Here is a 56,859-nt window from a genome sequence, read left to right as displayed (position 1 = left end):
CGCCCGCGACGGCGTCCTCGAAGGCCCGCCGCACGTCGTCCGCGCCGACCTGACGTCGGCCGACGAGCGACCGGAAGCTCTCCACCGCCCGGCGGCTGGCATCCGCTCCCCCGGCGTGCCCGCCCATGCCGTCGGCCACGAGGAACACCGGGGTGCCGACCAGGTAGGCGTCCTCGTTCGTGGCCCGGCGCGTTCCCGGGTCGGAGCACGCGCCCCAGCTGAGCTCCATCGCCACCGTCACGATCGGCGCCCCCGTCGACGGAAGAGCGTCGACCACACCGACGCCGGGAAGAAGCGCGCGGCGAGCCGCCGGCGCCAGCGGACGGACCGACGGATGCCGCCGACCGCCGTGTCGACGTCGTTCCAGTACGCGGCCACCTCGGCGTCGCTGGGCGTCCCCGCCCCGAACACGCCGGCGTCGGCGCGGACGGCGAGCGCCCCCACCCCCGCCTCGGGGAAACGCTCGTCGAGGGCCGCAGCCTGCTCGCGTCGGGTCGCACCCGCGCCGACGGGCGTCCCGGTGTCCCGAGCCGTGTCGACGAGTTCGGCCCAGCCGCCCGCCATCCGCTCGGCGTGGTCGTCGCCGCCGGCCCGCCGCCGCCGACGGCGCGCGCGAAGGATGCCGAGGAACACCGACGGGCCGAACAGCACCACGACGGCGCCGAGCGACCAGCCCGCGATCTGCAACGTCGTCCACAGCCACGCGAGGTCCGTCGTCGTCTGGTCGGCGCGCGCGTCCTCCACCGGCGGGGCCGGGGGAAGCTGCGCCGGTTCCTGCGGCTGGTCCGGCGGCTGCGCGACCTGGGCGCGCGGCTTCTGGCGCTGCTCGGGCACCTGCTCCTGCGGAACCTTGTCCTCGGCGGGGGTGGGCCAGAAGGGCACCCACCCGTAGCCCTCGAACGGCACCTCGACCCACGCGTGCAGCTGCTCGCCGGTGACGTCGACGGTCCCGCCGGGCAGGCCCTCGTTCTTGCCCGAGAAGCCCATGACCACGCGCACCGGGAGTCCGAGCTGCGACACCATGAGCGCCATCGCCACGGCGTACTGCTCGTCGTCCCCGACCATCTGGGGCTGGGAGAACAGGTCGCTCTCGCGCGCCAGGTTGTGCCCCGACCGCGACGCGACCTGCCCCTCGAGGCCGTGCGAGAAGTAGCCGTTGGTCTGGAAGTACGCCTCGATCGCGCGCACCTGTGCGGCGGGCGTCTCGGCTCCCTCGGTGGCGGTGTCGACCGCCGCGACGAGGTCGTCGGGCACGCGCTGCGGGGCCGGGGTCGTGACCGGCGACACCGCGGCATCCTCCAGCTGCTCCTCCGTGGGCGCGGCGGGGATCACGGTGTCGAAGGCGTACGTGTCGCCCTCGGCCATCCCCGTGGTCACCAGCGCGGTGCCGGTGGCCGCGTTGTAGTGCAGCGCGCCGTCGCGCTCGACCGCGTCGGACCCGTCGAACCCCACCGAAGTGAGGTAGCCCACGGTCGGCATCCACACGCCGTGCAGGGCCCCCATCGTCACCTGGACGTGGGCGGGCGCACCGGATGCCACCGGCTCGATGCGCCGCCCCACCCGGGCGAACGTGCCGGCGCCCGACCCGGCACCCGACACCGAGTAGACGACGCCGTCGTAGGAGTCGAGGGTCGCAAGACGGATCCGCGCGCCCTGGGGCAGGCCGGAGAGCGTGAACAGCGTGCCGTCGTCCTGCGCCTCCTTCGTGTACTTCCGGAACACCGTCAGGGGCGAGGCGTAGTCGTGCAGTTCGAGTGGCGGCACGACGTGATCGCGGACCACCTGCCGGTCGCCGAGCGGCGCCGCCGTCGCCGCGGCCGCGCCGACCGCGCCCGCACCCGCGACGATCGCCGCGATGGAGACGCCCGCGACCACCGGCAGCGCGACCGACCGCGTCGGCGCCGGGCCGGCGGCATCCACGGGGTCCGTCGACCGCGCGCGCCGCGTGCGCCAGACGGACCAGGCGAGCGCGACGACCCCGAAAGCGGCGCCGACGGCGGCGGGGGCGACGCTGTCGAACGTCGACAGGGCGATCGCGGCGACGAGCGCGGCACCGGGAACAAGCAGAGCGACAGCGAAGAGTCGGGCGCGGAGGGCGAGGGACACCGACACGACCGAAGCCAGCAGCGCGAGCACGAGGGGAACGACGTACATCGACTCCACGCCGGCGAACGGCGGAGGGAGGGTCAGGGCTTCCTTCCACACCCGCACGACGCCGGTGGCCGAAGCGATCAGCGTGTCCAGGGTCGGGACGACGCCCCACAGCGCTTGAGACGGGAAGGCCAGCGCGCTGCTCACGAGGAAGTACGCCACGACGACCGTCGCCGCGACGACCAGGACCGACCAGCGCCGGGCGGCGCCGACGACGGCGAGCGCCGTCCCGACGAGGATCGCCCCGCCCGCGGTCACCCAGAACCGCGCGTCCTGGAACGCCGACCACAGCGGCAGCAGCGCGAGCGCGACGAGCGCGCACATCGCCGTGGCATCCACGATCCACCGGCGGCTCATTCGGACACCGCCCGGAGCGCGGCGGGAAGCTGTTCGAGCTCGGCGACGTCGGCGAAGACGAGGTCGCCGAGGACTCGCCGCGCCGGTTGCTCGTGCCGGGTGGCGCGGACGGCGACCGACCGCGCGGTGATCGGGGCCCGCAGCGACGCCGCGCGCAGATCCGCGAGCGCACCGGCGGCGCCGGTCACGAACACGACGACCGAAGCACCGGGGGCGGCGGTCGCGATCGCGCGGGCCGCGCGGGCGATGCCGGTCCCGGAGGGCCGCGCCTCGATGCCCGACAGGGCGTCCATGAACGTGCGCTCCCCGTGCAGCGCGAGCGTCCCCTCGTGCGTCAGCACCGTGAGGGTCTTGCCGCCGCGCAGCGCGGACAGGCCCACCGAACCGACCGTCGAGACGGCGAGTTCGAACTCGTCCTCGTCGGCGTAGTCGTCCAGGTCGGTGGACAGCACCACGAGCAGGTGCGACCGGCGGGTCTGCTCGAACTGCCGGATCATCAGCGTCTGCGTGCGCGCCGTCGACACCCAGTGCACGTGCCGCAGGTCGTCCCCCGCCGAATACTCGCGGAGCGCGTGGAACGACATGTCGTCGTCGGCGAGATCGCGCGTGGGCAGGCCCTCGAGATCGCGCAGGATGCCGGTGGTCTCGCTGTCGATCACGACCACGCGGGGGTGGATGTAGAGGAGCTCCGGCTCCGTCCAGGCGACCTCGCGCCGGAGCGCCCCCACCGGGTCGGTGCGGACCGAGGTCACCGGCCCGAGCGTGAGGATCGCGCGGCGCACGGTCGGCACCGTGAACAGCTCGTCGTACTCCTGCCCGGGGGCGAGCCGTGGCATCCGAAATTCCGGACGGGCCGCCCCCACCGGGAGACGGACCGTCGTCGCCGGCGAGGTACGGCGTCCCGCGCCCCGCACGACGAGGCGTCCCACGGCGCGCTCCCCCACCCGCACGCGGTGCGCGGCGAGTTCGATCGCGACGTCGTACACCGGTCGGATCAGCACGAACGGGATCGCGGATGCCACGACGAGCACGGCCCCGAGCCCGAGCGCCGCCAGTTCTCCCCAGCCGAAGGCCCCGCCCACAACGAGCGCGAGGACCGCGACGGCGACGAGGCTCCATCCGAGCGTCGTGGCGACCCGGAGCCGCGCGCGGACGACGACCCAGACGCGGCGCACGACGACACCCACGCGGGCAGCGACGGCCCGGGCGAGGGAGAACAGGCGGCCGCGCATCATGCCGCCGAGCTGCGGGACTGCGGAGCAGCGATCGCGGCGAGGGCGCGCCCCACGACGGCCTCGGGCGTGGCGCCGGCGAACTCGGCCTCGGGGTCCATGACGAGTCGGTGCTCCCAGACGGGGCCGGCGAGCGCCTTGATGTCGTCGGGGACGACGTAGCCGCGCCCCTCCGACGCGGCCCACACCTTGGCCGCCCGGATCATGGCGAGCGAACCGCGCACCGAGACGCCGAGTCGGGTGCTCGGGTCGCGGCGCGTCTCCTCGGCCAGCTGCGCGGTGTAGCGCAGGACCGCGGGGTCCACGTGCACGTCGGTGAGGAGCTGCGAGATCTCGGCGATGAGCTGCGTGGTGACGATGGGCGACAGGCTCGCCGACCGGTCCTTCACCGCCGCGCCCGACAGGATGAGCTCGGCCGCCGCCAGGTCGGGATAGCCGATGCTCGTCTTGATGAGGAAGCGGTCGAGCTGCGCCTCGGGGAGCTTGTACGTTCCCGCCTGCTCGATCGGGTTCTGCGTCGCGATCACGAGGAACGGGCGGCCGACCGAATGCGGCACGCCCTCTACCGTGACGCGGCCCTCCTCCATGACCTCCAGCAGCGCGGACTGCGTCTTCGGCGAGGCGCGGTTGATCTCGTCCGCCAGCACGATCGAGGCGAAGATCGGCCCCTGCCGGAACTGGAACTCCCCCGTCTTCTGCGCGTAGATGACGGTTCCCGTCACGTCGGACGGCAGCAGGTCGGGAGTGAACTGGATGCGACTGTTCGTGCCCTGCACAGTGGCGGCGAGCGCCTTCGCGAGCTGGGTCTTGCCGGTCCCCGGCGCGTCCTCCAGGAGCACGTGCCCCTCCGCGAGGAACGCCGTCAGCACCAGCCGGACGACCCCGGGCTTGCCGAGCACGGCGAGTCCCACGTTGTCGCTGAGCTTCTGGAACGTGTCGGCGAACCAGGTGATCTGTTCTTGGGTGATTGTCATCGTCGTGACCTCTCATCTGGTTGGTTCATCGGCCCGTGACCCACTCCTTGCTGAAGATCTCCAGGGAGAATGGCTTGTCGTCCCCCAGCCGCCCGTGCGTGTCCGGGCAGTCGATGCGGACAGAGCCGTTTTCCGGAATGGCGACGTTGGCTACCGCCCCGGCGTAGTTCGCGCCGGCAACGCCGTCCCATTTGCGGTCCTCGTACTTCGAGGCGGCCCAACACCGGACCTCGTAGGTCCCGGCCTGGTAGCTCTGGAAGTTCAGCGTCGCGGACTTGCCGGAGATGTTCGTGATCCATGCCTTTGTCGGCGGCGGATCATTCGCCTGCCCTGTCCGCGAATCGGACGTCGTGCCCGCCTCGTTCGTGTAGGAGAGGTTGAGCGTGTAGGACTCGCTCGGCTGCAGTCCGTCCTTCGTCCAGGAGAGGCGCCCCTCGCCGCCGACCGGCGCGTTCGTGCCGGTGATCGGCCGACCGTTGGCGTTCACCGTCCAGACGAACTGCACGGCACGGTCCTGCCGGTTCACCTGTTCGAAGGTGAGGATCGGCTTCCCGAACGGGACGGCCTCGTTGGAGCGGGTCTCCGCGCCGGGCGAGACGCCCTGGACCGAGGAGGTCGCCCAGACACTGATCGTGTAGGTCGCGCCGTTGGCGAGGCCGCCGATCGATCCGCCGGACGGGGGAAGGGTGCCCTGCGCCCCAGTCTGGTCGATCCGGTAGTGGTACACGATCTCACTGGACCGCGAACCGTTCAGCGGACCGGGCGTGATCTCGACACCGACCGACTGGTCGCGCGGAGTCAACACCACGTTCGCCGGTGCCCCGGGCGCGACCGCGCCCCGTCGGGGCGCCGAATCGGCACTCGCCGCCGAGTCGCCGGCCTTGTTCCGCGCGGTCACCGAGAATGCGTAGTCCGTCTCGCTGGTGTCCACGACGACGTTCTGGGCGGTCGCGGTCGTGGCGATCGTGTTGACGATGGTCCCACCGCGCTTCACCGTGAGCGTGTAGCCCGATACGCGGTCGCCGTTCTCGTCGGCGGGTGCGGCCCACGACACACCGATCTGCGCCTGCGCCCCGACCGGAGTCGCCGGTGTCGTCGTCGGTGTGCCCGGCGCGCTCGGCACGCCCGCGGGGACGACTGCCGCCGAGTACGGGCTCCATTCGCTCGGGTCCGGCGCGCGGTTCACCGCCTGCACGCGCACCTGGTAGGCGACGCCGTTCTGCAGACCGTCCCACACGATGCTCGTTCCGCCGACGCCGGTGCGCTGGATCGGGCCGGTCGCCGGGGCCGGCGAGATCTCGAGGTTGTACGACGTCACCGGCGACCCGGTCGAGCGCGGAGCGGCCCACGTGACCGTGAGACTCCGGTCGCCGAACACGGTCGTCGGGGAGGCCGGGGTGTCGGGGCGGGCGTCCGGGCGCGCGGGTGCCGACGCGGGCGACGGATCGGAATCCCCGACCTCGTTGGTGGCGATGACCGTGAACGTGTATTCGACGTCGTTCGTGAGCCCGTCGAGCGTGCAGGTCGTCGACGCACAGGTCTTGCTGTACCCCTGCGGGGAGCTCACCTTGTACCCGGTGATCGCCGACCCGTTGTTGGTGGGCGTCGACCACGACAGCACCACGGTGCGGTCCTGGATCGACGTGACCGTGGGGGTGCCGGGCGCTCCCGGGCGGCCCTGCACCGTGAGCAGGATCCGGCCGTCGACCTGGCGCTCCGCCGACTTCGTGGCATCCCCGATCCGGTAGCTCACGACCATGGTGCCGACGAAGTCCGACGCGGGCGTCACGTCGACGCGGCCGCCGTTCACGACCGCCGTGCCCTGTCCGCTGTCGACGCGCGCCGAGATCAGCTCGAGCGGTCCCTTGTCGGCGAACGGGTTGATGTCGTTCGCGAGCGCGTCGACGCTCGTCGTGCGGCCCTGGTCGGCCCGCGCGATCACGTCGTCGTTGGCGACGGGGAACGGGCGCTGCGACACGACGGCACTGAGGGCGATCGAGCCCCGCGCCGGGCGCGGAGGTGCCGTCCGAGGCGAGGACGCGCACGGTGCCGGTGGCTCCGGCTGCCACGTCGGCGTCCGCCGAGACCTCGAGCGTCCGCCCCGAGATCGAGGCGCGGAAGCCCGCCGGCACATCGCCGTCGATCGAGAACGTGAGCTTCTCCTCGTCGCCCTCGTCGGGGTCGCGCGTGAGGCGCCCGAGGTCGAGCTTCTGGCTGCCTTCGCCCGGGGCGACCTGGACGGAGGCGTTGCGCATGATCGGCGACTGGTTCTCGGCCGGGACGACGGTGATCGGGATCGACACGTAGCCGGAGAGCCCCTGCGGGTCGTCCGGACCGGTGCCGTCGGTCACGAGCACCCCGAGCGAGTCGCGGCCGAAGAAGCCCGCGGCCGAGCGGTACTCGAGCGTGTGCTCGTCGACGATCATGGGCGAGCCGTCGGCGTGACCGGCGCGGACCGAGTCCGCCGTGGCGATGCGCGGCTCGCGCCCGGGACGCACGTGCACCTGGTCGGCGAGCGTGATGCGTACCGTCTCTCCGCTGGTGACGGTCACGGGCTCGGTCGTCGCGAGCGTCGGCACCAGCGCGTCGAGGCCGGGCACGAAGACGAACGCCTGCGCCGACTGCGAATCCGCGTCCTCGATCCGGTAGCGGATGATCTGCGGCGTCGGCTGCAGCGTCACCGTGAGGACACCACCGGTGCCGACCGTCACCGTGGAATCGCTCGTCGTCACGCGGAGGTCGTCGACGGTGCCGTCCGGGTCCTCGTCGTTCTCGAGGACGTTCACGTCGACGGTCGGAGCGGACGTGATCTGCCCCGGAGGAACTCGGTCGTCGCGGGCGATCGGCGCCACCGCGGGCGCGTTCGGGTCGACCGTGACGAGGAGCGCGCCCACGGCGGTCGCGCCGTACGAGTCGGCGATCGTGTACGAGAAGGTGTACTGCCCCGGAGTCTCGGGAGCCGTGACGACGACGCGTCCGCCGAGGATCTCGGCATCCACTCCTTCGGGGGCCGTCAGCCCGTTCGGGTCGATCGAGATCGGATCGCCGTCGGGGTCGGAGTCGTTCGCCGTCACGGGCACGGCGACGCGGCGCCCCGGCTTGACGGTGACGGTGTCCTTGACGGCGTACGGCGCCTGGTTGTCGTAGCCGGGCGCGGCCACGCCGACCACGACGGTGCTCTGCGCCTCGGCACCCAGGCGGTCGCGCACCGTGTAGGTGAACGTGTCGCGCCCCGTGGCATCCGGGTAGGCCTCGTACACGAACCAGCTGTCGCCGGTGGTCACCGTGCCCTTCTGCGGATTGGATGCCACCCCCACCAGCTCCACCGAGTCGCCGTCCGTGTCGATACCGGTCAGCGGGATCGCGATGCGCACGGTGTTCCCGGCGATGACGCGCGCGGTCACGGGCTTCGGCCGCGGGGCGGAGTTGCTGCCCTGGTCGGCGGGGAGCACCTGGATCGTGAGGTAACCGGCGGTGCGGTTCTGCTGGCTGTCGGAGACCTCGTACGTCGCGTGCACGGTGCCCGGCTCCGCGCCGGCCTGGAAGCGGATCCGGTCGCCGTCGACGAAGATCGCGTTCTTGTCGGGCGCGTCGGTCTCGACGAACGTCGGCTCGAGCCGCAGCGTGTCGTTGTCGGGGCTGTAGTCGTTCGCGAGCACCGGGGACGAGACGACGTCGCCCACCCGCACCACGGCGGTGTCGTCGACGGTGACGGGCGGCCGCAACTGTGCGGGCAGGGGCACGGGCATGACCAGCACCTCGCCGGTCGCGCTCTGCGTTCCGTTGGAGACGGTGTACGTCAGCGTCACCGGCCCCGACAGACCCGAGAGGTCGGTGACCCGCAGGATCCGGTTCTCGAGGACCTCGACCGACACCCCGGCCGTCGGGGGGACGTGGGCGGTCTGGACGACCAGGATGCCGCCCGCCGGGTCGACGTCGTTGGCGAGCACGTCGACGAGGGTCGACCGCCCCGTCGGCAGGAGCGCGAGGTCGCGCACCGCGACCGGCGGCAGCGGGGAGGCCCCCGCCGCGACGACGTCGATGCGCACGATGCCGACCGCCGAATGCGGGCCGTCCGTGACGAGGTACTGCACGTAGTACGTGCCGGGCTGCTCGGCGACGAAGTCGAACGTTCCGGCCGTGAAGTCGGGGGTGATCGTCGCGCCCGGGACGGTGTCGTGCTTCGACAGACGCAGCTGCCGTCCCGTCGGGCTGAGGTCGTTGTCGAGGGGCGCCACGGTGACGGGGACACCGGCCACGGCCGTGACGCGGTCGGCGTTGGCGACCGGGTTGAGCGTGTCCGTGGGACGCACGTCGACCCGCAGCACGCCTTCGGTGGTCTCCCGCCCGTCCGACACGACGAGCGTGACCTCGTGGATGCCGGTCTGAGCGGTCGCGGCCGTGTACTCCAGCACGCCGTTGCTGCGGAACGTGACCTGGTCACCGCCGTCCACGGTCGCGCTCTGCAGGAAGACGTCGTCGCCGTCGGGGTCGCTCCACGCGTCGAGGACGCCGTAGGTGAGGGACGCACCGGCCTCCACGAGGACCGTGTCGATGCGCTTCTGCACCGGCGGTTCGTTGACGTCGGGCGGACGCACGGTGACCGTCGCGGTCGCCTCGGCCGTGCCTCCCCGGCCGTCGTCCACCCGGTACCGGAGGGCCGTCGCCCCGCTCGCGTTCGCCGGCACCGAGGCCTGCAGTGCGGCACCGCCCAGCACGGGCTGCACGTCCCACCCCGACGGCGGGTCGTTCACCAGCGACGCGGAAAGCAGATCGCCGTCCGGGTCGGTGTCGTTCTCGGTCACCCGGAGGATCGTGGTCCGGCCCGCGCGGACGCCGTACTGATCGTCGACCGCGGTGGGCGGCGTGTTCTGCGCGCTCCGCTCGGGCAGATCGAACTGCGGCTTCTCGTCCTGGGACTGCTCCTCCTGCGCGTCGTCAGAGGCCGGCGGGACGACCTCGTCCCAGTTCTCGATGCGGAGGGCGTTCTGCTCGACGGCCCACACCGTGCCGGCGACGGTGTCATTGACGACCACGACCCGGCGGTTGGCGCGCAGCACCAGGTGCGCGTCCGGGGTGGTCTCGATCGTGAGCTGAACGTCGTCGGCCGTTCCCGGGCAGTCGCGCACGTAGGCTCCCGTGCCGCTCCAGACGGCGTACGCGCAGCCTCCGACCACCACGGGTGCCGAAGGGACGCCCTTCGCCACGGTGGCGACGGTCTCCGGCGTGCCCCCGCCGAGCGGCTCGCGCAACAGGGCCGTGGGCGTGGCGACGTAGACGGAGTCGGCGTCGGCGCCGGCCTCCTGCAGCCGCGCGCCCGCCCCGTCCGGCAGCTCGACCGCCGTCCCGCCCGGGGTGTACAGCGTGCCCGACGCGGTGTCGAGGGCGACGCCCTGCTCCCCCACCGCCGTCGTCGCCAGCGCGGCGTCGTCCGCGAGCTTCGGGAGTGCCTGCGACCGGGCCTCGCCCGTGCCCGAGTCGATCGTCAGCAGGGCGGCGTCCCGCGCGGAGGCGGCGACGATGTGCGCGCCGGAGCGCGAGACGGCCACGGCACCGCCGTCGCCGATGTCCGCCGCCGCGGCATCCGGGTCGAAGGTCGTTCCGGTGAGCGACGTCGAAGGAACGGTGTACACGTGCCCGGCGGCGAGGACCGCGAAGGTCGTTCCACCGAGCGCGACGACCGACTTCTCCGGGAGCGTCGCGTCGTTGCCGAGCGCGACGCTGGCGGGATCGACGAGCGTGAGGGTGGAGTTCACCGCGTCCACGACGCCGACGGTGTCGCCGTCCTGCAGGATGTCGAAGTCCGCCGCCCGCGTGCGGAGCGCGCCGTCGAGCAGGCGGGACGGGTAGTTCAGGTGCCCGACGAGCAGGTCGGAGGTCTTCGTGACCCACACGCCGCCGTCGTCGAGCTCCAGGTCGGCCGTGGGGATTCCCGGATGCAGTGCGGCGAGCGTCGAGATGGTCACGGCGGCCGCCGTCAGCGTCGCCCCCGACGCGACAGCACCCCTCCGGCGCCACAGCCAGCTGATCCCCAATGCCCTATCCCCCCGGATGATGTGAGGTCCGTTGACCTCGGTACCGGGGCCAAGTAGAGCGCAGAGGCCCCGGTCGCCCCCATGGGGAGAATTCACCATGTATCTTCGCCGTGGGGGCAGGAATCATCCGTTCCGGACGTATCCGGAAATTCCGATCGATCTTTCGGGGGGAAGAACGATGAACGAGAACGACATCCATGGGGGGATGTCCGCGCACGCGACACACGACGTGGCGGACTTCGCGGCGGGCCTGCGCCGGCTCCGGCTGGAAGCCGGCAGTCCGACGTTGGCGCACCTGCAGCATTCGACGGGGATCTCCCGCACGGTGATCTCCGAAGCGCTGTCCGGTCGAACGCTTCCGAGTGAGCGCACGGTCAATGCGCTCGTGCGGGTGCTGGGCGGAGACCCGGGCGCGGCGCTGCGGCAACGGGCGGAGCTGGCGCGCGGGGCCGCGGTGAGAACGGCCTCCGTCCCCGTCGTGCGCGAGGCCGTCGGAAGCAGCGACCCGCGCCCCGCAGATGCGTTGGCGGTGGCCGTCGCGACGTTCGCGGCGGGCTGCCTCGTGAGCGTGGGGAGCTGGGCCGCCGTCCGCGCACTGGGCTCGCGGCGCCCGCTGCGACACCGACGCCGGTAGAGGTACCGCGCGGGGTGAATCGCGGCGGCGGGTCTCACGCGGCGGAGGGTAGGGCGCGGCGGCGGGTATAGCGTGTCGCCGTGCGCGACGGATGGCGGGTCCGCCTGGGCCGCGGGGCCCTGGCGCTCGTCGCCGCGGCGATCGTCGTCGCCATCCTGCTCATCGTGCTGCCCGAGCCGGCCGCGGTCATGCTCGGGATCGCCCTGACCGCGTCCCTCAGTCGCAGCCAGCTGGAGCGTGATGCGCGCGGACGGCTCGAGGCGCTCGTCCTGCTCCCGGTGGTCGGCGTGGTCGGCGAGGCCCTCGGCGCACTGCTGCGGGTGAGCCCGTGGGTGGGCGCCGCGGTGTACGTGGTCGTGCTCGTCGGCGTCGTCCTGTTGCGCGATCGTGGACCCGCGTGGCGCCGCGCGGGATCGCTCGCCGCGACGACGTTCATCGCGGTGCTGTTCCTGCCGGGCGGGGTCGGCGGCGACCGCGGACCGCTCGTGGACGCGGCGGCTCCGATCCTCATCGCAGTGCTCGCGTGGATCGTGGTGTGGGCCGTGCAGGGCACCGCCCGCGCGATCGGTCTCCTGCCGCGTGAGGAGTCGGCAGGACGTGTTCCACCCGGGCGAGAAGGGCGCCGCCCGTCGGCTGCGGTCCGCGCGGCCCTCCAGCTCGCCGTCGCCCTCGTCGCCGCCTTCCTCGTCGGCGGTCTCCTCTTCGGCGCGCACGGGGCGTGGGTCGTGCTCAGCACGGTGATCGTGGCCTACCTGCCGAGGGGCCGAGCGGATGCCATCCGCACCGGGCTGCACCGGCTGGTGGGCGCCGCGGCCGGCTCGGTGCTCGCGCTCGTCCCGGGAACCGCGCTCCCCGGAGGCGACACCGCGCTCGTCGTCGGAGCGCTCGCGGCGGTGGGATTCGGCATCCTGTTCCGCGACGTGGGGTACGTCGCGTGGGCCTTCGGCGTCACGGTGGCGCTGACGCTCCTCGAACGCCTCACCGGCGCGGCGACCCCGCTCATGGGGCAGCGGCTGGTCGAGATCGTGCTCGGCGTGGCCATCGGTCTCGCCGCCGTGGTGTTCGTCTACCCGGTGCCGACGACCGACGTCGTACGGTTGCGGCTCGTCGGCGTGCTCGGGGCCGTCTCGGATCGTCTGGCGGCGACGGATGCCGCGGCCGCCCGCGCTCCGGAGGAGCAGCTCCGCGGCGCGCTGCGCGAGCTCGACCGGTCCGCCGCCGCATTGGTCGAAGCGGGGCGTGCGCTCGCTCTCGTGCGGCGACCGCCGCCGCTCGCCGTGACGTGGTGCCGCGATGCCCACGCGATCGCCGCCGCCGCGGTCAGCGGGTCGACGCCCGGCTCCCCGGCGCTGCGCCGCGCCGTGCGGGACGCCCGTCGTGCTCTGCGGACGCCGGACGAGTTGGGGTCGGCTCTCCGCCGGGCGGCCGACCTCGCCTGACGACGCGTCGCCGATCAGGCCGGGACGAACCGGAGGTGCTCGGGTTCGATCGAGAACCGGAGGCCATCGCCGGGGGCGAACCGCGCGGCGTCGGCGACCGACACCTCGGCGACCCCGCGGTCGGCGACGACACGCACGCCCGTCACGGTGGGCTCCAGGGACCGCACGACCGCGTCCCAGCCGTTCGGGCCGTCGCCGAGTCGAACGTCGACCGCGCGGAAGACCGCGGCGAGCGCGGAGCCGTCGGCGCCGGCGAACGGCTCGGTCGACCGCAACCGCCATCCGCTCGCGGCCCACTCCCCGCGCGAGGCGACGCCGACCACGCGCTCCAGTCCGGCGATGCGCGCCGCGACGTCCGTCGCCGGTGCCGCCAGGACGTCCCGCACGGCGCCGGCCTGTGTCGCCCGTCCGCCCTCCATGATCAGCAGCCGATCGGCGAGGGCGGCCGCGTCGACGGCGTCGTGCGTGACGGCGACGGCGGTCACCCCGCCCAGAGCTTCCCGGAGCATCGCGCGGATCTCGCCGGCGGTCACAGCATCCAGCGCGACGAGCGGTTCGTCGAGGAGCACGGCCCGGGGCCGGGCGGCGAGCGCGCGCGCCACCGCGACGCGCTGCTGCTCGCCGCCGGACAGTTCGGCGGGCCGCCGGTCGCCCACCCCGGGCAGACCCACGCGGGCGAGCCACGCGTCGGCGTCCGTGCGGGCGTCGGCGGCGGCGACACCCGCCGCCCGCGGGCCGAACGCGACGTTCTCCCGTACGGACATGTGCGGGAAGAGGCGCGCGTCCTGCCCGAGCAGCACGATGCCCCGGCGCATCGGGTCCGTGCGCACGCGCGGGTGATCGGCGCGGTCGATCACGCGTCCGCCGAGCGAGATCTCCCCGCCGTCGAGCGCCTGGAGCCCGGCGAGGGCTTCGAGCACGGTGGACTTCCCCGCGCCGCTGCGCCCCATGACCGCGAGCGTCTCGCCCGGGGCGACGTCGAACGCGACGTCGACGGTGAACGCCCGCCGGCGCACGACGACGTGCGCGGTCAGCGCCGCGCTCACGGCGCGCCCACCGCGGGCCGCCACCCGCGGACGAGGAGAAGCACCGCGATCGCGGTCACCAGCAGCAGCAGGGCGAGCGCGACCGCGGTGCCCTGCGCGACGCCTCCGCCGTTGAACGCGGTGTAGATGGCGAGGGGCATCGTCTGCGTGACCCCCGGCCGGTTGCCCGCGAACAGGGCCGTGGCGCCGAACTCGCCGATCGCCCGGGCGAAGCACAGCACGACACCGGCGACGATGCCCGGTGCGGCGAGCGGCAGGGTCACCCGCCGCAGGATCGTCACGCGCGAGGCGCCGAGCGACGCCGCCGTCCGTTCGACCTCGACGCCCGTGCTGCGGAGCGCCCCCTCCACCGCGAGGACGAGGAACGGCAGCGCGACGAACACCTGCGCCAGGACGACGGCGGCCGTGGTGAAGGGCAGACCGAGCCCGCCGAACCACCCGTTCCGGCCGAACAGGTACAGGAGTGCGACGCCGCCGACCATGGGCGGGAGCACGAGAGGAACCGTCACGACCGCGCGCAGGAACGCCGCGGTCCGGGGGGAGCTCCGGGCGATGAGCAGAGCGAGCGGGATGCCGAGCACCGCGCACACCACGGTGGCCGCCGCCCCGGTCCCGAGCGACAGCAGCAGCGCCGAGCGCGCGGCATCCGAGGTGACGTCCGCCCAGAACGTGTCGGGCTGGACGCGCGTGACCAGCGCCACGAGCGGGACGAGCAGGAAGAGCAGCCCGGCCGCCGCGGGCACGACGAGCCAGCGCGGAACGTACCCCGCCCCGTTCACGGGGCGCGGAACCCGTCGGCGGCGAGGATCTCCTGCCCCGCGTCGGACAGCACGAAGTCGGTGAACGCCGCCGCGCCGGCACTGTTCGCCGCGGTCCGCACGGTCGTGATCGGGTAGCGGTTGACGACGGCATCCGCCCCCGCCGGGACGATCGACTCGACGTCGTCGCGCCCCGCGACGTCGGTCGCGTAGACCAGACCGGCCTGGGCGTCGCCGGCGGCGACTTTCGTGAGCACGGCCGTGACGTTCTGCTCCGCGCTCACGGGTGTCACCGAGACGTCGGCGTTCTTCAGCAGCGTCGCCGACGCCGCCCCGCACGGTACCTCCGCCGCGCACAGCACGGTCGGGACACGCGCGAGGTCGGAGAGCCCCGCGACCTCGCCGGGGTTCCCCTTCGGAACCGCGATGACGAGGGTGTTGGCGGCGAAGATGCGAGCATCGACGGCGACGTCGCCGATCTTCTGCATGTTCTTCTCGTCCGCGGAGGCGAAGACGTCCGCGGGGGCGCCCTGTCCGATCTGCGTCGCGAGCGTGCTCGACCCGTCGTAGACCGTCACGACGTCGACGCCGGGGTGGGCGTCCTCGAACGCCGAGGTGATCTCGTCGAACGCCCGCTGGAGCGACGCGGCGGCGTACACCTGCACGGTGCCGGTCACCGGGTCCGCGGAGGACGACGGTGAGGAAGGCGCGGTGGACGCGCAGGCGGTGAGCGACAGAGCCGCGGCGAGGGCGAGCGACAGACGCAGGACGCGCATGGGAGGGATCCTTTCCGCGCGCCCGGGGCCCGCGGCATCCATTCTTCCGCATCCGCGGAGTATTCGGCTCCTCAGGCCCGCTCGCGCGGCGTCTCCACGGTGACGACGGTGGCCTTGACGGATGCCACGGCGAGCGCGCCCGGCTCGAGCCCGAGCTCTTCGGCGGCCTCGGCCGACATCAGCGACACGACGCGGTGCGGTCCGCACTGCAGGTCGACCTGGGCCATGACCCCGTCGATCCGCACGCGCGTGACGATTCCGACGAAACGGTTGCGGGCGCTCGAGGAGACGCCGGTGGGGTCGTCGGGTTCGTCCGCGAGGGCGACCGCGCGGGCGGCGAGCGCCTCGCCGGGGATCTCGGTGGGCGTGGCGCCGGTGGTCGGCAGGATCCCCTGGTCGATCCAGCGGCGGACGGTGTCGTCGCTGACTCCAAGCAGTCGCGCGGCGGGCGCGATGCGGAAGGTGTTCGGCATGGCACGACGCTAGCGCCGGGAACCCCGGCGCAGCGACCCCGGCCCGTCCTCGCTCGCCTAGGCTCGACGCATGGATGCCGTGCGCGAGACCGGGGCGCCCCGCGAGGGCGGTCTGCTGGACCGGTTCGGCCGCGTCGCCCGCGATCTGCGCGTGTCGGTGATCGACAAGTGCAACCTCCGCTGCACGTACTGCATGCCGGCCGAGGGGCTGCCGTGGATGCCGCAGCAGCAGCTGATGACGGGCGAGGAGATCGCGCGCATCGTCCGCGTCGCCGTGCGCGCGCTCGGCGCCGAGGAGCTGCGGCTGACCGGCGGCGAGCCGCTCGTGCGCAAGGACCTCGAGGACGTCATCGCGCGCATCCGCTTCGACCACCCCGACCTGCCGATCGCGATGACGACGAACGCCGTCGGTCTCGACCGCCGCGCGCAGGCCCTCAAGGACGCCGGGCTCACGCGCCTCAACGCCTCGCTCGACACGCTGCACCCCGAGACCTTCGCCGAGCTCACTCGCCGTCCGCACCTCGACAAGGTGCTCGCGGGGCTCGAGGCGGCCCAGGCCGCGGGTCTCGGACCCATCAAGATCAACGCGGTGCTCCTCCGCGGCATCAACGACACCGAGGTCGTCCCGCTCGTGGACTGGGCGGTCACGCACGGCTACGAGATGCGCTTCATCGAGGACATGCCGCTCGACGGCGACCGGTCGTGGACCGAGACGCAGGTCGTCCCGGCGCGCGAGATCCGCGCCGCCCTCGAGGAGGTGTTCGACCTCGCGGCCGACCCCCGCGGACGGGGTGCGGCACCGGCCGAACGCTGGGAGGTGCGCCGCCGCGGCGACCGCACGCTCGCCGGGCACGTCGGCATCATCTCCTCGGTCACCGAACCGTTCTGCGCCGCGTGCACGCGCACGCGCGTCACCGCCGACGGCCGGATCCGCTCGTGCCTGTTCTCGCACGAGGAGACCGACCTGCTCACGGCGCTCCGCGACGGTGCGAGCGACGCCGACCTCGCGCAGATCTGGCGGGATGCCATGTGGCGCAAGCCCCGCGCCCACGGTTCCGACCGTGTCGGCCTGGCGCGTGCCGACTTCATCCAGCCGGAGCGCACGATGAGCGCGATCGGCGGATGATCCCGCTCGTCGAACCGGTGGCCGCCCTCGCCCCCGAAGAACTCATCCGCACGGCCCGGCACGCCGTCCTCGCCGGCATCGGCGAAGAAGGACAGCGCCGTCTCGCGGCCGCGCGCATCGCGGTCGTCGGCGCGGGCGGGCTCGGCTCCCCGGTGCTGCTGGCCCTCGCCGCCGCCGGCGTCGGCGAACTGATCGTGATCGACGACGACGTGGTCGAGCGCACGAACCTGCAGCGGCAGCTCATGCACCGCGTGGACGACATCGGCACGCCCAAGACGGAGTCCGCCGCCCGGGCGATCCGCGACCTGTCGCCGCTCACGCGCGTGCGGCAGGAGACGACCCGCCTCACCCCCGCCAACGCACGCGACCTCCTCGGAGACGCGCACGTCGTGATCGACGGCAGCGACACGTTCGACACCCGCAGCGCCGTGGCATCCGCGACGGACGAGCTCGGGATGCCACTGGTGTGGGGCGCCGTGCAGGAGTGGTCGGCGCAGGCCACGGTGTTCTGGTCGCGGCCGCCCGAAGGGCACGCCGCCGTGACCCTCGGCGACGTCTTCCCGCCCGACTCGGTCGGCGAGCCGCCGACGTGCGCGCAGGTGGGCGTGCTCGGTGCGCTGTGCGTGCAGGTCGGCGGACTGCTCGCGACCGAGGCGATCAAGCTCATCACGGGCGCCGGAGAGCCGCTGCTCGGGCGTCTCGTCGTGATCGACGCGCTGCGCGCGCGCCAGGACGTCATCCCTCTCGCCGGAAGGACCCCGCGTGTCTGAGCTGCTGACCGTCGAGGAGCACCGCGCCCGCATCCTCGCCGCCGTGCCGCCGGCCCCGATCGAGACCGTGCCGCTCGCCGACGCCGCCGGCCGCACGCTCGCGGCCGACGTGCGCGCCCGGCACGACCTCCCCGGCGACGACAACTCCTCCATGGACGGGTTCGCGGTCCGCTTCGCCGACGTCGAGGGCGCGGATGCCACCTCCCCGGTGTCCCTGCGCGTCGTCGCGGATCTGCCGGCCGGCACGTCGGACGACCCGGCATTCGGTCCCGGCGAGGCGGTCCGCATCATGACCGGCGCACCCGTACCGTCGGCCGCCGACGCGATCGTCCCGTTCGAGGACACCGCGGGTGGCCTCGCCGACTCGCTCGGCACCGTCTCGGTCGTTCGCGCTCCGGACGCCGCAGGCGCGTTCATCCGCCGCCGCGGCGGGGACGTGCGCACCGGCGACGTCGTGCTGAGCGCGGGCGAGCGGCTCGGGCCGTACGCGCTCGCGGCGGCCGCGGCGGCCGGCGTCGACCGTCTCGAGGTGCGCCGTCGTCCGCGGGTCGCCGTGGTGTCGACGGGGAGCGAGCTCGTAACGCCGGGCACCGCCCCGGGTCGCGGCCAGACCCCCGACTCCAACGCCACGCTGCTCGCCTCCCTCGTCGCGGAGGCGGACGCCGAGGTCGCCCTCGTCGCCCACGTGACCGACGAAGCCGGGACGGTCGACGCGGTCCTCGCGCGCGCGGCCGAGGCCGACGTCGTCGTCTTCACGGGGGGCGTGAGCGCCGGAGCGTACGAGCCGGTGCGGCAGGCGCTGTCCGACCGCATCGCGTTCGCGAAGGTCGCGATGCAGCCCGGCAAGCCGCAGGCGTTCGGCACGCTCGACGATGGGCGGCTCGTGTTCGGACTCCCCGGCAACCCCGTGAGCGTGGCGGTGTCGTTCGAGGTGTTCGTCCGGCCCGCGCTGCTCGCGCTCCAGGGCCGCACGACCGTCGACCGCCGCCGCGCCCGGCTCGTGGCATCCGAGTCCTGGCGCACGCCGCCCGGCCGCCGCCAGTACCTCCCGGCGTCCGTCGACCTTGTCACCGGGACCGTCCGACCGGCCACCGCCGGCGGCTCCGGCTCGCACCTCGCGGCGTCTCTCGCGCGCGCCGAGGCGTTCGCGATCGTCCCCGCCGAGGTGTCCGCCGTCGCCGTGGGCGACGCCGTCGATGTCATGCTGATTCCATGACCTTCACCCACCTGGATGCCGCGGGCCACGCCCGCATGGTCGACGTCACCGCCAAGCAGCCCACCGTCCGCACCGCGACCGCGCGCGGTTTCGTGCGCTGCAGCCCCGAGGTCGTCGCGGCGCTCCGCGGCGGCACCGCGCCGAAGGGCGACGTTCTGGCCGTCGCGCGGATCTCCGGCATCCAGGCCGCCAAGTCGACGCCGACTCTCCTCCCCCTGGCCCACGTGATCGGGGTGCACCGCGCCTCGGTCGACCTCGAGATCGTCGACGACGGCGTCGAGATCGAGGCCACCGTCGGCACCGCCGACCGCACCGGCGTCGAGATGGAGGCGCTCACGAGCGTGTCGGTCGCGGCCCTCGCGATCGTCGACATGGTGAAGGGCCTCGACAAGGGCACCAGCATCGAGAACGTGCGAATCGTGTCGAAGACGGGCGGCAAGTCCGGCGACTGGCACCGCCCCGGGGAGCCCGCGTGAGCGTCCGGGTGCGCTACTTCGCCGCCGCGGCAGAGGCCGCGGGGACGGATGCCGAGGACCGCGCCGAGGCCTCCCTCGCGGTGCTGCGTGCGGCGGTGCTCGCCGACCACCCCGCGCTCGTCGGCATCCTGGACCGCTGCGCCGTGCTCGTCGACGGCGAGCGCCGCGACGACGACGCTCCCCTCACCGGGGTCACGCACGTCGACGTGCTGCCGCCGTTCGCGGGCGGCTGAGCCCTAACCCCCCAGCCCCTTCCACGCGGTCGTACCGTCGGCCTCGACCTGGCGCTTCCACACGGGGAGGTCGGTCTTGATCGTCTCGATCACGGTGCGGCACACCTCGAACGCCGCGGCGCGGTGCCCCGAGGCCACGGCGATGATGACCGCGGCCTCGCCCACGTCGAGGCGCCCGACGCGGTGGCTCACGGCCACGATCGCGTCGGTGCCCGCGGCGGCCTGCTCGGCGATGCGGTGGAGCGCGGCGGGCGCATCGGGATGGGCGCTGTACTCCAGCGCAACGACGGCCTCGCTGGCATCCGGGTCGGTGTTGCGCACGCGGCCGACGAACGTCGTGACGGCTCCCGAGGCGTCGTCCTCCACGGCGCGCAGGTGCGCGTCGAGGTCGAGCGGTTCCTCGGACAGGTGGGCGATGCGGACGGCGCTCATCAGTGGTCTCCTCCGGCGAGCTGGTCGAGGACGTGCGGGGCGAGCTCGGCGAGGACAGCGATCCCGGATTCCACGGCCCGCGTGGATCCCGGGAGGTTGACAACGAGGGTCGCGGGGTCGGCGATTCCGGCGAGGCCGCGCGAGATCACGGCGAGCGGGGTGTCGGCGAGGCCGCGGCGGCGGAGTTCCTCGGCGATGCCGGGGAGCTCCCGGTCGAGCACGCGCGCCGTCCCCTCGGGGGTGCGGTCGGTCGGCGCGATGCCCGTGCCGCCGGTGGTGACGACGAGCCCGGCGCCCGCGGCGACCGCGGCGCGCAGGGCGGCCTCGACGCTGTCGGCACCGTCCGGCACGACGACGGGGTCGTCGCAGGCGAAGCCGGCGTCGCGCAGGAGCGACACCGCGAGCGGACCGCCGCGGTCTTCGCGGAGACCCGCGGCCGAGCGGTCGGACACGGTGATGACTCGGGCGGTGTGCGGCACCGTTCCAGCCTAGGCGCGCGCGTCGGCCGCCGACGGGATGGTCTCGACCTCGGGCACCTCGGGGGCGATGCGCCCGGCCTTCGCTTTCGGTTCCAGATCGTCGCGCTGGACCGACTCGGCCGCCGCGGTGATGCGCCGCGCCATGCCGCTGAAGATGAGCCCGTGGAAGGGCAGCACCGACAGCCAGTACAGGCGCCCCGCGAGACCCGTGGGGAAGAACAGCGCCCGCTGGTCGAACCGGGCGCCGTCGCCGTCGGGACTGGCCCGCAGCTCCAGCCACGCCCCGCCGGGCACCTTCATCTCCGCCCGCAGACGCAGGAGGTGTCCGGGCTCGATCGCCTCGACGCGCCAGAAATCGAGCGCGTCGCCGACCGTCACGACGCTCCGGCTGCGGCGACCGCGGGCGAGTCCCACGCCGCCGACGAGCCGGTCCATCCACCCGCGAATGGCCCACAGCAGCGGCGAGGAGTACCAGCCGTTCTCGCCGCCGATGCCCTCGATCACCGACCACAGCTGCGCGGGACTCGCGCTCGTGCGCATGGTCCGCTCGTCGGTGTACACCAGACGCCCGGCCCACTCCGGGTCGCTCGGCAGCGGGTCGCTCGGGGCGCCGGAGACCTCGGCATCCTGCCAGCTCGTCTCGATCGCGTCGTCGTTCACGCGCCCGAGCGCGCGCCGGACGGCCTCGCGGTAGGGCATCAGCCCACCCTCGGGGCGCGGCACGAGGTCGTCGATCGCACGGTCCTTCACGACGCAGTCGTTCTGCAGCGACTCCACGAGCGGCCGCGCGATCGACTTCGGGATCGGCGTGACGAGGTTGACCCAGTGCGACGCCAGGCGCGGCGTCAGCACCGGCAGCGACGCGATGGCGCGCTGGTGAAGCCCCGCCTCGAGGGCGTAGCCGTTCATCATCTGGCCGTAGCGCAGCACGTCGGGACCGCCGATGTCGACGGCACGGTTGACGTTCGGCGCGACCCGCGCGGCCCCGAGGAGGTAGTGCAGCACGTCGCGCACGGCGATCGGCTGGATGCGGTTGCGCACCCACTTCGGCGCCGGCATGTACGGCAGCACGTCGGTGAGGTGCCGCACCATCTCGAACGACGCCGACCCCGAACCGATCACGACGCCGGCCTGCAGCACGAGCGTCGGCACGCCGCTGGCGAGGAGGATCTCGCCCACCTCGACGCGGGAGCGGAGGTGCGCCGACAGCGGCGCGTCGTCGGGGTGGAGTCCGCCGAGGTAGACGATGCGGGAGACGGATGCCGCGGCGGCGGCATCGGCGACGGTGCGCGCCGCGCGACGGTCGGTGTTCTCGAAATCGCGCCCGCCGCCCATCGAATGGATGAGGTAGTAGAGCACGTCGACGCCCTCGACCGCGCGCGCCACGGCCGCCGTGTCGGTGGCGTCGCCCTCGATCGTCTCGACGTCGTGGCCCCACGGGAACGCCTCGACGCGACGCGCATCGCGCGCGAGCACCCGCACTCGGTAGCCAGCCGAGATCAGGCGGGGCACGAGGCGTCCGCCGAGGTAGCCGGTGGCGCCGAGGACGAGGGCGCGCGGCGCGGACCCGTCGGGACGGGGCTGCGCGACGAGCGCGGGTTCACGACCGGTGGGGGCGGACAGCTCGCTCATGCCGAAAAGCTACGCCCGGCCCCCGACATCACGGGGGGCTTGACGGACGGCGACCCACGCGCCCGGCGATAGTGTGAACCACGTGGTGACCGCGTGGGTGCGACGCGTGCTCGTCGTGGAGGATCAGCCCGCGATGCGTGCGCTGCTGTGCGACATGCTGGCCCACCGAGGATTCGACGTCACCGGCGCGGCCGACGCCGCCGAAGCGACCGCGCTGTTCGCCGCGACCGACCCCGACGTACTGCTCACCGACATCGACCTCGGCTCGCGTCCCTCGGGCGTAGAACTGGCGACGATGCTCACCGGACTCGCCCCGCACCTCGCGGTCGTCTTCCTCAGCAGCTTCCCCGCGGCCGTCGCCGCGTCGGGGCACCCCGGACCCCGCGGGGCGGTGTTCGTGTCGAAGCTCGACGTCAGCTCGGCGGAAGTGGTGGTGGATGCCATCGAGGCGGCGTTGCGCACGACCACTCCCCCGGCTCCCCCGGCGCTGGTGCGCGTCTCGCCGCTCGCGGCCCTCACTCGGCGCCAGATCGAGATCCTCGCGCTCGTCGCGCGCGGTTGGTCCAACGAGCAGATCGCCCACGAGCGCGGCACGACCACCCGAGCGGTCGAGCGCGCGGTGAGCCGCATCTTCGCCCGCCTCGACCTCGCGGCTGCGACCGGGACGAACCCGCGCGTGCGGGCCAGCGCGCTGTACCTCGCCGAATTCGGCCCCGTCGCGTGAGGACGCCGCTGCGCGCGGTGCGCCGCGCGATCGTGGGCGGACGCTTCGTCACGCGGTGGACGTTCGTGGCGATCGCGGCGATGTCCCTCACCGCGCTCGCCCCGCTGCCCGCGGAACTCTCCGGCGGCGAGCGCGCGCTCGTGGCGACGGCGACGGCCGCAGTCTTCGCGCTCGCGTGGGGCCTCGTCGCCGTCGCCGAGCGCGCCGCCCGTCGCCCCGCGATCCGCGCGACGATCGTCGTCGGGGCGCTCGTGCTCACCGCGCTCGCCCGGCCCGCCCTGCAGGACGCGGTCTCGCGACTGGCAGGCCTCCCCGTCGCGCCCGCCGACGAACTGCCGCTCCGGGCAGCGACGAACCTCGTCGCCTGGGCGATCACGCTGATCGGCACCGCGGGGCTGGTCGACGTCGCCCGGTCGACGCGCGAGACGAACGCGCTGCTGGCGCAGGTCCTCGCGCAGTGGAACGGGAGCGCGGAGCGCGTCCGCCGCTACACCGCGGACGCCCGAGCCGCGATCTGCGCCGCCGCCGACGCCCTCGCGACCGCGCGGCCGGAAACGGTCGACGACGTGCGGGCACTGGCATCCACGCTCCGCGTGCACGCGCGCGACCTGGCGGACCGCGCCGCCGCTCCGCCGTCCTTCGACGTCGACGTCGCCGCCCCACCGCCACCCGCGCGCACGCGCTCGGCGCTCCGCCTGCCGCCGATCAGCGTGGCCGCGGTGCTCTACGCTCTCGCCGTCCTCCCGTACGCGTTGCGCAGCGTCCCGCCGGTCGCGCTCGCCCTCGGACTGTTCGCCGGTCTCCTGTGCGGAACCGTCGCCGACATCCTGTCGCGGCTGCGCCCCCTCGCCCGGCGGCCCCGCGCGCGCGTCGGCGTGTTCGCGGCCGCGTCGGTCCTCGTCGGTGCAGTGCTGTCCTCGATCGCCGCCGCCCAGGGGGTGCCGCTGCCGTTCGCGGCCGTGCCGATCCTCGCGTATCCCGCGCTCGCGCTCGCCCTCGGGCGCGGGCGCGGGGCGCTGCACGGTCTCGGCGTCGAACGCCGACGCCTCTCGAGCGCGATCGCCGCCCGCGGACGCGCCGACGACCTCGGAACGCGCCGCGTCCGCGCGGGACTCCACCGCGCGGCCGACCTCGTGCACGCGGACGCCCAGGGCGCCGCGGTGCATTTCGCCCTCCGGCATCCGGATGCCACGCCCGCCGAGGTCGCGTCGTTCCAGGCGGAGCTCGCGCCGCTCGCGGGCGCCGTGCGCGGTGTGCTCGACGACCCGGCGCCGACTCCCGAGGCGGTGTCGCTCACGCCGCTGCTGCGGACGTGGGGCGTCGCGATGCCCGTGGACGCCGATGTCGCCGCCGACGCGGACGCTCTGCTCCGGAACGATGCGGCGCTCGCGCGCGACGTGGTCGACGTCGTGGCGGAGGGGGTGCTCAACGCCGCGAAACACGCCCGGCGCCGCGCCGCGCGCGTGGAGGTGCACCTCGTCGCGACCGCCGCGGGACCGCGCCTGCGGGTCCGCGTGATCTCGCCCGGCGCACCGGCCGCGGGAGCGCACCTGCGCGTCGGCTCGCGCGCCGACCGCCTGGGCGCGCGTCTCACCGCGCGCGGCGACGACGCCGTGCTCGATGCCCTCTTCCTCGTGACCGACGCGCCCGGTTCTGTCGTGTCGACCGAACATTCCGCCGGAGGCGCGGAGCGCCGCGCGTAGCGTCGGCGCCGATGTCCGAACTCTCCACGCTCCTGCCCCTCGCCGTCGGCATGGCGATCTCGCCCCTGCCGATCGTCGCCGTCGTCGCGATCCTGCTGTCCACGCGCGGCCGCGCCGCAGCGCCCGCGTACACCGGTGCGTTCCTGGCCGTGACCCTCGCGGTCATCGCCGTCGGTGCCGCGACGTCCGCGGGCGCCTCCGCCGCGTCCCACGGCAGCGGCGGCAAGATCGTCGTCCTGATCCTCACGGCCCTGCTGACGGTCGGCTTCGCCGCCTTCGCGGTGGTCAGCTGGCTCGGTCGGCCGAAGCCCGGCACCCCGCCGGCGACCCCGAGCTGGCTCGCCGCGGTGGATGCCATCACCCCGGCCCGCGCGGCCGGCCTCGGGCTCCTCATGGCGGCGACCAACAGCAAGAACCTGCCGCTCGAGCTGAAGGGCGGTGCGGTGCTCGGCACGGCGCACCTCCCCGTCGTGGTGACGGTGCTGCTGTGCGTCGCGCTGGCCGTCGCGGGTTCGCTGACGCTCGTCGTCCCGACGATCCTCGGTGCCACGGGCCTGCCGCCGGTGGTCGCCGCGTTGCGCCGCCTCAAGGACGAGATGATCGCCCACAATGCCGTCATCATGACCGTTCTCTTCGCCGTCCTCGCCGCGACCGAAGCGTCCCACCTGATCCACCAGCTCACCGCGTGAGGTCTCCCATGAATACCCTTCTCGTCACCGCCCCCGCCGGCACCTTCCACGGCGTGCTCGACCGTTCCGTCCGCTCGTGGCGCGGCATCCGCTTCGCTCTCCCGCCGTCCGGTGATCGCCGCTGGCGCGACCCCCTCCCCGCCCCGGATGCCGAGGGGGAAGTGGATGCCACGACCTTCGGCCCCGTCTGCCCTCAGCCGCTGAACCCCGCCGTGCCGCTGGGCGATGGTGCCGTGGAGGACGAGGACTGCCTGTCGCTGAACGTCTGGGCGCCCGAGACGGACGCGGACGCGCCGCGCCCGGTCATGGTCTGGCTGCACGGCGGCGCCTACACGTTCGGGTCGTCGAGCCAGCCGCTCTATGACGCGACCTCGATGGTGGCCGCGGGCGACGTGATCGTCGTCACGGTGAACTACCGCCTGGGCGCGCTCGGGTTCCTCGACCTCAGCGGCGCCGTGCCCGACGGCGGCTTCGACGGCAATCTCGCGCTCAAGGACGTGCTGCTCGCACTCCGCTGGGTGCAGCGCAACATCGCGGCGTTCGGCGGCGACCCCGACCGGGTGACGGTGTTCGGCGAGTCCGCGGGCGGGGGCCTCGTGACGACGCTCCTCGCGGTGCCGTCGGCGCGCGGGCTGTTCCATCGCGCGATCGCGCAGTCGTCCCCGGCATCCAGTGTCTATGGGAACGCACGGGCGGAGAAGGTCGCGCGGAGCTTCCTCGCGAAGCTCGGCATCGACGGCCCCGACGCCCTTCGCGCCGCCCCCGTCGATGCCGTCGTCGCCGCGGGCAAGGCCGTGTACGACGAGGTCCCCCTCTCCGACCCCGGCACTCTGGCGTTCGCGCCGGTCGTCGACGGCGACCTGCTCCCCGAGGCGCCGATCACGGTGCTGCGCGAGGGGCGTGGCATCCCGGTTCCGCTGATGATCGGCACGAACAAGGACGAGGCGTCCCTGTTCTCGTTCATGAAGTCGCCGCTCATCCCCATCACCGGCGACCGCATCGACCAGATGTTCGCCGACATGGCCGCGGAGAACACCGGCGTCGAACTGCCGACCCGCGAACAGGTCCTCACCGCGTACGAGCACGTGCGGCACCGCGCGGTCGGCCTCGGCGTCGCGCGCGACATCGGGTTCCGGCTGCCGACGCTGTGGGTCGCGGAGGGGCACTCGACCGTCGCGCCGGTGTGGCTGTACCGCTTCGACCACGCGGCGCCGTTCCTGCGGCTCATCGGCCTCGGCGCCACGCACGCGACCGAACTGCCGTACCTGTGGGGCAACCTCGTGAGCGGCCCGAAGGACCCGACCTTCAAGCTCGGCGGCCGCCGCGTCGCCGAGCTGATCTCGGCACGGATGCAGGCGCGGTGGACCACCTTCGCCCGCGGAGAGGAGCCCGAGGCGCCGAACGCGCCCGCGTGGCCGACGTTCGAGGTCGACGGCGACGACGCCCGCGCGACGCTCGTCATCGACCGCCACGACGTCATCACCCAGGACCTCGACGGCGAGCTCCGCCGCGCCTGGGGCGACAACGTCCTGTCGTTCTCCTGAGGCGGCGCGACCGCGGCTAACACACCCCGCGCGCGAAGTCCCCCGACTGGAAAACGCACTCGCATCGGGGTAGGGGTGGATATATGAGCCAGCATCCCCCCGCGGCATCCGGAACCCCTCGACTCGAGGTCGACGACGTCATCGTCGTCGACAAGAAGCGTGTGCGCACCGCCATCGGCGGCACCGTCGTCGGCAACTTCATGGAGTGGTTCGACTTCGGCATCTACGGCTACTTGGCGGTGACGTTGGCCGTCGTCTTCACGTCCGATCTGCCCGAACCCTGGGGTCTGCTCGTGACGCTGCTGGGCTTCGCGATCTCGTTCCTCGTCCGCCCGTTCGGTGGGTTCGTCCTCGGTCCCCTCGGCGATCGGATCGGGCGGCAGAAGGTGCTCTTCCTGACGATGGCGATGATGGCCACGGCCACCGCGCTCATCGGCATCCTGCCCACGTCCTCCGCGATCGGCCTCTGGGCGATCGTCCCGCTGTACCTGCTGAAGATGGTCCAGGGCTTCTCGACCGGTGGCGAGTACGCCGGTGCGACGACCTACGTCTCGGAGTTCTCCCCCGACCGCACCCGCGGCTTCTGGTCGTCGTGGCTCGACGTGGGGTCTTACGTCGGGTTCGCGGCGGGCGCCTCGGCGGTCGCCGCGACCACGGCGATCACCACGGCGATCTCCGGCGAGAACGCGATGGTCGACTACGGATGGCGCATTCCGTTCCTCCTGGCGGTCCCGCTCGGCATCGTCGCGATCTACTTCCGTCTCCGCATCCCCGAGACCCCCTCCTTCGAGCAGACGCATGCCGCAGAGGCCGCGCAGGAGACCGGTTCGGACGACCCGATGGCCCGTCAGGGGCTCGCGGGCATCATCCGGCACCACTGGCGGGCATTGCTCATCGGCATCGCGCTCGTCGCGGCCACCAACACCGCCGGGTACGCGCTCACGAGCTACATGCCCACGTACCTCGAGACGGAGGTGGGCATCTCCAACCTCGGAGCCGCGGTGGCCACCGTTCCCGTGCTGCTGGTGATGTCGGCGACCCTTCCGCTGATCGGCCGACTCAGCGACCGCATCGGCCGCAAGCCCGTGTACGCGATCGCGGCGGGCTCGGCGATTGTGCTGCTCGTCCCTGCCTTCCTCATCATGCAAATCGGGGAGCTCTGGGCGGTGATGATCGCCCTGGCCCTCGCGGCGGTACCGGTCGCGTTCTACGTCGCGATCTCGGCATCCGCTCTCCCCGCCCTGTTCCCGACGGCGTCGCGCTTCGGGGCGATGGCCGTGGCCTACAACATCGCCGTGTCCCTCTTCGGCGGAACGACGCCGCTGTTCAGCCAGGCGCTGATCGAGTGGACGGGCAACACCCTCATGCCCGCGTTCTACATCATGTTCTTCGCGGCGCTCGGGCTCGTCGCCCTGTTCTCGATGCGTGAAACGGCCCGGCGCCCGATGCTGGGCTCGGTGCCCGCGGTGGAGAGCCCCGCCGAGGCGGAGGCGGTCGTGGCACGTCAGGACGAGGACCCGCTCATCGACACCTCGACGATGCCGCTCGCGATCCGTCGGGGGTGATCGCCCGCCCACCGCGCGCGGCGCGAACTCAGCGGCGGCGGCCTGTGCCGAAGATGCCGCGGATCACGCCGTTGAGGATCGTCTTCGTCGACCCGCGACCGAGGATGTCGTCGAGCGGCGACGTCGGGGCGCTGGAGCGCGACCGCGGTGCGGCTGTGCTCTTGAGCAGCCGGTCGTACTCGCGCTGCGCCTTCTTCTGCGCCTCGGCGTGCGCCTTGTCGATCGCGGCCTGCTGCTTGGCGTACTCGGCCTTCGGTCGCGGCCGCCTGCTTCGCCCGCTCGGCGGCTTCGCGCGCCTCGGTCGCCGCCTGCATGCGGGCCGCGAGGATCTCGCGCGCCGACTCGCGGTCGATCGGCGTCCCGTACCGGGCGAAGAGCGGGGATGCCGACACGGCGGCGGCGAGGTCGGCGGCGGGGATCGGCGACATCGACGCGCGCGGGGCGAACAGCCGCGTCCACGCGACCGGCGTCGGCACGCCGCGCTCGTCCATGACGGTGACGATCGCCTCGCCGGTGCCGAGTTCCTGCAGGACCCGCTCGAGGTCGTAGCCCGAGGCCGGGTAGGTGCGCACCGAGGCACGCAGCGCCGTCGCGTCGTCGGGCGTGAACGCACGGAGGGCGTGCTGCACCCGGGACCCGAGCTGCGCGAGCACGTCGGCCGGGACGTCCTTCGGCGTCTGCGTGACGAAGAACACGCCGACGCCCTTCGACCGGATGAGCCGCACGGTCTGCGTGATCGCGGCGAGGAACGCCTTCGACGCCTCGCGGAACAGCAGATGCGCCTCGTCGAAGAAGAACACGAGCTTCGGCTTGTCGAGGTCGCCGACCTCGGGCAGCACCTCGTACAGCTCCGCGAGCAGGTACATGAGGAACGTCGAGTACAGCTCGGGACGAGACGCCACGTGCGGCACCTCGAGGAGGCTCACGATCCCCTCCCCCTGGGCGGTCGTGCGCAGGAACGCGGTGACGTCGAGCTCGGGCTCGCCGAAGAACGTGTCGGCGCCGGCCGCCGAGAACGCGACCAGCTCGCGCAGGATGACACCCGCGGTCGCCCCCGACAGCCCGCCGAGGTCCTTCAGCTCGCTCTTGCCCTCGTCACTGGTGAGGAACGTGAGCACGGCGCGCAGGTCGGAGAGGTCGACGAGCGCGAGACCCTTCTCGTCGGCGTAGCGGAACACCAGGCCGAGACTCGACTCCTGCGTCGCATTGAGCCCGAGCACGCGGCTGAGCAGCAGCGGACCGAAGCCCGACACCGTCGCCCGCACCGGGACCCCGGATGCCGCGTCGTCGCCGAGCGCGTAGAACTCGGTCGGGTACGCCCGCGGCGTCCACTCCTGCCCGAGCGCGCTCGTCCGCGCTAGCAGCTTCTCGCTCGAGACCCCGGAGGCCGCGACGCCGGACAGGTCACCCTTGATGTCAGCCGCGAACACCGGCACGCCGTTCGCCGACAGCTGCTCGGCCAGCAGCTGCAGCGTGCGCGTCTTCCCGGTGCCGGTGGCCCCGGCCACGAGCCCGTGCCGGTTCGTCATCGCGAGCGGGATGCGGACGGGAACGGATGCCACCGGCCCACCGTTCACCAGCACGCCGAGGTCGAGGGCGGGAGCCGTCCCGGCGTACCCGGCGGCGACGGTCGCGACCTGCGCGTCGGTGAGCGGAGCGTCGGCCGGGGCGGGCGCGGGGGCTTCGGCCGGGGCGGGCGCGGGGGTTGCCGCGTCCCCGCCGGCCGCGGCACGGGCCTTCGCCGCCGCCGCCTCCGCCGCCGCGAGGTCGGCGCGGGCGCGGGCCAGGCGGAGCTCCGCCTCCGCGGCCTCGGCCTCCGCGCGCAGACGGGCGACCTCGGGGTCGTCGGCGGAACCGGGAACGGACGGCGTCGTGTCGCTCATTCCGTCAGCCTAGGACTGGGTCGAGGACGCGGGGTCCGCGATCCGGCGGTCGCGTCGGAGCGTCGCACGGTCGTCGTCCCGCGCGCGCAGGCGCGAGAACACCACGGCGAGCACGAGCGCCGCACCGGCACCGACGAGCGCGCCGCCGATGGTGTCGGACAGCCAGTGCGCGTGCAGGTACGTCCGGCTGAAGGCCATCAGGACGATCCATGCCCCACCGGCCACGCGCACCCAGAGCGTCGGGAACACGATCGCCGCCACGACCGCAATCGTCGCGGCGTTCGCCGTATGCCCGGACGGGAATGAGCCGTAGTCGGCCAGCACGAGGATGTCCTCCGGTCGCGCGCGACCGAAGGTGTGCTTGAGCACCTGGACGAGCAGAGCGCTTCCCGCCGAGGCCGCGAGGAAGTACACCGCCGTCCACCGTCGGCCGGTGAGGAACAGCGCAAGCGCCCCGCCGAGCGGGACGATGAGGATCGCGGTCACGTACCCGCCGATCTGGTTCATGACCAGGGCGATCGTGAGCAGCGGCTGGATCGGCGCCGAGGCGAACAGCTGGTTCCACCACACGTCGATCGCGAACGGGCTCGGCCCCCGGAAGTAGACCCAGGCGCCCAGCCCGCACGCCAACGCGATCAGCACCAGGCCGAGGACCGCGCGCACGCGCTCCGAACGCACCGTCACGATCGGCGGGAGCGTGGCATCCGAGTCCATCGCCCCATGATGCCCGCCCGGCGGGCCTCCGGCGAGAGCCGGGACGCGTCGCGCGCCCTCTGCTACTGTTCCGCTCTCACGGCGCGAGGCGCTCGACCGTGCGCGGCCGCACCAGCAGCCACAGCGCCAGGACGCCGATGATCGCGCACCCCACCATGACGGATGCCATGGTCGTGGCGGTGATGCCGGTACCGGTGGCGAGCAGTCCCACGAGGGGCGAGATGACGCCGGCGATCCCGAAGTTCGACGCGCCGATGATCGACTGCGCCGTGCCCGCCGCCTTGCCGTGCCGGTCGAGCGCGAGCACCTGCGCGCACGGGAACGTGAAGCCGCACGTGGTCATGAACAGGAACAGGGGGATGACGGTTCCCCACAGCCCGAGATCGAGCTGGTCGCACACGACGATGACGATCGCCCACAGTACGAGCGACGCGGTGGAGAAGGCGAGCACCCACTGCGGACCGAAGCGCGCCGCCAGACGCGAGGCGACCTGCACCCCGATCACGAGCCCGACGGAGTTGGCGGCGAACAGCACGCCGTACTGCTGCGCGTCGAAGCCGTAGCTCTGCTGGAACAGGAACGAGGAGGCCGAGAGGTAGGAGAACAGGCCGCTGAACGTCATCGCCCCGATGACGAGGACGCCGATGAAGACGCGGTCGCGGAAGACGCTGGCGTACCGCTGCCACACCGTCGTCGCGCCCTTGCCGCCACGGCGAGCGGTGGGGAGCGTCTCGGGGACGAAGACGATCGCCGAGACGAGCATCACGGTGCCGTAGGCCGCGAGCACCCAGAAGATCCCGCGCCACGGCATCACGGAGAGCAGCAGCGATCCGGCGAGGGGCGCGAGCACCGGGGCGACGCCGGAGACGAGCGCGAGGCGCGACAGCATGACGACGAGCCGGCGTCCGCCGAACAGGTCGCGGACGATCGCCGCCGCCACGACACCGCCCGCGGCCGCGCCCGCGCCCATGAGCACGCGCGCGATCGAGAGCGTCCCGAGCGTGGGCGAGAGCGCCGCGAAGACGCTCGCCGCCACGTGGAGCGCCGTGACCGAGAGCAGCGGGATGCGACGACCGACCTTGTCGCTCAGCGGACCGACGATCAGCTGGCCGAGTGCGAAACCGACCATCGTGCCGGTGAGCGTCAGCTGGATGGCGGCGGCCGAGGTCTGGAAGTCGGCCTCGAGCACCGGGAACGCCGGCAGGTAGAGGTCGATCGTGAACGGGCCGAGCGCGGTGAGCGCCCCGAGCAGCACGATGTAGAGCACCCGACGTCGCGCCGAGATGCTGTCGCCCGGGTGGAGCACGACCGGCGCGGTCGCCGGATTGCTCCCGAGCGTGCGGATGGCCCCCGTCGGGGAGGGCTCGGCGCGGGGAGTCGGGGGGATCACGGGCTGGGAGGCGGTATCGAGCACGGCGTCCGTTCGTTTCGCAACACGGATGGCCCGGCGATGACCGGGCTGAGATTTTCGGGGGAACATCGAACCTCGAATCGATTCGACATCGTCATACTATCGCGCGGTCCCGGGTCCCCACCATCCCCCTCCGGGGTTCCTCCCAGGCCGCTGGCGCATTCACCCGCATAGGCTGGGGCGCATCGGCTCGCGCCGAGCCTCCCGCCCCAGAGAGAGACAGCACGCACCGCATGAGCCCCGACAAGCGCAAGAGCGGCAATCCCGCCACGCAGGCCGACATCGACCTCACCGTCAAGCAGCAACGCGAGCAGAAGCGTCAGGAGAAGCTCGCCGAGTACCAGAAGCAGATCGCGCGCCGGAAGCGCAGCAAGGTCGTCTGGTGGGTGGTCGGTGCGACGGCCGCTCTCGCGGTGGTCGCCGTGGTCGTGGCATCCTTCGTCTTCGCTCCCGCCCCCGCTCCGAGCTATCAGGCCGGCGGCAGCACCGGTCGCGAGATCGAAGGCGTGCAGACCTTCCAGAACCGCTCCGACCACGTGCAGGGCTCGGTCACGTACGACCAGACGCCGCCCGCGGGCGGACCGCACAACCCGGTGTGGCTCAACTGCGGCGTCTACACCGAGCCGCAGCCGAACGAGAACGCCGTGCACGCCCTCGAGCACGGCGCGGTGTGGATCACGTACGACCCGTCCCGCGTCGACGCGGCCGGCATCGACGCCCTGAAGGCGGTCATGCCGTCGACCTACGCGCTCCTCTCCCCCTACCCCGGCATGGACACCCCCGTCGCGGTCAGCGCGTGGAACCACCAGCTCAAGGTCGACGACCCGGCCGACCCGCGCATCACGGAGTTCTTCACCGAGTACTGGCGCAGCCAGAACGCGCCCGAGCCCACCGCGCCGTGCACGGGCGGGGTCGACGGCCCCGGCAAGGCCTGACGTGAGCGACGACGCCCCCGTCGCCCGCCCCGCGACGCGACGGATCGTCGTCGCCGTCGCGGTGATCGCGCTGCTCGCGGTGGCGTTCGCGATCGGACGCTTCACCGCGTTCGGCGCTTCGGCGGCTCCCGCCACCCCGTCCGACACTTCGGCGGACGCCGGGTTTGCGCGCGACATGCAGGTGCACCACGGGCAGGCGGTGCAGATGGCTCTGGAGATCTACCGCAAGACCTCCGACGACGAACTGCGCATGCTGTCGTACGACATCGCCACCACCCAGGCGGGTCAGCGCGGCGAGATGTTCGACTGGCTCGTGCAGTGGGGGCTGCCGCAGGCATCGACGCGGCCGCTCATGCAGTGGATGGCCCCCTCCGGAGCGCACAGCCACGGCGACACCGCCGCCCTGTCGCAGGACGAGCTCCTCTCCCAGATGGGCATGGCGACGGATGCCGAGCTCGACCAGCTCCGGACCCTCCAGGGCCAGCCCGCCGACTGCCTCTTCCTCGACCTCATGATCCGCCACCACCAGGGCGCGATCCCCATGGCCGAGGCCGTCATCGAGCTCGGCAGCGACCCGCGTGTGAAGGACGTCGCGCAGGCGATCATCACGGGCCAGTCCGCCGAGATCGACGCGATGCACGACATCCAGGCACGCCTGTCCTGCAGCGCCTGACCCGATCACGACGAAGGGGCGTGGCATCCGATCGATGGATGCCACGCCCCTCGGCGTTCGTGCGGGACTCAGCCCTTCGTCGCTCCGGCGAGGAGACCGCGGACGAAGAACCGCTGCAGCAGGAAGAACACGATCAACGGGACGAGGATCGAGATGAACGTTCCGGCCGACTGCAGGAACCACTGGTCGCCCCACGTGCCCGACAGCGAGTTCAGCGACTGTGTCAGCGGCAGCGAGGACGATGGCGCGAAGATCGTCGCCACGAGCAGGTCGTTCCACACCCAGATGAACTCCAGCACCGCGAAGGATGCCAGCGCGGGAGCCGCGAGCGGGAGGATCAGGCGGAAGAACACCTGACCGTGACCGGCACCGTCGACGCGCGCCGCTTCGATGACCTCGGCCGGGATCTCCGCGATGAAGTTGTGCAGCAGGAAGATCGCCAGCGGCATCGCGAAGATCACGTGCGCGATCCACACCGTCGCGAAGCTGTGCTCCACGCCGCGCAGATCGAAGCCCGGGAAGATCGTGACGTCGTTGATCGTCAGTCCGCGCGAGAACAGGCTGAGCAGCGGCACGAGGGCCATCTGCAGCGGCACGATCTGCAACGCGAAGATGAAGATGAAGAAGAAGTTCCGGCCCTTGAACTCGATCCACGCGAACGCGTAGGCGATGAGCGAGGCGATCGCCAATGCGAACAGCACGACCGGGATCGTGATGGCCAGCGAGTTCACGAACGACGCGGCGAGCGTCAGCGCCGTGCCACCCGAGGTGAGCGCGAGACGGTAGTTGTCGATCGTGAACGACGGGTCGGTGAACACCGTCCACCAACCGGTCGACTGCGTGTCGGAGCCGGGGCGGAACGACGTGATGAACAGGCCGAACGTCGGGATCGTCCAGAAGAACGCGATCGCGATCGCGGCGATCGTCGCGCCCTTCGAGGTGAGACGCTTGCGCGCCATCGCCTCGTGCTTGCGGGTGTCGCGCGCGACCTGTCGGGCGGAACGCTTGTCGTCGGTGGGTTCGAGCACCACGGTGGAGGTGGTCATCGCACTTCCCTCTGCTTCCGGATCTGACGCACGTTGAAGATGATCAGCGGCAGGACGAACAGGAACAGCACGACGGCGAGGGCCGCGGAGTGCCCGTAGCTCTGGAACCGCTGCTGCTGGTTGACCATCTCGAAGGCGAGGACGGTGGAGTCGTTGCGACCACCGGTCATCACCGCGACGATGTCGTAGATTTTCAGCGCGCCGATGGCGATCGTGGTGAGCACCACGATCAGCGAGGAGCGGATGCCGGGAACGGTGACGTTGATGAAACGCTCCCACGCGTTGGCGCCGTCGAGCTCGGCGGCCTCCATCTGCTCCGGCGGCACCGCCTTGATGGCGGCGGAGAGGATGACCATCGCGAGGCCCGTCTGGCTCCAGATGAACACCACGACGAGCAGGAGAGTGTTGATCAGCGGGGTGGCCGCGAGCCACGACACCGGCTGACCGCCGAACGCCGTGACGATCGCGTTCAGGATGCCGATCTGGTCGCCCTGACGGAAGTCGTAGACGAACTTCCAGATGATGCCGGCACCGACGAACGAGATCGCGAACGGCATGAAGATGAGGACCTTGAGGACCTTCTCCCCCGCCGCGCGGTCGATGAAGACGGCGTACGCGAGACCGATCGCCGTGGCGAAGGTCGGCGCGAGCAGCACCCAGATGAGCGTGTTGATGACCGACCAGAAGCCCTCGGGGTTGGTGAAGGTCCAGACGTAGTTGTCGAAGCCGACGAAGTTCTTGCCCGTCTTGTCGAGGAACGACTGCACGAGGGTCGACAGCGCCGGGTACACCAGGCCCATCAGCAGCAGGATCGCGGCCGGGGCAGCGAAAAGCACGAGCTGGAACAGGTAGCCGGCGCCCTGACGCGAGCGGTAGTCGGCGTAGAACAGGATGCCGCCGAGGATCACCGCGATCGCGAGGACGTAGATGACCGCGTTCTGGTAGGGGCGCAGCAGCATGAAAGCGATCACGGGGATCGCGAAGCACGCGACGAGGCGGATCCAGAAGTAGCGCTTGCCGGACCGCGGCGCGTACTCGATCAGCAGGAGGAGCAGACCCACGACGGCGCCGAAGACGAGCAGCACGAGCGGGATCTGCACGAGCGGGTTCATCTCGCCCAGCGTCTTGAAGAAGCTGTTGAGAGAGAAGCCGAGGGACGTCGGCTTGGTTTCGGACGGTGCCCGCGTCACCATGAAGAGGAACAGCGCCACCACCGCGATGAGCGCGATGACGACGACCGTGACGGTCGTCCGGTGCCTCCGTGAGAGATCGCGGGATGCCGTCTCGGCATCCGGGACCTCGTGTGGGCGAGATGCCGCTGGGGGCTTCTCCGCCTGCCTGATCTGGGTCATGACTTCCCTCCCGAACACTCCGTCGTGCTCATCGATGGACGGGCCGCTCTCGTGGCTCCGTGGGGGTTACGGTACTCGGTGGGCCGCCCGCCGGAGCGGACGGCCCACCGATCTTGCGAGGTCGGGTCAGTTGTTGTAACCGGCCTGGATGTCGCTGAGCACCTTGTCGGTCGGCGTGCCGTCGATCCAGCTCACCATGCCCTTCCAGAACGATCCGGCGCCGACGGTGGCCGGCATGAGGTCGGACGCGTCGAAGCGGAGCGTGGTGTCGGGGTTCTGGACGACCTTCATGGCCTCCTGCAGGAACTCGCTGGATGCGAGCGACGGGTCGGCACCCTTGTTGGCCGAGATCACGCCGCCGAGCTTGACGCGGGCGTCAGCGAACTCGGGGCTCGACATGAACTCCGCGACCTTCTGGACGTTGGCGTCGTCGGAGAACGTCGCGACGAACTCGCCGCCACCCTCGACCGACTGCTCGCCCTCCTTGACGCCGGGGAGCAGGAACGCGTAGACGTCACCGTCGGGCGCGACCTTGACCTCGCCACCGGAGGCGTTCTTGACCGTCAGGAAGTTCGACGACAGGAACGAGGCCTGGTGGGTCAGCGCGCAGCTGCCGTCCGCGACCTTGGCGGCGACGTCGGCGAAGGCCACCGAGTTGATGCTCTTGACGTCACCGAAGCCGGCGTTGACGTAGGCCGGGTTGAGCAGGATCTTGCCGACGGCGTCGAAGGCGTCCTTGATCTGCGGGTCGGTGAACTTCACGTCGTTGGCGACCCACTTGTCGTAGACGTCGGGGCCGGACTGACGGAGGACGAGGTCTTCGATCCAGTCGGTGCCGGGCCAGCCGGAGGCGTCGCCCGACGCGAAGCCGGCGCACCAGGGAGCCGATCCGGTCTTCTGCTGGATGGTCTGGGTGAGCGTGAGCAGCTCGTCGTACGTCTTCGGGATCGAGACGCCCCACTCCTTGAACTTCGCCGGCGAGTACCAGACGTAGCCCTTGACGTTGGCCAGCATCGGAGCGGCGTAGAAGTCGCCGTCCACGGTGCCGTAGGACTTCCAGTCCTTGCCCCAGTACTTGTCGACGTTGGACGAGACGGCGTCCGTCGCCTTCTTCACGTCGCCCGTGCCGACGAGGGTCTGGAGCAGACCCGGCTGCGGGACGATCGCGATGTCGGGGGCGTCGCCACCGGTGACCTTGGTCACGATGTTGCCCTCGAAGCTCTTGTCGCCGGTGTACTCGACCTTGATGCCGGTGTCCTTCGTGAACTGGTCGAAGGACTGGTTCAGCAGGTCGGCCTCGCTACCGGTGATACCACCGGAGATGCGGACCGTGGTGGTGCCCTGCGAGCTCCCGCCGGATCCGCCCGAGTCGCCCTCGGCACAGCCCGCGAGCGCGATCGCACCGACCGCCAGCAGCCCGACGGGAGCCAGCAGGCGATACCGCTGTGACATGCCCATGTGATTTCTCCTCTTTGAGTTCTGTGCATCGGAACCCGTCGGGAACCGATTCCAGATCACCGTAGGCTAGAACGACCCGTTGCGCAACAAACTTTGATCACGAGTCAATAACTGGCGGATTCCCGGGGAACTTGGCGGGGGAAACGTGGAGGAACCGGTTCCAGATTCGGCATTTGTCGGATACTCTTCATGACGTCGACACGGACGTCGACCACCCTCGAGGAAGACGGCTATGAGCGGAATCGCCGATGTGGCACGCCTGGCAGGCGTGTCGAAGTCGACGGCGAGTCGCGCGCTGACCGGCGGCGGCTACGTCTCCGACGACACCCGGCGACGCGTCACCGACGCAGCGGCATCCCTCGGCTACGTGCCCTCGACGAGCGCCGTGAGCCTCGCGACCGGGCGCACCCGCACGGTCGCCCTGATCGTCCCCAAGGTCAACCGCTGGTACTTCGGCGCGATCATCGAGGGCGTCGAACGCTCGCTCATCTCGCAGGGTTACGACGTGACCCTCTACGTCGCCGAACCCGGGTCCCGCGACCGCGAGAGCCTGTACTCGACGTACCTCGCGCGCAAGCGGTTCGACGGCATCATCGCCGTCGCGCTGGAGCCCGGCGACAGCGACCTCGAGCGCCTGCTCGCGATCGACAAGCCCACCGTGTGCATCGGAAACCCGCTGCAGGGCATCCCGACCCTGGGTCTCGACAACATCGGAATCACCCGGATCATCACCCAGCACCTCATCGCGCTCGGGCACACCGACATCGCCTTCGTCGGCAGCACTCCGCCCACGGATGCCCCGGCCCGCGACGTCGACGAGCGCTCGATCGGCTACCGCAACGCCATGAACGACAGCGGCCTGGCGGTGCGGATCCGCAACGTCCCGTCGACGCTCACGATCACCGACGCCTACGCCGCCGCGGCCTCCTTCCTCGCCGACGCCGCATCACGGCCGACCGGCGTGGTTGCGGCGTGCGACGAGGTGGCCGTGGGCGTCATCATCGCCGCACGCCGCATGGGCATCTCGGTCCCCACCGAGCTGAGCGTGGTCGGCATCGACGGTCACGACTACGCCGAGATGTTCGCGCTGACCACGATCGAGCAGTACCCGGACGCGCAGGGCGTCGAGGCGACCCGCCTGCTGCTCTCCATGCTCGAGGGCGAGCAACCGCCGCCCCGCACCACCGCCGACACCCGGCTGGTCGTGCGCGCGTCCACCGCTCCCCCGCGCACCCTCTGACGACGAAGGGACCCCGGATGCCAGGCATCCGAGGTCCCCTTGTCGTTGCGGATCAGTCGGCTCGGCGCGCCGACCGGCGACGGATGACGACACCCAGGCCCATCAGAGCGAGGGCGGCGAGGACTCCGGCCCCCATCCACGCGCCGTCGGTTCCGGTGACGGCGAGCGCACCGTGAGAGGGCCCGGCCGCTGCCTCTCCCGCCGCCGCGTCACCCACACGCAGCGGAACGGTGATCTGCGTCCCGGTCGGCTGCGCCGTGAGGGTCAGGGCGAGCGAGTCAGGGGCGTCCGCGGGAACCGTCACCGTGACGATCGACGAGCCACCGAGGACCGCCGACGCGACGGCCGATCCGGCGCCGACGCTCGCCGTGAGCGCCGTGTGCGCCGGAGCACCGAGCGACGTGAGGTCGAGGTCCGACACCGTGAGGGTGGCCGTGCCCCCGCGCTGCACCTGGTCGGGGACGCCCGAGACCTGCACCGCGCGCGCGGTGAAGTCGGGGGTGAGGCCCGGGGTCTTGCGCAGGTAGTCGAACCAGCCGTCGCGGTCGATCAGACCGGAGTCGCGCGTGTCGGTTCCTTCGCGGAAGACCGAGAAGCTGTCGCCGCCCTGGAGGAGGAAGCTGAACGAACCGACCCGGTACGGGGCCGCCGGGTCCACGGCCACGCCGTCGATCCAGATGCCCGTCACGCGCTGGCCGGCGGGGCGCGAGGCGTCGTAGGTGTAGCGGACGTTCTCGGACACCCCCAGCGCGAGGTTCGTCGTGCCGCGGCCCGCGGCATCGCCCCACTGCTGCTCCAGCATGACGCGCAACTGGTCGCCGGTGAGGGTCGTGGTCCACAGGTTGTTGACGAACGGCAGCACCGCGTTGGCCTCCGCGACCGTGATGACGCCGTCCTCCCCGTAGAGCAGTTCGTCGCGCAGACCGCCCGGGTTCACGACCGCGAGGTCGGCCCCGCCCAGCGCCGGGTCCGAGAGCTTCCACAGCAGCGCGTCGGCCACGAGTCCGCCGAGCGCGGACGGCTTCGAACGGTCGTCGCGCTTACCGCCGGTGTAGACACCGTTCACGTAGCCCCCGCCCTGGAAGGCGGTGGTGATGTCGGCCGTGACCGACCCCACCGGCACCCGGCCCACGACGTCCGCCCTCGCCCGGGCGTCGACGACGATGTCGTTGACCTCCTTGACCCGGGGGTAGGTCGCGATGAGTCGGGCGTCGAGCTCGCCGCTCGTCTCCGGCTTCACCGCGGCGAGCCTCGGGACATTGCGGACGGTGTAGTCGACCACGTCGCCGGCGTCGTCGACCTTCAGGACGACCTGTCCGATGTTCTCGCCGTAGCTCCCGGTCTGCAGGATCGGGCGCGTCCGGTCCGTCCCCGGGACCGGAGCCTTCCACGCGTACTTCGCGTGCGTGTGGCCGGTGAAGATGGCATCCACCGCGGGAGCGGTGTCGTTGACCATGCGCTCGAACACGCCGCCCTCGGCGAGCGCCTGGTCGAGCGTCGCCTTCTCGTCGCCCACCTCGGTGCCCTCGTGGTACTCCGCCACGATGACGTCGACCTGATCGTCGATCTCAGCGACGACACGGTTCACCTCGGCGACCGGGTCCCGGAATTCGATCCCGCGGATGCCGCTCTCGGTGACGAGCGTCGGCGTCGACTGCGTGACCGCACCCACGACACCCACGCGCACCCCGTCGACCTCGAGGATCGTGTAGCCCGGCAGGATCGGCGCACCGTCCTTGTAGACGTTCGCCGCGAGGTACGGGAAGTCGGCGAGGTCGGACACGCGCCCGGTGAGGTCGTCGGCACCCTTGTCGAACTCGTGGTTTCCCGTTCCGGATGCCGCGAGCTCCAGCGCGTCGAGGACGTCCAGCGTCGGCTGGTCGCCGAACTCCGACGACGCGAACACCGAGGCACCGATGTTGTCGCCGTTCGAGAGGAACAGCGTGTTGTCGTCGCCGTACTCCGCGCGCAACTGCTCGATCGTGCCGGCGAACTTCACCGTGTTGGCGTCGATCCGGCCGTGGAAGTCGTTGATGCCGAGCAGGTTGATGTCCGTCGTCGACGACAGGTCGAGACCCACGATCACGGGGTCATGGTCGCTCGAGCGGTACGGCGACGTGTCGTAGAAGTTCAGCGCGTTGTAGTTGTAGCGGCTGTACTCGAGAGCCAGCGCCTCCACGGCGTTGATGTTCCAGATGTCGGTTCCCGTGACCAGCCCGCGCGCCGAGGGGGACGCCAGGACGTGGTCGAGCGAGCCGGACTGCCCGTCGTACGAGTATGAGTACTTCCCCGTGCCCGCCTCGAGCGGCTCGAAGCCGAACGAACGGAGCTTCTCGATCGGGTCCTCGTACGTGTAGGCGTTGAAGTCGCCGAGGAGGAAGACGTCGTCCGTGCCGGCCGCCGCCGAGCGCTCCTTCGCGAAGTTCCCGAGCGCCTCGGCCTGTCGCACGCGGTCGCCGTTGAAGGCGCCCTGGGTTCCGTCATCGGCGTTGTCGCCGGTGGCGTCGTCGCTGGTGCCCTTGGACTTGAAGTGGTTCACGATCGCCAGGATCTTGGCATCCGGATCTCCGACCGGGGCGAACGCCTGCGCGAGCGGCTGGCGCGCGTTGGCGAACGCGGGATCGTCGAGGATGACGCTGTCGCCGACCGGGGCGACGATCCCCTTCTTATAGATGAAAGCGGTGCGGATGACGTCTTCGGATGCAGGGAGAACCGCTGGAGACGGGACGAATGCCCACAGCTCTGAGCCCGCTTTCGCGTTGAGCGCACCCACGAGGGTCGACAGCGCCGCGTCGCGGTCCTTGCCGAACTGCGCCGAGTTCTCGATCTCCTCGAGCGAGACGACGTCGGCGCCGAGGCCGTTGATCGCGGCGACGATCTTCGACTGCTGACGCTGGAGGTTCTCGTCGTTCGCGGCACCGCGGGGGCCGTTGTTCGGGCACTTGTCCGCGGTGATCGGGTTGCCCGCGCGGTCTTTGTAGGTCGAGGTGCAGCCGACGCTCTCAGCCGTGGTGGTGAAGTAGTTCAGCACGTTGAAGCTCGAGATCTTGACGTTGCCGCCGACCGGTTCGGGCGCGCTCTTCCGGGTGTTCTCGAACGAGGCAGGCTGGACGGTGTCGGCGTTCGCGACGGTGAGCTGCTCGGTGGGCTGGAATGTCCACAGCTTGTTGCGGAAGTCCAGGATCACGGGCGTCTCGAACGTCACGGCTGCGCCCACTCGCACGGGATTCTCAAGCGACACGTACGGCAGCGGATCGTTCTTGCCCGTGGTGAGGTAGTTCACGGAAGCGCCGTCATCGAGGATCACGCCACGAGCCGCATTGTCGGTGACCGCCTCGTCGTACTCCCGCGTGCCGGGGCGCGCGACATCCGAGGGGGTCCGCAGCGGCGTGGTGCCGGCGGCGAGCCCCAGGACAGCGAAGCGGTTGGTGTCGTAGTTGTCCGTGACCGTGAAGTCGCCCGTCGGCGCGAGGAGCATGCCCTCGAAGGCCTCACGCTCGTCGTCCGTGCGGGGCCAGCCGATCTTCGCGGGCTGGACGGCGCTGACGGCCTCGTCGAGCACCCGCACGTCGTCAGCGGCCGCGGTGATCTCGGTGAGGGAGTTGTATTCGGACACGGGGCCCGTGACCTCGACGTAGTCGCCCTTCTCGACCTTGGCTGTTGCGGCCGATCCGAAGACGAAGATCGCGTCCGACGCGGTGTGCGTGGCGAGGTCGATGTCGCCGCCGGTCCCGGGCGTCTGGATGTAGAAGCCGTTGTACCCGCCGGTCGGGTAGGCCGCGGTGACGATGCCCCGGGTGGTGACCGTGCTCCCGACCAGCGGCGAGGTCGCACCCGTGCCCTGGATGTCGCGGATCGGCACCACTGCGCCCGGCGTGACCGTCGGGGCCGGGGTCGGTGCGGGCGTCTCGGTCGGGGTCGCCGAGGGCTCGGGGGCGGGCGCCGCACCGGAACCCTGCGGTGTGACGGTCGTGGCGTTGGTGAAGTCTGCGGAGTTGTCGTTCGTGTCGGCGAAGCCGGTGCGGACGAGAGAGTTGGGTGTGGTGGTCGATCCGTCGACCACGGCCGGCGCCGTCTCGAACGACACGGCGGTGCCGTATCCGAGGAAGTCCACGACGCGAGCGTCGTCCACGTTCCCCGCCGGCAGGGCGAGCGATTCGGCGACGTTGGCGAGGAAGAGCTGACCGGTCGTACCCGAGGGATTCAGTCCGGTGCTCGTGAGGTCGGGGGTCGGCAGGTCGGCGCCGTTCGTCCCATTGCCGGGGAGGCCGATGAGGTAGTACGCGCCCGGGGCTATGGATCCGCTCAGCGGCTGCGTGTTCGCGCCGTTGGGGGCTGCGACGTTCCCCGCGGAGCGGTACTGCAGCGACCATCCGGTCAGGTCCTGGGCGGTGTCGCCGGCGTTGTAGAGCTCGACGAACTTCTTGTTGAAAGGGGCGCCGGCGCTGCCGCCCTTGAGGTAGGCCTCGTTGATCACCACCCGGGGGCCGTCGGCGGCGAACGCGGGAGCAGGGACCAGAGCGGATCCGAGCAGGGCGGCGCCGAGGACGGCGCTCAGTGTGGTGGTGAATCGGCGCGCGGGCGCGCGGGAGGGTGCGTGATGCATGGGTCTCCAAAGAACGACGCGCGACGGAGCGACGTCGGGTGGGGGGATCGACGGGGGGTCTCTTCGACCGTAAACGAACACATATCGATTTCCCAGACTTCGATGTTTCGAGTCGGTGAACATCGGGCCCCACCCCCGGAGACGGACGAAGGCCCGGATGCCACTGGCATCCGGGCCTTCGTTACGCGAAGTGCGTGGAATTACTTGAGGGTCACCGTGGCGCCGGCAGCCTCGAGGGCTTCCTTCGCCTTGTCGGCGGTCTCCTTGTTCGCGCCCTCGAGCACGGCCTTGGGGGCACCGTCGACGACGGCCTTGGCCTCGCCGAGGCCGAGCGAGGTGAGCTCGCGGACGACCTTGATGACCTGGATCTTCTTGTCGCCGGCGGCCTCGAGGACGACGTCGAACGAGTCCTTCTCCTCGACCTCTTCGACGGGGGCAGCGCCACCGGCGGCGGGGCCGGCCACGGCCACGGGGGCGGCAGCGGTGACGTCGAAGGTCTCCTCGAACGCCTTGACGAACTCGGAGAGCTCGATGAGGGTGAGCTCCTTGAACGCGTCGAGCAGCTCTTCGGTGCTGAGCTTAGCCATTGTGTTTCTCCTTGATCGGGATTGTCATCCGGGCCGGGTCAGGCCGCGGTGTCCTGCTTCTCGCGCAGCGCGTCGACCGTGCGAACGGCCTTCGACGGAAGCGCCTGGAAGACGTATGCCGCCTTGGTCATCGTCGCCTTCATCGCACCGGCGAGCTTCGCCAGCAGGACTTCACGGCTTTCGAGATCGGCGAGCTTGTTGACCTCATCCGCGGTGAGCGGGGCGCCATCGAAGTAGCCGCCCTTCACCACGAGCTGAGGGTTAGCCTTGGCGAAGGCACGCAGGCTCTTCGCGACGGCGACGGGGTCGCCGTGCACGAACGCGATGGCAGACGGGCCCTTGAGCTCGTCGTCCAGTCCCGAGACCCCCGCGTTGGCGGCGGCGATCTTGGTCAGCGTGTTCTTCACCACGGCGTACTCCGCGTCCTGACGGATGTCGTTGCGCAGCTGCTTGAGCTGGGCAACCGTCAGACCGCGGTACTCGGTCAGCAGAACGGCAGTCGAGTTCTCGAAGTGCTTCGTGAGCTCGGCGACCGATGCGTCCTTCTGCGCCATGGCCACTCCTTGTGTGTACGAGGTGCTCCGCGGAAGCGGGGCACCGGCCAAGACACCGGGCGACGGCAAAAAAAGAAGAGCTCCGGCGCAGGCGCACGGAGCTCGGAATCCCGATCGGGAGGAGTTACGTATACCTGCGCAGGTCCTCTGCCTTTCGGCAGACGCTTCGATCTTCGTGCACGCACGACGATGACCGGCGGTCTTTGGCTTGCCCCCACTGTACCAACCCCTCGCCCGCGCGCCAAATCCCCGCCCGGCAGCCACACCGCGAGCGCGAGACACACCGCGCCATCGAACAAGCCGACCGTCCGACGGGGTTAGGGTCGAACGCATGTCCCCCGAGCTCGTCGCCTCCCGCAGCGCCGACCTCGAGTCGCGGATCGTCGCCGATTCCCGCGACCGTGTCGCCTGGATCCGCGCGCGTTCGCGGGGCATCACCGCGACGGACGTCGCGACCCTCACCAGCGCCAACGCGATCGCGCGAGCGGCGGATGCCAAGCTCCTCGGCTCGAACTTCTCGGGCAACGCCTACACGGCGCACGGTCGTCGGCGCGAGCCCGAGATCGCGGCATGGGTGGCGGCGACGCATGGCATCCAGCCCTCGTCCGCGCTGTACCACGCCGTCGTCGAGAAGCGGCACCTCGCCACCCCCGACGGGGTCGTCGTGGATGCCGAGGGGCGCATCGTCCTGGCCGAGATCAAGACGACCAACAAGTCGTGGCGGTCGATCCCCCGCACCTACCTGCGGCAGGTCTGGTGGCAGCAGCACGTACTCGGCGCGGAGCGCACGCTCGTGGCATGGGAGCAGCACGACGGCTTCGTTCCCGTGGACGACGAGCCGCGCTGCCAGTGGGTGGACCGCGACGAGAAGGAGATCGCGTCGCTCGTCCGCCTCGCCACGTCGCTCATCGACGAGCTGTACCGGCGCACCACCTCGGGCCGCGCGCCGGCTCCACGCCCCGAACCCACCGAGAAGTATCGCGCGCTCGCGCTCCTCGACGGATAGTTGACTCACATCAAACATCCGGCGTATAGTTGCTCTTAGTCAACTATCGCGCCGACGTCGTCGCGGCATCCTTCCTCCCCCAGGAGACCCCCGCATGACCTCAACCGTCCCCGACACCGCCGCGCCGCGGCGCGTGCTCCCCGCCCTGATCGGACTGCTCCTCGGCATGTTCGTGTCGATGCTGGCCTCGACCGTCGTCTCGACGTCGCTGCCGGTCATCGTGCACGACCTGTCCGGCGATCAGAACGCCTACACCTGGGTCGTCACCGCGACCCTCCTCACCACCGCGATCTCCACCCCGATCTGGGGCAAGCTCGCCGACCTGTTCAACCGCAAGGTGCTGATCCAGGTCGCGATCGCGATCTTCGTGCTCGCCACCGCGGCCGCCGGTTTCTCGCAGAACACCGACATGCTCATCGCCTTCCGCGCCGTGCAGGGCCTCGGCGCCGGTGGCCTCGCCGCGCTCAGCCAGGTCATCATGGCCGACATCATCAGCCCGCGCGAGCGCGGTCGCTATATGGGCCTGTTCGGTGCCGTGATGGCCGTCGCCACCGTCGGCGGCCCGCTCCTCGGCGGCGTGATCACGGATGCCTTCGGCTGGCGGTTCAACTTCTTCGTCGCCCTGCCCTTCGCCGTCGCCGCACTCCTCATCCAGCAGCGCACGCTGCACCTCCCGAAGCGCGCGAAGCGCAAGGTCAAGATCGACTACCTCGGCATCGTGCTGCTGTCGACCGCCGTCTCGCTGCTGCTGATCTGGGTGACCAACGCCGGACGCTCCTTCGACTGGGCGAGTACCGAGACGCTCCTCATGGTCGGCGGCGCCGTCCTCGCCGCGATCCTCTTCATCGTGGTCGAGCTGCGGTCGTCCGAGCCGCTCGTGCCGCTGACCCTCTTCCGGGATGCCACGTTCACCCTCGCCACGATCGCCTCGATCGCGACCGGTCTGGCGATGTTCGGCACGTCGGTGTTCCTCAGCCAGTACATGCAGATGGCGCGCGGAGCGACGCCCACGCAGGCCGGCGTCATGACGATCCCGATGATCGCGGGTCTGCTCCTGGCATCCATCATCGTCGGCGCGCTCATCACGCGCTTCGGCCACTGGAAGCCGTTCCTCATCGCGGGCGGCGTGCTGCTCATCGCGGGGACGTACCTACTGTCGACGATCCACTACGACACGAACTTCGCGCTGGTGTCGCTGTACATGTTCCTGCTGGGCGCCGGTGTCGGCATGACGATGCAGAACCTCGTGCTCATCGTGCAGAACACCGCCGATCCCGAGCGCATGGGGGCGGCGAGCTCCGGCGTGACGTTCTTCCGCAGCCTGGGCGGCACCATCGGCGTCTCGGTCATGGGCGCGGTGCTCGCGAGCACGGCGACGAGCCTGTTCACCGATCGCGCCGCGGACGTGCAGGCCGCCATCGCCGGGCTCGGTCCGGCCGGTGCTCCCGTCGCGCAGGCGCTGCAGTCCGGCACGATCCCGCAGGTGTCGACGCTCCCCGACACCGTGCGCGTGATCGTCGAGGACATCTACGCCCTGTCGATCGCCCACGCGTTCCTCATCGCCGTGCCGGTGGCCATCGTGAGCCTCATCGCCATCGTGTTCCTGCCGAACCGTCCGCTCACGCGCATGACGACGTCGGAGCGCGTCGCCGCGAGCGAGGCGGACCTGGCCACCGTGTCGGTCCCGGAGGGAATGGCGGCGTTGGCCACGACGGGAACCGTCTCGACGGCGAACGTTACGTCGCGTCGCCGGACGCGGTCGAACGCCCCGATGGGGGAGGATGGGTGACATGACGAGCGAAAACGACGCCGAGCGGCAGGCCGCCGTGCACGCGCTCGAATCGTCGTTCTCCGAGCTCCTGACCACGTTCCGCCGCTACATCGCGGAGGCGGCGGAACGGGTCAGCCCCGGGATGCTCCCGGCGACGTTCAAGACGCTGTCGGTCGTCAGCCGGTTCGGTCCGATCACCCTGTCGACGCTGGCCGAGCGACTGGCCACCGACAAGGGATTCCTCAGCCGCGCGATCAGCGACCTCGAGGGCGCCGGCCTGGTGACGCGCACCCTCGACCCGAACGATCGCCGCTCGCGCCTCATCGCGGTCACCCCCCTCGGGCAGGAGCGCCTCGACGACGCCCGCGCGCCGCACGAGAGCCGCCTGTACGAGGCGCTGACCGACTGGTCGGTCGACGACATCGCGCATCTTTCGACGATGCTGCACGCCCTCGCCGTGGGCGGGGTGCCGGTCGCGGGTGAGCGTTCGCCCCGCGGAGCGGACGCGACACGGTGATCGAGGCGTAACACCGCCGAGACAATGGCGCGCTTGACTGGTCGAGTCGAGGCGGAGTCGCTGTCGACGTGACCCCGAGAGGAGCGCCCGATGAGATTCCGATCGACGCGTCCCGAGGCCAGCGTCGAGGCGCCCGGCCCCACCCATCCCGAGACCATGCGCGCCGTCGTCCTGGACGCCCCCGGCGAGCCCGACGTCCTGCACGAATCGACCGTGGCGGTGCCGACACCGATCATGAGCGAAGTGCTGGTGCGCGTGGTCGCGGCGGGTATCAACCCGATCGACGCGAAGACCCGCGCAGGCCGCGGCGCGAGCGGCGCGATCACGTCGTGGCCCGCGACCCTCGGCTACGACTTCAGCGGGGTCGTGGTCGCGACCCCGTACGAGTCCCACCCCTTCCCGCCGGGAACCGAGGTGTTCGGCATGACGCCGACCCCGCGCACGCCCGGCACGTACGCCGAGTACGCCGTCGTCCCGTCGCTCTCGCTCGCGCGGAAGCCCGCGTCGCTCTCCCACGTGGAGGCCGCCGGGGTTCCCCTGGCCGCCCTGACCGCGTGGGGCGTCGTCGTCGAGACGGCGCTGGCCCACGCGAACCAGCGCATCCTCATCCACGCGGCGAGCGGGGGCGTCGGACACTTCGCCGTGCAGTTCGCCGCGTACTTCGGCGCGCACGTGATCGCGACCGGGTCACCGCGCAACCTCGACTGGCTGCGCGAGCTGGGTGCGGCCGAGGTCGTCGATCACACGGCGGTCCGGTTCGAGGACGTCCTCGCCGACGTCGATGTCGTCGTCGACCTGATCGGCAACACCGTCGCGAACACGGGCACGCGCTCGCTCGACGTCCTCCGTCCGGGCGGTCTGCTGATCGAGGTCCCCACCGGCGCGTGGCCCGGCTATCGCGATGCGGCGGCGGCGCGTGGCATCCGTTCCACCGGATACAAGGTCGTCCCCGACGGCAGCGCGCTGGCCACGATCGCGCGCCTGCTGGATTCCGGAGCCGTCCGCGTCTTCGTCGACCGGGTGTTCGACCTCGAGGATGCCGCGGACGCCCACCGCGAACTGGAGAAGGGGCACACGCGGGGCAAGATCGTCCTGCGCGTCAGCGACGACTGACCCCGCCCGACGCGAGCACGCGCCGCCCCTCGCCCACGACCTCCTCGGCGACCTCGTCGAGGAGCGGAGACGTGAGGTTCCACTGCTGCCAGAACAGGGGCACGTCGACGGGGTCGCCGCCGAGCCGCACGAGCGCGCCGCTCGCCAGGCCCGCGGCGGACTGGAAGCCCGGTAGCAGTCCCCACCCGAGTCCGAGCGCGACGGCGGTCGCGAAGTCCTGCGAGGCGGGGACGCGATGCCGCGGCGGCTCCCCCGCCGGCACACCGCGAGCGGCGAGCCACTGCGTCTGCAGATCGTCGCGGCGGTCGAAGTCGACGACCGGCGCCGCCGCCAGGGCCGTCGCGTCCACCCCGTCCGGAAACCACCGCGCGGCGAATCCGGCCGACGCGACCGCCTCGTAGCGCAGGACCCCGAGGCGACTCACGCGGCATCCGGCCACGGGCACCTCGCGCGACGTGACCGCCGCCATGACGACGCCGGATTCCAACAGCCCCGCGGTGAAGTCCTGGTCGTCGCGGTGCAGGTCGAACACGACGGAGCGGCGCTCCGCGACCCGCTGCAACGGCGGCAGGAACCAGGTCGCGAGCGAGTCCGCGTTGACCGCGAGCGGGACGGATGCCACGGCCCCGTCGTCGGCGCCCATCGCCGCGAGCGCGTCGTGCTCGAGCAGCGCGAGCTGGCGCGCGAGGCGGACCACGGCGTCGCCCGCGGGCGTCGTCCGCACGGGTTTTGACCGCACGAGCACGACGCGCCCCAGTTGGTCCTCGAGCGCGCGCAGACGCTGGCTCACCGCGGACGGGGTGATGTGGAGGCGGCGTGCCGCGGCATCCAGGGTCCCCTCGTCCACCACCGTGGCGAGGGTGCGTGCGAGGTCCAGAGGAACCGACATGAAGTGATGCTAATGCTTCGTGAGAATCGTGAACTGGTCTGGATGCCCCGCGCGCCCTAGCGTCGGAGGGTGCTCTCCTCCCTCGCCGCCGGATTCGGTCTCGGCCTCTCGCTCATCGTCGCGATCGGCGCGCAGAACCTCTTCGTGCTGCGCCAGGGCGTGCGCCGCGAACACGTCCTCGCCGTCGTCGCGGTGTGCGCGGCCTCAGACGCGGTGCTGATCGCGCTCGGCGTCTCGGGCGTGGGCGCGATCGTGACCGCGGTGCCGTGGGTGCTCGCCGTCGTGCGCTGGGCGGGGGCCGCCTTCCTCGTCGGGTACGGCGTCGTCGCCGCGCGGCGGGCGCTGCGGCCGTCGGGCGCGACCCTCCACGTCGACGAGGGCGCGTCGACGAGCGTCCGAACCCTCACCGCGACGACCACCCGCACGGCGGCGATCCTCACCTGCCTCGCGCTCACGTGGCTGAATCCGCACGTCTACCTCGACACCGTGTTCCTGCTCGGGTCGGTGGCCGCGACGCACGGCGCCGAGCGCGGCGTGTTCGGTGTCGGCGCCGCGGCCGCGAGCGTCGTCTGGTTTGCCGCCCTCGGCTTCGGCGCGCGGTTCCTCGGCCGGTGGCTCGACAGCCCGCGGGCCTGGCGGGTTCTGGACGGCGTCATCGCCCTCGTCATGTGGGCGTTGGCTGTGTCGCTCGTCCTCCCGGTGTTCACCGGGTGAGGTGACAATGGAGCCATGGCCACCGTCGAGATCACCGTTCGCGGACACGTTCAGGGCGTCGGATTCCGCTGGGCGCTGCGCGCCGAGGCCGAGCGACTCGGCGTCACGGGCTGGGTGCGCAATCGCCGCGATGGCGCCGTCGAGGCGCGTGTGAGCGGCACACCGGCCGCGGTCGACGCGCTCGTCGCCTGGGCACACACCGGTCCGCCGCTAGCGCACGTCGAGCGGGTCGAGGTCACTGAGCTGCCGGATGCCGAGGACGGCGAAGGCTTCGAGATCCGGGCCTCGGCCTAGCCGCGGTTCGGCCTAGCCTCGGTCCGGCCTAGCCGCGACCGTTCGGGAGACCCGCGCGGAGCTCCTCGAGCACCTCGGCCGCGTCGTCCCACCGCGCGAGCGCCGCAGCCTGCCCGGCCCACAGCGACAGCAGCTCGCCCTCGCCCGCGGCGGCAGCCGCCGCCCGGAACACCCCGGTGAGCCAGTTCTGCGCGGGGAACGGCGCGATCGCCCCGGCCGCTTCGATCTCGCGGACGGCACGATTCGGGATGCCACGCGCCAAACGCCCGCTCATCGCCCGGGTCAGCACCGTGTCGGTGTCGCGCGCGGCGGCGAGGGCGGCTCTGTGGGCGGCGGTGGCCGCGGACTGCCGCGTGCGGAGGAACGCCGTGCCGACCTGAACGCCCTCGGCGCCCAACGCCAACGCGGCGGCGACTCCGCGGCGATCGGCGATCCCGCCCGCGGCGATCACCGGCACGGACACCGCGTCCACGATCTGCGGCACAAGCGCGAACGTCCCGACGAGCGAGGCCGCGGGATCGCGCAGGAACGACACGCGGTGGCCCGCGGCCTCCATGCCCGTCGCCACCACGGCATCCACTCCCCCCGCCTCCAGCGCGACGGCTTCCCTGACCGAGGTGGCGGTGCCGACGACACGGATGCCGTGCTCTCGGGCGCGCGCGACGGTCGTGGCATCCGGGACGCCGTAGACCACGCTCAGGACGTCGGGGCGCGCGGTGAACACCGCGTCGAGCTGGTCGGCGAGCGCCGGCAGGAAGGTGGCGGGCGCGGTCGGACGTGCGACACCGGCGGCGGCGAACAGCTGAGCCGTGGCATCCAGGATCGGGACGAGATCGACGTCGGACGGGGCGACCTCGTCGCCGCGCGGCCACCACAGGTTCACGGCGATCGGGCGGTTGGTCGCCTGTCGCAACCGCGCGATCGTGTCGGCGATGCGGTCCGGCGAGTAGCCGTAGAGTCCGAACGAGCCGAGTCCGCCGCCGGCGCTGACGGCCGCGGTCAGCTCGACCGACGACAGTCCGCCGAAGGGGCCGAGGACGATCGGGAGGTCGACCCCGAGGAGGTCGGTGAGCCGCGGCACGGTCAGTCCAGGGGCCGCAGGAGACGGTCGAGGAACCGGCGCGTGCGCTCCTTCTGCGGCGCGGTGAACAGCGTCGCGGGGGCGCCCCGCTCGACGATGACGCCCTCGTCGAAGAACAGCACTTCGTCCGCGACCTCGCGCGCGAAGCCGAGTTCGTGCGTGACGATGACCATCGTCCACCCGTCATCCGCGAGTCCCCGCAGCACCTTCAGCACCTCGCCGACCAGCTCGGGGTCGAGCGCGCTCGTCGGCTCGTCGAACAGCAGAAGGTCGGGCTGGAGCGCCAGCGCGCGCACGATCCCCACGCGCTGCTGCTGACCGCCGGAGAGCTCCGCGGGGTAGGCGTCGCGCTTCTCGGCGAGTCCCACGCGGGCGAGCAGCGCCTCGGCGCGGGCGACGGCCTCGGCCTTCGGCGCGCCGTGCGCGTGCACCGGGCCCTCGATGACGTTCTGCAGCACGGTGAGGTGCGGGAACAGGTTGTGGTGCTGGAACACCATCGCCGACCGGTCGCGCATCGCGGCGCGGTCGGCCTTGGGCACGGGACGCGCGAAATCGATCGTCGGGCCGCCGTCGAATTCGACGCGACCCGCCTCGGGAGTCTCCAGGCCATTGAGGCACCGGAGCACCGTCGTCTTGCCCGAACCGGACGGGCCGATCAGGACCAGAACCTCTCCGCGGCGCACCCCGAGGTCCACCCCGTCGAGCACGCGGGTGTCGCCAAAACTCTTCTGGAGGCCCCGGACCTCGAGCAGCGGGGAACGGGTGTCGTCAGCGTGCGACATGGCGATCGAGCCTCCTCTCGAGCACGCCCTGCCCGGCGGACAGGACGAGGCAGAACAGCCAGTAGATCAGGGCCGCTTCGAGGTATACCGCCATGAACTCGTACGAGAACGCGGCGATGTTCTGGGCCTGCCGGAACAGCTCCGTGACGAGGATGAGGGATGCCAGCGAGCTGTCCTTCACGAGCGAGATGAACGTGTTGGACAGGGGCGGCACCGAGACGCGGGCGGCCTGCGGCAGGATGATCCGCGTCAGGGTCTTCCGGGGCGAGAGGCCCACGACGTGCGCGGCCTCCCACTGGCCGCGGGGGACCGAGAGGATCGCGGCGCGGATCACCTCGGCGGCATACCCGCCGACGTTCAGCGAGAACGCGATGACCGCGGCCGGGAACGGGTCGATGACGACACCCACGGCCGGCAGCCCGTAGAAGATCACGAACAGCTGCACCAGCAGCGGCGTGCCACGGATGACCGAGATGTAGAACCGCGCGATCCCGCGCAGGACCACGTTGCGCGAGAGCCGCAGCAACGCCATGCCGAGGGCGATGACGAGTCCGATGGCGAACGACGCCAGCGACAGCGGGATGGTCCCCCGCAGGCCCGCCAGCACCATGGGCCAGAACGAATCGAGCAGCAGCGTCCAGATGTCGTTCACTCGGCCTCCTTCCTGTCGCGAACGCGGCACGCCCGCCCTCCCACGCTAGGCGGGAGGCGCGGGCGCGCGACGGGGCTTTACTTCGTGACGTCGGCGCCGAAGTACTTCTGGCTGATCTCGGCGAGGGTCCCGTCGGTGCGGAGCTCGTCGAGCGCCTTGTCGATGGCATCCGTCAGGGCCTGCTTGTCCTTCGTCGTCGCGAAGGCGCTGTCGGACGTGTCGTCCGTCTGCGCGGCGATCTTGAGGCCGGTCGGGCTGTTCGTCTTCTCGTAGTCGAGGTAGGTCAGCTGGTCGTTGATCGTGGCATCCACGCGACCCTGCTTGAGGAGCGCGACGGCCTGCGCCCATCCCTCGACGGCCTCGACCTGCGCGCCGCTCTGCGTCGCGAGCTCGTACCAGTTGCTCGTGAGCGACTGCGCGGTGGTCTTGCCCGACAGGTCGGCGAAGCTCGAGATCGAGGAGTCGCTGTCGGCGGTCACGATGACGCCGCGGGACACGGTGTACGGCGAGCTGAAGAGGTACTTCGCCTGGCGCTCCGGGTTGATCGAGACCTGGTTCGCGATGACGTCGAAACGTCCCGCGTCGAGCCCGGCGAAGATGGCATCCCACTGGGTCTCCTGGAAGCGGACCTTGAGGCCCAGCTTCTCGCCGACGGCCTGCGCGATCTCGACGTCGAATCCGGTGAGGGTGCCCGACTCGTCGTGGAACGAGAACGGGCGGTAGGTGCCCTCGGTGGCCACGGTCAGGTTTCCGGCCGACACGAGGCCGAGGTCATCGCCCTGCGCGCTCGACGCGGACGTCGAGGTACCGCTGCAGGCGGTGAGGGCGAGGGCGAGAGCGCCGAGGGCGGCGGCGATGGCGGGGAGACGACGGGGCATAGGTGTTCCTTGCTGTGGTGCGTGCGGGGGATTGGGGGGTCCGGGGTGGCGCTGGGCGCACCCCCAGCCCAACACGGTTCGCCGTGGCATCCTTCCCGGATGACGTCGTGTTGCACGTTCGTGCATCCGGCGCGCGGGAGCTCGGGCTGGGGGCGGTGGGCCGTTGGGCGGTGGGCGGTGGCGCAAAAGCGAAAGCCCCGCCGGCACGAGGCGCGACGGGGCTTTCGACGGGGTGCGTCACACGAAGGCGTTGACGTCCAGCGGGATGCCGGGACCGAACGTGGTCGAAACGGCGCCCTTCTGGATGTAGCGGCCCTTCGAGCTGGACGGCTTGAGGCGGATGATCTCCTCGAGCGCGGCCTTGAGGTTCTCGTCGAGCTGCTCGGCCGAGAACGAGGCCTTGCCGACGACGAAGTGCACGTTGGCGTGCTTGTCGACGCGGAACTCGATCTTTCCGCCCTTGATCTCCTCGACGGCCTTGGCCGGGTTGGGGGTCACGGTGCCGGTCTTCGGGTTCGGCATGAGGCCGCGGGGACCGAGGACCTTACCGAGGCGACCGACCTGGCCCATGAGCTCGGGCGTGGCGACGGCCGCGTCGAACGACGTGTAGCCGCCGGCGACCTTCTCGATGAGCTCGGCGCCGCCGACCTCGTCGGCACCGGCAGCCAGGGCCGCCTCGGCCGCGGGGCCGTTGGCGAAGACGATGACGCGAGCGGTCTTACCCGTGCCGTGGGGCAGGATGACCGTGCCGCGGACCATCTGGTCGGCCTTGCGGGGGTCGACCGAGAGCTTCAGCGCGACCTCGACGGTCGAGTCGAACTTCTTCGAGCCGGTCTCCTTCGCGAGGGCGACGGCCTCGGTCGGGGTGTAGAACGTGTCGGGCGCGACCTTCTCGGCGGCGGCCCGGTAAGCCTTGGACTTGGTAGCCATGATTATCTCCCTCAGTCCTCGACCGTGATGCCCATGGAACGGGCGGTGCCGGCGATGATCTTGGCCGCAGCCTCGATGTCGTTCGCGTTCAGGTCGGGCTGCTTGGTCGTAGCGATCTCGCGCACCTGCTCCTTGGTGAGCTTGCCCACCTTGGTGGTGTGCGGCGTCGGCGAACCCTTGGCCAGGCCGGCGGCCTTCTTGATGAGCTCTGCGGCCGGGGGCGTCTTCAGGATGAACGTGAAGCTGCGGTCCTCGTAGACCGTGATCTCGACGGGGATGACGTTGCCGCGCTGGGCTTCGGTCGCCGCGTTGTAGGCCTTGCAGAACTCCATGATGTTGACGCCGTGCTGACCGAGCGCCGGACCGATCGGGGGCGCGGGGTTGGCCGCACCCGCCTTGATCTGGAGCTTGATCAGGCCGGTCACCTTCTTCTTGGGTGCCATATCCTTTTCCTCTCTCGAGCGGAGCCTCGCGGCCCCTCTCTCCCGCACGTCCGGCCGTTCCGGACAGCGGTCGCGCTCGCGCAGACGCACGAGCAACCTCCCCATTATACGCGATGTCCCGGCATCCCCGCTCCCCCGCCCGCCCCGCCGCCCCGGCGCCGCCGCCGGCGCCCCTGCTGCGCCCGCGCCCGCACCCGCGCATAAACGCCCTGGCTCCGCGGAAACGCTCCGTCCGGGCGTTTGCGCCGAGCCGAAGCGTTTACGCGGCGGGGGCCGGGCGACTTATCCCCACCCGGAGACAGCTCGCGCACGCGAGGTGCGCGCACCTGCGAGCCTCAATCCATGGTCACCGAGATCTCTGCGCTTCGTCGGGCACCCGCACCCCTCATCCACGCGGCGGATGCCACCCACATGGGCGCGCACCCTGCCGACGACTCGGCCCTCCACCGCGTCCGACGCGCCGTGTACACACCGAGGCACGACTGGGAGGCACTGCCGGAGTGGGACCGGTACCTGCTCCGCGTCCACGCGTTCGCCCTGACACGTCCGGATGCCGTCTTCTCACACGAATCAGCGGCGGCTCTCCTGGGTCTCCCGATCTTCGGGCACCCTCGGCACATCCACATCTTCGACGCGCGACGAGAGCGGTCCCTCGTCTACGGCGACGTCGTGGCGCACACGAGCGCCGACTCTCGGGCGACGCTCGAACTCGACGGCATCCACATGTGCACGGTCGATGACGTCGTGCTGGATCTCGCACGGGTACTCCCACCGGCCTTCGGTCTCGCCGTCGGCGACGCCGCAGTCCGCGCGGGGCGCCTCGAATCTCCGCGCCTCGTCGAACGTGCCTCGCTGCAACGGAATCC

At 71.7% G+C, this 56,859-nt stretch carries 50 protein-coding genes and 2 pseudogenes (2 of these 52 running past the window's edge); 22 read left to right on the top strand and 30 right to left on the bottom strand.

Annotation, left to right across the window (positions count from 1 at the left end; translation table 11 throughout):
- The 7 genes and pseudogenes from RKD05_RS10770 to RKD05_RS10740 form a co-directional block, all read right to left on the bottom strand.
- Nucleotides 1-277, bottom strand: the beginning of a protein-coding gene (locus RKD05_RS10770; RefSeq protein WP_424709963.1) for a PP2C family protein-serine/threonine phosphatase. 566 nt of this gene lie to the left of the window's left edge; the window shows 277 of its 843 coding nt (coding positions 1-277); it begins with the start codon at nt 275-277; its stop codon lies off the left edge, out of view.
- On the bottom strand, nt 238-2,508 hold the full coding sequence (locus RKD05_RS10765; protein WP_424709961.1) for a transglutaminaseTgpA domain-containing protein: 2,271 nt from the start codon (nt 2,506-2,508) through the stop codon (nt 238-240). Before RKD05_RS10765 ends, RKD05_RS10770 begins: the two co-directional genes overlap by 40 nt.
- A complete protein-coding gene (locus RKD05_RS10760) occupies nt 2,505-3,743 on the bottom strand; it encodes a DUF58 domain-containing protein (protein ID WP_424709959.1) in 1,239 nt (412 codons plus the stop codon). Before RKD05_RS10760 ends, RKD05_RS10765 begins: the two co-directional genes overlap by 4 nt.
- Nucleotides 3,740-4,714, bottom strand: coding sequence for an AAA family ATPase (locus RKD05_RS10755; RefSeq protein WP_424709958.1), 975 nt, complete (start codon nt 4,712-4,714; stop codon nt 3,740-3,742). The genes RKD05_RS10760 and RKD05_RS10755 overlap by 4 nt, the downstream gene beginning before the upstream one ends.
- Before the next feature lie 25 nt (nt 4,715-4,739).
- Complete coding sequence (locus tag RKD05_RS10750) at nt 4,740-5,441, bottom strand: hypothetical protein (RefSeq protein WP_424711893.1); 702 nt, start codon at nt 5,439-5,441, stop codon at nt 4,740-4,742.
- A gap of 183 nt (nt 5,442-5,624) precedes the next feature.
- Nucleotides 5,625-6,848, bottom strand: a pseudogene (locus tag RKD05_RS10745) (fibronectin type III domain-containing protein); the annotation flags it as partial.
- A gap of 481 nt (nt 6,849-7,329) precedes the next feature.
- Nucleotides 7,330-10,848: pseudogene (locus RKD05_RS10740) on the bottom strand (Ig-like domain-containing protein); the annotation flags it as partial.
- Between RKD05_RS10740 and RKD05_RS10735 the strand changes: the two are divergent.
- Together RKD05_RS10735 and RKD05_RS10730 are read left to right on the top strand one after the other, a co-directional pair.
- The gene (locus RKD05_RS10735; RefSeq protein ID WP_424709957.1) at nt 10,847-11,383 is read left to right on the top strand and encodes a helix-turn-helix domain-containing protein; all 537 of its coding nucleotides are present in this window, start codon (nt 10,847-10,849) and stop codon (nt 11,381-11,383) included. The pseudogene RKD05_RS10740 and the gene RKD05_RS10735 overlap by 2 nt on opposite strands.
- Nucleotides 11,384-11,463: 80 nt before the next feature.
- Entirely contained in the window at nt 11,464-12,822 is a 1,359-nt protein-coding gene (locus RKD05_RS10730) for an FUSC family protein (protein WP_424709955.1), read from the top strand.
- Between the two features lie 14 nt (nt 12,823-12,836).
- Here the strand turns inward: RKD05_RS10730 and RKD05_RS10725 are convergent, their stop codons facing one another.
- The 4 genes from RKD05_RS10725 to RKD05_RS10710 all read right to left on the bottom strand — a co-directional run bounded on the left by RKD05_RS10725 (nt 12,837) and on the right by RKD05_RS10710 (nt 15,875).
- On the bottom strand, nt 12,837-13,868 hold the full coding sequence (locus RKD05_RS10725) for an ATP-binding cassette domain-containing protein (protein ID WP_424709954.1): 1,032 nt from the start codon (nt 13,866-13,868) through the stop codon (nt 12,837-12,839).
- Nucleotides 13,865-14,647 (bottom strand): molybdate ABC transporter permease subunit, encoded by a 783-nt coding sequence (gene modB / locus RKD05_RS10720; protein ID WP_424709952.1) that lies wholly within the window; start codon nt 14,645-14,647, stop codon nt 13,865-13,867. Before modB ends, RKD05_RS10725 begins: the two co-directional genes overlap by 4 nt.
- Nucleotides 14,644-15,402, bottom strand: a complete 759-nt coding sequence (modA, locus tag RKD05_RS10715) for a molybdate ABC transporter substrate-binding protein (protein WP_424709950.1) — start codon at nt 15,400-15,402, stop codon at nt 14,644-14,646. Before modA ends, modB begins: the two co-directional genes overlap by 4 nt.
- A gap of 71 nt (nt 15,403-15,473) precedes the next feature.
- Nucleotides 15,474-15,875, bottom strand: a complete 402-nt coding sequence (locus RKD05_RS10710; RefSeq protein WP_424709949.1) for a TOBE domain-containing protein — start codon at nt 15,873-15,875, stop codon at nt 15,474-15,476.
- 70 nt (nt 15,876-15,945) lie between these two features.
- Between RKD05_RS10710 and moaA the strand changes: the two genes are divergently transcribed.
- From moaA to RKD05_RS10685, 5 genes are read left to right on the top strand one after another with little or no spacing between them, the layout of a single operon-like run.
- Complete coding sequence (gene moaA / locus RKD05_RS10705) at nt 15,946-17,001, top strand: GTP 3',8-cyclase MoaA (protein WP_424709947.1); 1,056 nt, start codon at nt 15,946-15,948, stop codon at nt 16,999-17,001.
- On the top strand, nt 16,998-17,771 hold the full coding sequence (locus tag RKD05_RS10700) for a HesA/MoeB/ThiF family protein (protein ID WP_424709945.1): 774 nt from the start codon (nt 16,998-17,000) through the stop codon (nt 17,769-17,771). The genes moaA and RKD05_RS10700 overlap by 4 nt, the downstream gene beginning before the upstream one ends.
- Nucleotides 17,764-18,987 (top strand): gephyrin-like molybdotransferase Glp, encoded by a 1,224-nt coding sequence (gene glp, locus RKD05_RS10695; RefSeq protein WP_424709943.1) that lies wholly within the window; start codon nt 17,764-17,766, stop codon nt 18,985-18,987. The genes RKD05_RS10700 and glp overlap by 8 nt, the downstream gene beginning before the upstream one ends.
- Nucleotides 18,984-19,463, top strand: coding sequence for a cyclic pyranopterin monophosphate synthase MoaC (gene moaC / locus RKD05_RS10690; protein ID WP_424709942.1), 480 nt, complete (start codon nt 18,984-18,986; stop codon nt 19,461-19,463). The genes glp and moaC overlap by 4 nt, the downstream gene beginning before the upstream one ends.
- Nucleotides 19,460-19,696 carry a MoaD/ThiS family protein gene (locus RKD05_RS10685; protein WP_424709941.1) on the top strand — a complete coding sequence of 79 codons (237 nt, stop codon included), beginning with the start codon at nt 19,460-19,462 and terminating at the stop codon, nt 19,694-19,696. Before moaC ends, RKD05_RS10685 begins: the two co-directional genes overlap by 4 nt.
- A 3-nt stretch (nt 19,697-19,699) precedes the next feature.
- Here RKD05_RS10685 and RKD05_RS10680 read toward each other — a convergent pair whose 3' ends face one another.
- The 3 genes from RKD05_RS10680 to RKD05_RS10670 are packed head-to-tail and all read right to left on the bottom strand — an operon-like array spanning nt 19,700 to nt 22,239.
- A complete protein-coding gene (locus tag RKD05_RS10680) occupies nt 19,700-20,128 on the bottom strand; it encodes a molybdenum cofactor biosynthesis protein MoaE (protein ID WP_424709940.1) in 429 nt (142 codons plus the stop codon).
- A complete protein-coding gene (locus tag RKD05_RS10675; RefSeq protein ID WP_424709938.1) occupies nt 20,128-20,607 on the bottom strand; it encodes a MogA/MoaB family molybdenum cofactor biosynthesis protein in 480 nt (159 codons plus the stop codon). Before RKD05_RS10675 ends, RKD05_RS10680 begins: the two co-directional genes overlap by 1 nt.
- A 9-nt stretch (nt 20,608-20,616) precedes the next feature.
- On the bottom strand, nt 20,617-22,239 hold the full coding sequence (locus RKD05_RS10670) for an SDR family oxidoreductase (RefSeq protein ID WP_424709936.1): 1,623 nt from the start codon (nt 22,237-22,239) through the stop codon (nt 20,617-20,619).
- A gap of 82 nt (nt 22,240-22,321) precedes the next feature.
- Between RKD05_RS10670 and RKD05_RS10665 the strand changes: the two genes are divergently transcribed.
- The 5 genes from RKD05_RS10665 (at nt 22,322) to RKD05_RS10645 (ending at nt 28,464) form a co-directional block, all read left to right on the top strand.
- Nucleotides 22,322-22,963 (top strand): response regulator, encoded by a 642-nt coding sequence (locus RKD05_RS10665; RefSeq protein WP_424709934.1) that lies wholly within the window; start codon nt 22,322-22,324, stop codon nt 22,961-22,963.
- The gene (locus RKD05_RS10660) at nt 22,960-24,666 is read left to right on the top strand and encodes a hypothetical protein (protein ID WP_424709933.1); all 1,707 of its coding nucleotides are present in this window, start codon (nt 22,960-22,962) and stop codon (nt 24,664-24,666) included. The genes RKD05_RS10665 and RKD05_RS10660 overlap by 4 nt, the downstream gene beginning before the upstream one ends.
- Nucleotides 24,667-24,677: 11 nt before the next feature.
- Complete coding sequence (locus RKD05_RS10655) at nt 24,678-25,355, top strand: GAP family protein (RefSeq protein WP_063256714.1); 678 nt, start codon at nt 24,678-24,680, stop codon at nt 25,353-25,355.
- An 8-nt stretch (nt 25,356-25,363) separates the two neighbouring features.
- Nucleotides 25,364-26,899: a carboxylesterase/lipase family protein gene (locus tag RKD05_RS10650; protein ID WP_424709931.1), complete on the top strand. Its 1,536-nt coding sequence runs from the start codon at nt 25,364-25,366 to the stop codon at nt 26,897-26,899.
- A gap of 83 nt (nt 26,900-26,982) precedes the next feature.
- Nucleotides 26,983-28,464: an MFS transporter gene (locus RKD05_RS10645; protein WP_424709930.1), complete on the top strand. Its 1,482-nt coding sequence runs from the start codon at nt 26,983-26,985 to the stop codon at nt 28,462-28,464.
- On the opposite strand, the gene RKD05_RS10640 is transcribed toward RKD05_RS10645, so the two are convergent.
- From RKD05_RS10640 to RKD05_RS10630, 3 genes are all read right to left on the bottom strand, one after another.
- Nucleotides 28,404-30,347: a helicase HerA-like domain-containing protein gene (locus RKD05_RS10640; RefSeq protein ID WP_424709929.1), complete on the bottom strand. Its 1,944-nt coding sequence runs from the start codon at nt 30,345-30,347 to the stop codon at nt 28,404-28,406. The two genes, RKD05_RS10645 and RKD05_RS10640, sit on opposite strands and share 61 nt — an antisense overlap.
- Before the next feature lie 9 nt (nt 30,348-30,356).
- Nucleotides 30,357-31,061 (bottom strand): phosphatase PAP2 family protein, encoded by a 705-nt coding sequence (locus tag RKD05_RS10635; RefSeq protein ID WP_424709928.1) that lies wholly within the window; start codon nt 31,059-31,061, stop codon nt 30,357-30,359.
- 76 nt (nt 31,062-31,137) lie between these two features.
- Complete coding sequence (locus tag RKD05_RS10630) at nt 31,138-32,475, bottom strand: multidrug effflux MFS transporter (protein WP_424709926.1); 1,338 nt, start codon at nt 32,473-32,475, stop codon at nt 31,138-31,140.
- Nucleotides 32,476-32,705: 230 nt separating this feature from the next.
- On the opposite strand from RKD05_RS10630, the gene RKD05_RS10625 reads away from it, so the two are divergent.
- On the top strand, nt 32,706-33,407 hold the full coding sequence (locus RKD05_RS10625) for a DUF3105 domain-containing protein (protein ID WP_424709925.1): 702 nt from the start codon (nt 32,706-32,708) through the stop codon (nt 33,405-33,407).
- Between the two features lies 1 nt (nt 33,408).
- Nucleotides 33,409-34,080 (top strand): DUF305 domain-containing protein, encoded by a 672-nt coding sequence (locus tag RKD05_RS10620; RefSeq protein ID WP_424709923.1) that lies wholly within the window; start codon nt 33,409-33,411, stop codon nt 34,078-34,080.
- Nucleotides 34,081-34,148: 68 nt separating this feature from the next.
- On the opposite strand, the gene RKD05_RS10615 is transcribed toward RKD05_RS10620, so the two are convergent.
- From RKD05_RS10615 to RKD05_RS10605, 3 genes are all read right to left on the bottom strand, one after another.
- Nucleotides 34,149-35,126, bottom strand: a complete 978-nt coding sequence (locus RKD05_RS10615) for a carbohydrate ABC transporter permease (protein ID WP_424709921.1) — start codon at nt 35,124-35,126, stop codon at nt 34,149-34,151.
- Nucleotides 35,123-36,478: a carbohydrate ABC transporter permease gene (locus RKD05_RS10610; RefSeq protein WP_424709919.1), complete on the bottom strand. Its 1,356-nt coding sequence runs from the start codon at nt 36,476-36,478 to the stop codon at nt 35,123-35,125. Before RKD05_RS10610 ends, RKD05_RS10615 begins: the two co-directional genes overlap by 4 nt.
- A gap of 126 nt (nt 36,479-36,604) precedes the next feature.
- On the bottom strand, nt 36,605-37,936 hold the full coding sequence (locus RKD05_RS10605) for an ABC transporter substrate-binding protein (protein WP_022879995.1): 1,332 nt from the start codon (nt 37,934-37,936) through the stop codon (nt 36,605-36,607).
- Nucleotides 37,937-38,168: 232 nt separating this feature from the next.
- Here RKD05_RS10605 and RKD05_RS10600 point away from each other — a divergent pair, with 232 nt between their 5' ends.
- Nucleotides 38,169-39,176: a LacI family DNA-binding transcriptional regulator gene (locus RKD05_RS10600; RefSeq protein WP_424709917.1), complete on the top strand. Its 1,008-nt coding sequence runs from the start codon at nt 38,169-38,171 to the stop codon at nt 39,174-39,176.
- Between the two features lie 52 nt (nt 39,177-39,228).
- On the opposite strand, the gene RKD05_RS10595 is transcribed toward RKD05_RS10600, so the two are convergent.
- The 3 genes from RKD05_RS10595 to rplJ all read right to left on the bottom strand — a co-directional run bounded on the left by RKD05_RS10595 (nt 39,229) and on the right by rplJ (nt 44,923).
- The gene (locus RKD05_RS10595) at nt 39,229-43,782 is read right to left on the bottom strand and encodes an ExeM/NucH family extracellular endonuclease (protein ID WP_424709915.1); all 4,554 of its coding nucleotides are present in this window, start codon (nt 43,780-43,782) and stop codon (nt 39,229-39,231) included.
- Nucleotides 43,783-43,982: 200 nt separating this feature from the next.
- The gene (gene rplL, locus RKD05_RS10590) at nt 43,983-44,369 is read right to left on the bottom strand and encodes a 50S ribosomal protein L7/L12 (protein WP_022879997.1); all 387 of its coding nucleotides are present in this window, start codon (nt 44,367-44,369) and stop codon (nt 43,983-43,985) included.
- A gap of 38 nt (nt 44,370-44,407) precedes the next feature.
- Complete coding sequence (gene rplJ / locus RKD05_RS10585) at nt 44,408-44,923, bottom strand: 50S ribosomal protein L10 (RefSeq protein ID WP_022879998.1); 516 nt, start codon at nt 44,921-44,923, stop codon at nt 44,408-44,410.
- A gap of 331 nt (nt 44,924-45,254) precedes the next feature.
- On the opposite strand from rplJ, the gene RKD05_RS10580 reads away from it, so the two are divergent.
- From RKD05_RS10580 to RKD05_RS10565, 4 genes are all read left to right on the top strand, one after another.
- Nucleotides 45,255-45,929 (top strand): YqaJ viral recombinase family protein, encoded by a 675-nt coding sequence (locus tag RKD05_RS10580; RefSeq protein ID WP_424709913.1) that lies wholly within the window; start codon nt 45,255-45,257, stop codon nt 45,927-45,929.
- Nucleotides 45,930-46,023: 94 nt separating this feature from the next.
- Nucleotides 46,024-47,718: an MDR family MFS transporter gene (locus RKD05_RS10575; protein WP_424709912.1), complete on the top strand. Its 1,695-nt coding sequence runs from the start codon at nt 46,024-46,026 to the stop codon at nt 47,716-47,718.
- A 1-nt stretch (nt 47,719) separates the two neighbouring features.
- Entirely contained in the window at nt 47,720-48,217 is a 498-nt protein-coding gene (locus tag RKD05_RS10570; protein WP_424709910.1) for a MarR family winged helix-turn-helix transcriptional regulator, read from the top strand.
- A gap of 90 nt (nt 48,218-48,307) precedes the next feature.
- Nucleotides 48,308-49,330, top strand: a complete 1,023-nt coding sequence (locus tag RKD05_RS10565) for an NADP-dependent oxidoreductase (RefSeq protein ID WP_424709909.1) — start codon at nt 48,308-48,310, stop codon at nt 49,328-49,330.
- On the opposite strand, the gene RKD05_RS10560 is transcribed toward RKD05_RS10565, so the two are convergent.
- Nucleotides 49,317-50,219, bottom strand: coding sequence for a LysR family transcriptional regulator ArgP (locus RKD05_RS10560; protein ID WP_424709907.1), 903 nt, complete (start codon nt 50,217-50,219; stop codon nt 49,317-49,319). The two genes, RKD05_RS10565 and RKD05_RS10560, sit on opposite strands and share 14 nt — an antisense overlap.
- A 69-nt stretch (nt 50,220-50,288) precedes the next feature.
- On the opposite strand from RKD05_RS10560, the gene RKD05_RS10555 reads away from it, so the two are divergent.
- Together RKD05_RS10555 and RKD05_RS10550 are read left to right on the top strand one after the other, a co-directional pair.
- The gene (locus RKD05_RS10555) at nt 50,289-50,933 is read left to right on the top strand and encodes a LysE/ArgO family amino acid transporter (RefSeq protein WP_424709905.1); all 645 of its coding nucleotides are present in this window, start codon (nt 50,289-50,291) and stop codon (nt 50,931-50,933) included.
- 15 nt (nt 50,934-50,948) lie between these two features.
- Entirely contained in the window at nt 50,949-51,227 is a 279-nt protein-coding gene (locus tag RKD05_RS10550; protein ID WP_424709903.1) for an acylphosphatase, read from the top strand.
- Between the two features lie 28 nt (nt 51,228-51,255).
- Here RKD05_RS10550 and RKD05_RS10545 read toward each other — a convergent pair whose 3' ends face one another.
- The 6 genes from RKD05_RS10545 to rplK all read right to left on the bottom strand — a co-directional run bounded on the left by RKD05_RS10545 (nt 51,256) and on the right by rplK (nt 55,993).
- Nucleotides 51,256-52,308, bottom strand: a complete 1,053-nt coding sequence (locus RKD05_RS10545; RefSeq protein ID WP_424709901.1) for an NAD(P)H-dependent flavin oxidoreductase — start codon at nt 52,306-52,308, stop codon at nt 51,256-51,258.
- Between the two features lie 2 nt (nt 52,309-52,310).
- Nucleotides 52,311-53,090: an amino acid ABC transporter ATP-binding protein gene (locus RKD05_RS10540; RefSeq protein ID WP_424709900.1), complete on the bottom strand. Its 780-nt coding sequence runs from the start codon at nt 53,088-53,090 to the stop codon at nt 52,311-52,313.
- The gene (locus tag RKD05_RS10535) at nt 53,077-53,700 is read right to left on the bottom strand and encodes an amino acid ABC transporter permease (RefSeq protein WP_231901763.1); all 624 of its coding nucleotides are present in this window, start codon (nt 53,698-53,700) and stop codon (nt 53,077-53,079) included. Before RKD05_RS10535 ends, RKD05_RS10540 begins: the two co-directional genes overlap by 14 nt.
- Nucleotides 53,701-53,819: 119 nt before the next feature.
- A complete protein-coding gene (locus tag RKD05_RS10530) occupies nt 53,820-54,620 on the bottom strand; it encodes an amino acid ABC transporter substrate-binding protein (RefSeq protein ID WP_424709898.1) in 801 nt (266 codons plus the stop codon).
- 237 nt (nt 54,621-54,857) lie between these two features.
- Nucleotides 54,858-55,550 (bottom strand): 50S ribosomal protein L1, encoded by a 693-nt coding sequence (gene rplA, locus RKD05_RS10525; RefSeq protein ID WP_022880011.1) that lies wholly within the window; start codon nt 55,548-55,550, stop codon nt 54,858-54,860.
- A gap of 11 nt (nt 55,551-55,561) precedes the next feature.
- The gene (rplK, locus tag RKD05_RS10520; protein ID WP_022880012.1) at nt 55,562-55,993 is read right to left on the bottom strand and encodes a 50S ribosomal protein L11; all 432 of its coding nucleotides are present in this window, start codon (nt 55,991-55,993) and stop codon (nt 55,562-55,564) included.
- Nucleotides 55,994-56,335: 342 nt separating this feature from the next.
- On the opposite strand from rplK, the gene RKD05_RS10515 reads away from it, so the two are divergent.
- Nucleotides 56,336-56,859: the 5' portion of a hypothetical protein gene (locus RKD05_RS10515; RefSeq protein WP_424709897.1), read on the top strand. 436 nt of this gene lie beyond the right edge of the window; the window shows 524 of its 960 coding nt (coding positions 1-524); it begins with the start codon at nt 56,336-56,338; its stop codon lies beyond the right edge, outside the window.

The sequence above is a fragment of the Microbacterium sp. SLBN-111 genome (genome assembly GCF_049739645.1).
GTDB lineage: Bacteria > Actinomycetota > Actinomycetes > Actinomycetales > Microbacteriaceae > Microbacterium.
This window is presented reverse-complemented; position numbering and strand designations above follow the sequence as displayed.

Coding starts and splice junctions, on each gene's coding strand:
- RKD05_RS10765 (WP_424709961.1), bottom strand. CDS start 2,508: ATGAGCCGCCGGTGGATCGTGGATGCCACGGCGATGTGCGCGCTCGTC.
- RKD05_RS10760 (WP_424709959.1), bottom strand. CDS start 3,743: ATGATGCGCGGCCGCCTGTTCTCCCTCGCCCGGGCCGTCGCTGCCCGC.
- RKD05_RS10755 (WP_424709958.1), bottom strand. CDS start 4,714: ATGACAATCACCCAAGAACAGATCACCTGGTTCGCCGACACGTTCCAG.
- RKD05_RS10735 (WP_424709957.1), top strand. CDS start 10,847: ATGTATCTTCGCCGTGGGGGCAGGAATCATCCGTTCCGGACGTATCCG.
- modA (WP_424709950.1), bottom strand. CDS start 15,402: ATGCGCGTCCTGCGTCTGTCGCTCGCCCTCGCCGCGGCTCTGTCGCTC.
- RKD05_RS10710 (WP_424709949.1), bottom strand. CDS start 15,875: ATGCCGAACACCTTCCGCATCGCGCCCGCCGCGCGACTGCTTGGAGTC.
- moaA (WP_424709947.1), top strand. CDS start 15,946: ATGGATGCCGTGCGCGAGACCGGGGCGCCCCGCGAGGGCGGTCTGCTG.
- RKD05_RS10700 (WP_424709945.1), top strand. CDS start 16,998: ATGATCCCGCTCGTCGAACCGGTGGCCGCCCTCGCCCCCGAAGAACTC.
- moaC (WP_424709942.1), top strand. CDS start 18,984: ATGACCTTCACCCACCTGGATGCCGCGGGCCACGCCCGCATGGTCGAC.
- RKD05_RS10680 (WP_424709940.1), bottom strand. CDS start 20,128: ATGAGCGCCGTCCGCATCGCCCACCTGTCCGAGGAACCGCTCGACCTC.
- RKD05_RS10670 (WP_424709936.1), bottom strand. CDS start 22,239: ATGAGCGAGCTGTCCGCCCCCACCGGTCGTGAACCCGCGCTCGTCGCG.
- RKD05_RS10655 (WP_063256714.1), top strand. CDS start 24,678: ATGTCCGAACTCTCCACGCTCCTGCCCCTCGCCGTCGGCATGGCGATC.
- RKD05_RS10650 (WP_424709931.1), top strand. CDS start 25,364: ATGAATACCCTTCTCGTCACCGCCCCCGCCGGCACCTTCCACGGCGTG.
- RKD05_RS10645 (WP_424709930.1), top strand. CDS start 26,983: ATGAGCCAGCATCCCCCCGCGGCATCCGGAACCCCTCGACTCGAGGTC.
- RKD05_RS10640 (WP_424709929.1), bottom strand. CDS start 30,347: ATGAGCGACACGACGCCGTCCGTTCCCGGTTCCGCCGACGACCCCGAG.
- RKD05_RS10635 (WP_424709928.1), bottom strand. CDS start 31,061: ATGGACTCGGATGCCACGCTCCCGCCGATCGTGACGGTGCGTTCGGAG.
- RKD05_RS10625 (WP_424709925.1), top strand. CDS start 32,706: ATGAGCCCCGACAAGCGCAAGAGCGGCAATCCCGCCACGCAGGCCGAC.
- RKD05_RS10615 (WP_424709921.1), bottom strand. CDS start 35,126: ATGACCACCTCCACCGTGGTGCTCGAACCCACCGACGACAAGCGTTCC.
- RKD05_RS10610 (WP_424709919.1), bottom strand. CDS start 36,478: ATGACCCAGATCAGGCAGGCGGAGAAGCCCCCAGCGGCATCTCGCCCA.
- RKD05_RS10605 (WP_022879995.1), bottom strand. CDS start 37,936: ATGGGCATGTCACAGCGGTATCGCCTGCTGGCTCCCGTCGGGCTGCTG.
- RKD05_RS10600 (WP_424709917.1), top strand. CDS start 38,169: ATGAGCGGAATCGCCGATGTGGCACGCCTGGCAGGCGTGTCGAAGTCG.
- RKD05_RS10595 (WP_424709915.1), bottom strand. CDS start 43,782: ATGCATCACGCACCCTCCCGCGCGCCCGCGCGCCGATTCACCACCACA.
- rplL (WP_022879997.1), bottom strand. CDS start 44,369: ATGGCTAAGCTCAGCACCGAAGAGCTGCTCGACGCGTTCAAGGAGCTC.
- rplJ (WP_022879998.1), bottom strand. CDS start 44,923: ATGGCGCAGAAGGACGCATCGGTCGCCGAGCTCACGAAGCACTTCGAG.
- RKD05_RS10580 (WP_424709913.1), top strand. CDS start 45,255: ATGTCCCCCGAGCTCGTCGCCTCCCGCAGCGCCGACCTCGAGTCGCGG.
- RKD05_RS10575 (WP_424709912.1), top strand. CDS start 46,024: ATGACCTCAACCGTCCCCGACACCGCCGCGCCGCGGCGCGTGCTCCCC.
- RKD05_RS10570 (WP_424709910.1), top strand. CDS start 47,720: ATGACGAGCGAAAACGACGCCGAGCGGCAGGCCGCCGTGCACGCGCTC.
- RKD05_RS10565 (WP_424709909.1), top strand. CDS start 48,308: ATGAGATTCCGATCGACGCGTCCCGAGGCCAGCGTCGAGGCGCCCGGC.
- RKD05_RS10560 (WP_424709907.1), bottom strand. CDS start 50,219: ATGTCGGTTCCTCTGGACCTCGCACGCACCCTCGCCACGGTGGTGGAC.
- RKD05_RS10550 (WP_424709903.1), top strand. CDS start 50,949: ATGGCCACCGTCGAGATCACCGTTCGCGGACACGTTCAGGGCGTCGGA.
- RKD05_RS10540 (WP_424709900.1), bottom strand. CDS start 53,090: ATGTCGCACGCTGACGACACCCGTTCCCCGCTGCTCGAGGTCCGGGGC.
- RKD05_RS10535 (WP_231901763.1), bottom strand. CDS start 53,700: ATGGTGCTGGCGGGCCTGCGGGGGACCATCCCGCTGTCGCTGGCGTCG.
- RKD05_RS10530 (WP_424709898.1), bottom strand. CDS start 54,620: ATGCCCCGTCGTCTCCCCGCCATCGCCGCCGCCCTCGGCGCTCTCGCC.
- rplA (WP_022880011.1), bottom strand. CDS start 55,550: ATGGCTACCAAGTCCAAGGCTTACCGGGCCGCCGCCGAGAAGGTCGCG.
- rplK (WP_022880012.1), bottom strand. CDS start 55,993: ATGGCACCCAAGAAGAAGGTGACCGGCCTGATCAAGCTCCAGATCAAG.